Here is a 54,740-nt window from a genome sequence, read left to right as displayed (position 1 = left end):
CGCCTTGTCGTCTTCGCCAATGCCGTAATCAGGTCCGGACAGCCTTGGAAAGGCGCTAACGCCTCTTGACAGCTAACACGGTAGATCCCGGCTCAAGGCCGGGACGACGGGTTGAGAGAGCCGGGACGACGGGTTGAGAGAGCCGGGAAGACGCGGAGTTATGAACCTACTTCCCCCACACCTCGTTGGCGACATCGACCGCGAGCTTCAGCTTGGCCCACTGCTCTTCCTCGGACAGGATGTTGCCTTCCTCGGTCGAGGCGAAGCCGCATTGCGGCGATACCGCGAGCTGCTCAAGCGGCGCGAATTTTGCGGCCTCCAACAGCCGGCGCTTGATTTCTTCCTTGTTCTCGAGCTCGCCGAACTTCGAGGTGATGACGCCGACCACGACCACCTTGTTGCCCTTCGGCAGATAACGCAGCGGCTCGAAGCCGCCGGCGCGGTCGGAATCATATTCCAGGAAATAGCCGTCGTAATTGGTGCCGGCCAGCATGGTCTCCGCGACCGGCTCGTAGCCGCCGGAGGAAATCCAGGTCGAACGGAAATTGCCGCGGCAGACATGCGTGGTGACGATCATGTCGGCCGGCCGCTCGGCCAGCGCGTAGTTGATGACGCGGGCATAGATCTCCTGCAGGCCGTCGGGATTGTCGCCGCGTTCGCGCGCCTTCTGCAACTCGTCCGGCGAGCACAGATAGGCCCACACGGTGTCGTCGAACTGCAGATAGCGGCAGCCGGCGTCGTAGAACGCCTTCACCGCCTTGCGGTAGGTCTTGCCGAGATCCTCGAAGAAGGTTTCCAGATCGGGATAGACGTCCTTGGAGATCGCCTTGCGGCCGCCGCGGAAATGCAACACCGCGGGCGACGGGATCGTCATCTTCGCGGTGACATGCGCGGTGTCGCAATGCTTCTTCAGGAACTTGAAGTGATCGAGCATCGGATGGTTGTCGGGGAAGTCGAGCTTGCCGATGACGCGGATGGCGTCATGCCGGGTCTGGACGCCGGCGAACTGGATGCCCTGATCAGGGTGGTACAATTCGCAGCCGGTCAAATGGCTCAGAAAATCGAAATGCCACCAGGAGCGGCGGAACTCGCCGTCGGTCGCGAGCTTGAGGCCGAGCGAGGCCTGCTTGTGCACGACCTTTTCGATTTCCATGTCCTCGGCCTTGCGCAGGTCCTCGGCCGTGATCTCACCCTTCTCCAGTTTTGCGCGCGCCTCCTTGATGCGCTGCGGCCGCAACAGGCTGCCGACCTCGTCGGCACGGAACGGGGCTTTGGTTCGCTGCATGGTCTTACTCCCAAAGAAAGAAATCTAATGTGCGGCGCCGGCGACGCCGAGATAGCGTTCGAGCACCGCGGGATCGGCCTTCAACGCGCTGGAAGCCGCATCATGCACGATCGCGCCGCGTTCCAATATCACAACCCGATCGGCCAACCCCAGAATCTTTTGGGCATTCTGCTCGACAATAATCGAGCAGATGCCCCCGGCGCGGGTAATGGTGCCGAGCGCCCGCAGCAGCTCCTCGACGATGATGGGCGCCAGCCCCTCGGTCGGCTCGTCCAGCAGCAGCACCTTCGGATTGAGCGTCAGCGCCCGGCCGATCGCCAGCATCTGCTGCTCGCCGCCGGAGAGCTGGTTGCCGAAATTACTGCGGCGTTCCTTCAGCCGCGGAAACATTTCGTAAACCCTGTCGACGGTCCATGGGCCGGGCTGGGCCACGGCGGTCATGTTCTCTTCCACCGTCAGCGAGCGGAAGATGTTGCGCTCCTGCGGCACCCAGCCGATCCCGGCCCGCGCCCGCTGGTCCGGCCGCATCGGCGTGATATCCACCCCGCCAAGCGCGACGGTGCCGCCGAAACGGCGCGTGATCCCGACGATCGAGTTGATCAGCGTCGTCTTGCCGGTGCCGTTGCGGCCGAGCAGCGCCAGCACCTGGCCTTCGCCCAGTGTCAGCGACATGCCGGGCAACACCACCGCCTCACCGTAGCCGGCGCGCAGGCCGTTGATGGCTAGAAGATCAGACATCGGCAGCCTCGCCGAGATAGACCGCCTTGACCTGGGGATCGCGTGCCACCTCGTCCGGCGGACCCTCGACCAGCATGGCGCCGTTGACCAGCACCGAAATCCGGTCGGCGAACGAAAACACCAGATCCATGTCGTGCTCGATCAGAAGGACCGTAACGTCGCGCGGCAGGGCTGCGACCGCCGCCAGAATATCGTGGCGCTCGCTCTCGGGCACGCCGGCGGCGGGCTCGTCGAGCAACAGCACCCGCGGCTTGGTCGCGATCGCGACCGCGATCTCGAGCAGACGCTGCTTGCCGTAGGGCAGCGTCGCGGTGAGCTCGTTCATGACGTCGAGCAGGTGAAAGCGCGACAGCGTCTCGGCGACCTCCTGGTTGACGTCGTCGCGCGTCCCCATCCGCCGCCACCAGTCGCCGCCGCGGCCGAGCCGTTCGGACACCGCAAGCCCGATGGTCTCCAGCGGCGTCAGATCGGCATAGAGCTGGTTGATCTGGAAGGTGCGCGACAGGCCGCGCAGCACCCGCTTGTGCACAGGCAGATCGGTGATGTCGCTGCCTTCGAGCAGGATGCGCCCGGCATTTGGCTGCAGCACGCCGGTGAGCAGGTTGATGACCGTGGTCTTGCCGGCGCCGTTCGGCCCGATCAGGGCATGACGGGCGCCCTGCTCGACCCGCAGCGACAGATCGCGCGTGACCCGCAGGCCGCCGAATGATTTTTCCAGTCCTTTGGTTTCCAGCGCGATCGTCATGGCGCGTCACTTTCGGGAACGGCCACGACGGCTTTGCGTCCGGCGATTTTCCGGATCACGAGATTGGGCAGCCACAGCGCCCAGCGATGCATGCGGTCACGGCCGACCAGCACGATCACGACCAGCACGAGGCCGATCCAGAACAGCCAGTATTGCGGCGTGATGGTGGAGAAGAATTCCTGCAGCATCTTGAACACGACCGCGCCGATCAGGCCGCCATAAAGATAGCCGGTGCCGCCGAGCACGAGCACCAGCATCAGATCGGCCGATTTCTCGAACGCGAACACGTCGAGCGAGGCCAGCGCCGTGGTCTGGGTGAACAGCGCGCCGGCAATGCCGGCGTAGAACGCGGCCAGCGTATAGATCGCGATCAGGCGGCGGTTGACCGGCACGCCGATGGCGGACGCCCGCAGCGGATTGTTCTTGATCGCGCGCAGCGACAGGCCGAATGGCGAGTTCACCACCCGGCGCGCGAGCAGGAACAGCAGGAACAGCACGATCAGCGAATAGAAGAAGCCGGTCTTGCCGAACATGTCGAAGGCGAACAGGCCAAGGATCGGCGCCATCTCGATGCCCTGCAGGCCGTCGGTGCCGCCAGTGATGTTGGAGAAACGCTCACCCAGCGCCTCCAGCAGCAACGCGATCCCGAGCGTCACCATCAACCGCGTCAGGTCGACGCCGCGGATCACCAGGAAACTGGTGAGAAAGCCGAGCACCATGGCGACGAGGCCGGCCGCGACCAATGCAATCACCGGTTCGGTGATGATGCCATGGAGCGCCAGCAGCCCGGCGCAATAGGCGCCGACGCCGAAGAAAGCGGCATGGCCGAGCGACACGATACCGGCATAGCCAAGGATCAGATCGAGCGACAGCGCGAACAGTGCCAGCCGCAGGATGTCCGTCATGATCAGATAGCGCGACGGAAACAGGAATGCGCAGGCCAGCACCAGAACCCAGAACGCGATTTCGCCTCCGCGCCAGCGGGAGCGAGCCATGGCATGAGACGAGACTTCGGGAAGCGCGTTCATATCGGCTCACCGCGCCGCGGTGCGGCCGAACAGACCGTTCGGGCGCCAGATCAGGATCACGATCATGATGGTGTAGATGACGAATGGACCCATCTTGGGCACGTAATATTTGCCGGCGACGTCGCCGATGCCGAGCAGCAGCGAAGCCAGAAACGGCCCGGTGATGCTGGAGGAGCCACCGACGGTGACCACGATCAAAAAGTAGATCATGAACTTGAGCGGAAAATACGGATCGAGGCCGAGAATTTCGGCGCTGAGCGCGCCGCCCAGACCGGCAAGCCCGCAACCGAAGGCGAAGGTAAAGGCAAACACCTGCGGCACGTTGATGCCGAGGCCGCTGGCGGCACGGGGATCATCGACCGCCGCGCGCAAACGGCTGCCAAACCGGGTTTTCGCCAGGATCAATTGCAGCCCAACCGTGAGCAGGCCGCAGATCACGATGATCATCAGCCGGTAGCGGCCGATGCCGACGCCGAAGAAATCGAACTGGCCCTCGAGCGCCGCCGGCAGCTTGATGAAGATGCGCGACGATCCCATGATGTAATCGACCGCCGCCACCGACATGAAGGTGAGGCCGATCGTGAACAGCACCTGGTCGAGATGGCTTCGTGTGTAGAGATGGCGGTAGAGCGTGCGCTCCAGCGCCACGCCGATCACGGCGCTGACGACGAAGGCGAGCGGCAGCGCCGCAAAGAACGGCCAGCCGGAATTGTTGACCAGAACGGCGCAAACGTAGCCGCCGGTCATCGCGAACGCGCCATGGGCGAGATTGACGAAGTTCATCAGCCCCAGCGTCACGGCCAGCCCGCAGGCCAGCACGAACAGCAGCATGCCGTAGGCGACGCCGTCGAACAGGATGGTGAAGAGCGTGGTCATGAGATGGGCTTAGCCGAGATTAGCGACACGAAAGTAATTACACCGTCATGGCCGGGCTTGTCCCGGCCATCCACGTCTTCCTTTCGCTCGCCGAAGAAAGACGTGGATGCCCGGCACAAGGCCGGGCATGACGCAGAGCGAGAGCGGACGCGCGCCCCACGATGCGCAATTGCGCATCGGAGGATGACGCCGAAGCCGGCGTCACTTCTTCGTCTTGCCGGAATCCTTGACCGCCTCGAAGGTCGCGAATTCGACGTTGTAGAGTTCACCGTCGACCTTCTCTACCTTGCGGATGTAGATGTTCTGCACGATGTCGCGGGTTTCCGGATCGATCGAGATCGGGCCGCGTGGGCTCTCCCACTTCATGCCCTTCATCGCCTCGATCAGCCCATCGCCGTCGGTCTTGCCGCCGGTCTTCTTCAGCGCCTCATAGATAAGATGGATGCCGTCATAGCCGCCCACCGCCATGAAGCCCGGGCGCTGGTTATAGGCCTTCTTGTAGGCTGCGACGAAATCCTTGTTCATCGCCGACGGATGCGCGGCGGAATACAGATGCGCGGTGACGGTGCCGAGCGCCGCATCGCCCATGCCGTTGAGCAGATCGTCATCCATCACGTCGCCGGGGCCGATCACCTTGATGCCCGCCTTGTCGAGGCCGCGCTCGGCATATTGCTTCATGAAGTTGCCGCCCTGCCCTGCCGGCACGAACACGAACACGGCATCCGGCTTGGCATCCTTCATGCGCTGCAGGAACGGCGCGAAGTCCGGATTTTGCAGGGGCACCTTGACCTCTTCGACGATCTCGCCGCCGCCGGCGGTGAAGTTCTGCTTGAAGAAGTTCAGCGCATCGTTGCCGGGCGCGTAGTCGGAGGTCAGCGTCGCGACCTTCTTGATGCCGTTCTTGGCGGCCCAATCACCGATGATCGTCGACGATTGCGCCAGCGTAAAGCTGGTGCGCACGATATAGGGCGAACGCTCGGTGATGATCGAGGTGCCCGCCGCCATCACGATTTCCGGGACCTTGGCCTGGGTCGCCAGCGGCGCCGCGGCAAGGGCTGCCGGCGTCACGCCGAAGCCGGCGATGAAACTGACCTTGTCGTTGACGATCAACTCCTGGGCGAGGCGCTTGGTGTTGTCGGGGACCGCGCCGTCATCCTTCAGAATGACCTCAATCTTCCTGCCGGCGACGGTGTCGCCCTTCTGCTGCATGTAGAGTTTGACGGCGTTGTCGATCTGCTTGCCGGTCGAGGCCTGCCCGCCGGTCATCGGCAGGATCAGGCCGATCTTGACGGCGTCCTGCGCCTTGGCGGGTATAACAGCCAGCACACCGGCGACGGCGCCTGCAGCCAGCAGCAATTGACGACGAATAGACATGAATTTTCTCCCCCTGATCGGTCTTGTGCCTTGAGCCGAGTCCCCGGCCCTTGCCTCACCATAACCCAAATTTTCGGCCGGGTAGCGCCACGACATGGCGTCTCACCGCGGCTTGTTGTCAATCGGACGAAGGGCGCGTTTCCTTGGACGGGCACGTTCCCCGGCGGCGTCCCTGCGTCAGGTCGCTGGCAGTATTATAACACCGTCCCCGCTTCGAGACCCACCGGCCGGCCCGACCGTCTTCGACCTTCGTTCCATTTGTACATTTGTACAAATAAAATGTTGGTGTCAACAAATAAGGGCAAGTCCTGCCCTGCCGTAAGGCGGCCTCAAATCCATCATCCTTAAAGGTCTAAGTTGTAACCTGCCGCCCATGTCGATCCCAGCCCGCCATATCCTTGTCCTCGTTGCCGTCGCGTTCGCGGCCTGCTCCCTGAGCGGCTGCGGGACCATCAACGAAAAAATTTCGGCCGGGGTCAGCGACGCCATTCCGGCCTGGGCCGGAGGCGTGCCGGCGGACGCGCCACCGCGGCCGGGCACCGCGAAGTACGACGAGTTCATGAGGGAACGCGAACGGAAACGCCTGCAGCCCGCCGCAGAACGCGGCGAGGAAGCAAAGCCTGCTTCATCCTCGCAGGACACAATTCGCTAACGAGACGATAAATACCATCTGCGAACCTTGGCAACAATGATGGCGTGATCCCTTCAGTTCGAAGCCCGAACGGCGTAGGGTGGCACGGCATTTCGACGCCCACGGCATCGATGTCCATTTCAATGTGGTATCAGCCCGAATGGGTGCGGGACCGCTCTAACAGCAGATCAAACGATGTGAGTTGCATGGCTTTCGCAACGACTACCGCGCGCCCGCGCTTGTTATACGTGGTAAACGAAGACTTCGCGTTTTTGCTCAACCGGCTGCCGATGGCGAGAGCTGCGCGCGCCGCAGGCTATGAAGTGCACGTGGCTACGCGCGTCGATAAAGGCGCAGCCGCCATAGAAGCAGAGGGCTTCACGCTTCATCGGATCCCATTCCGCCGAGGCGGATTATCTCCATTTGCTGCAGTACCGACCATCGCTGCGCTTCGACGGCTTGAAAGCAAGATCAGGCCGCAGATCGTTCATCACTCCGGTTTGCAATGCTGCGTGTATGGATCGATTGCAGCATTGGGAAGAAGAATCCCGCTTGTTAACGCAATCACCGGCCTAGGCTACATCTTTACCTCGGTGACTTGGCGAACACGGCTTCTGAAACGAAGCATGGCTACTCTCCTTCCATGGCTCTTCAACAGGGAGCAAAGCGTTGTTCTCGTCCAGAATCCCGACGATCTGTCCGCTCTCGAAAGCCTTGGAATAGAGCACGGTCGAACTGTCCTGATCCCCGGATCCGGCGTCGACACTGATGTGTTGCAGCCACTGCCGGAGCCGAGTGGCCCAATTACGATGGGGTTCGCCGGGCGCTTGTTAACCGACAAAGGAATTCGGGCGCTGGTAGCCGCCCACGGCATCTTGCGAGAACAAGGTCACGATATAAACCTGATCATTGCCGGTAATCCCGATCCAGCCAACCCCGCCTCGGTCCAGGTTGAAGAAGCGCAGGAATGGAGCCAGCGGCCGGGAATCACCTGGCTTGGGCACATCGACGATATCGTCTCGCTTTGGCAGCGTTGCCATTTTGCCGTCTTGCCGTCGCATCGAGAAGGCCTGCCGATGAGCCTGCTGGAAGCGGCAGCCTGCGGCAGAGCGATGATTGCTACCGACGCTCCCGGCTGCCGCGAAGTTGTCATCCATGATCAGACCGGCGTCCTGGTGCCTATCGAGGATCCGTTGGCACTTGCTGCGGCGATCCTTGGCCTGGCGAACTCGTCCCAGCTTCGCGACCGTTACGGACAAGCTGCGAGAAAGCTCGTCGTCGAAAAGCTGTCAGCCAAAATCATCGGGGCCTCAGTCGTCGAACTCTACGACGGGCTCACGCGAAATCGGCACCAGCATCGGGCGCCAGACGGATCGATACTGCCGATTCCCCAGGTGCAGAGCGCTGGGAAAATCCTGCTCGTTTCCCAGCATTATGCCCCGTTTCCGAGTACGACCTCGGCCTACATGACTGAGATCGCCGAGGAGTTGGCTCGCGACTGCGACGTCACCGTTCTGTCGGGCTCGCCCGGCTCCAACTCGAAGGCGCCCCCGAAGTCATCCTTCCCCACAATTATTGAGATAAAGAGCTGGTGGCCAGGAAAATCAGCGCTGGTTTCGAGATCGCTTGCCGCAGTCCTGTTCGCATTACAGGTGTTCTTTGCCATCCTGAAGCACGCCCGCCGCGAGGACGCCATCCTTTGCGTTACGACGCCTTTCACAGTTCCGTACGCCGTAACTGTAGCAGCGAGGCTCCGCAAAATCCCCGCGGCACTTATTATTCATGACTTCTATCCGGACACGCTTGTCATGGCCGGTATTCTGCATCCCCGCTCCATAGTAACAAAAATCATGCGTTGGGCGAACTCTGTCTTGTTCAAATGGCTCGACGCTGTCGTCACCATCGGGCGCGATATGAATGTGCTGTTGATGGCCTATCCACGCATGCAGCCAAGCAAGATCGTCTTTATCCCGAATTGGCCAACGCTTCCTATTCAACATCGAGTTGTCACCGAAAATTCCTTTCGTATCCGCTGCGGAAGCAAATTTCTGGTGGCCATGTCTGGAAACGCGGGATTCACTCACGACCCCAACTCCGTGTTCGAAGCTGCTCGAATACTGGAACACAATACGGACATTCACTTCCTGTTTTCGGGCGAGGGCGTCGGCTGGACCACATTGAAGAAAAGGCAGGCGGCGACCCCCCTGCGTAACGTCACTTTGATTGAGCGCGTACCCGAAGCGGAGCTGGAAGAATTCTTGTCGGCTGCCGACATTTGGATAATCCCGTATCGTAAAAACAATACCGGCGTGTCTGTACCAAGCCGGATCTACAATCTGCTCGCTGTGGGACGACCAGTTATAATCTGCTCCGAGCCAGATGCGGAGGCTGCTCTTCTCGTGCAGGAACATGACTTGGGCTGGGTGGTACAACCCGAAGATCCTGCCGCAATTGCTCGTACCGTCGAGTTTGCAGCTTCGGCCGCCGGCAATACCCAAGAGAAGGGTCGGCGGGCGACCGAGATTGCCCGTAGCTATGCACGACCAACCGCGTTGAACTCATACCGGCAACTGATGCATCGGCTTCTGAACAAAGACGCTGCTGTGTCCGATGACAGATGAGATCGCTCGCAGCTCGGGACAAATCAGGGAACGCTAACGCCCCCGAAGGCATGACTTTTAGCTGTTGACTCTCGTAGAGGTTTATTCCTTATCCAGAGAGTGCGCTCCAATCAGCCATTCGAAACTTTTCACTCCAAGGCACGCTTGTTATGACTAAAGGTCTGGTTTTGGTAACGGGCGGGAACGGATACGTGGGCCGGGAGTTGGTGCGCCAGCTGATCGCCCAGCGAGATTGCGAAGTTCACGTATTGGACAATATGGCCAGCGGTGAACATCGTCTGGCGCAAATGGACGAGCAAGCTTTCGTACTGCACCGGCAGGATATCCGGGATGCGGATGCGGTTTCGGAATTGCTCAAGAAGATACAGCCGTCGATAATCTATCATTTGGCTGCAGTTCATTTCATTCCAGCATGCGAAGCCGAACCCGGGAATGCGGTCGCAATCAACGTGGCGGGAACCGTCAATCTGCTGAACGCAACCCCGGCCGGGACCAAGTTCGTCTTCGCTTCATCGGCCGCCGTCTACCGACCATTGCCCGACGCGCATCTGGAACGCGACGAAGACCTCGGCCCGGTCGATGTCTACGGCTACACAAAATTGCACGGCGAGCATTTTGTCAGGCATTACCACAACCAAAACAAGGTCCGCGGCATCATCGTCAGACTTTTCAACGTCGTCGGGCCCGGTGAGACCAACCCGCATCTGGTGCCCGCGATCATCAGCCAGCTAGCTTCCGGTAATCGCCAACTCGCGCTGGGAAACCTGTTTCCGCACCGGGACTATATCGACGTCAGCGACGTTGCTTATGGATTCCGCGCGCTCGCCAGGCACGATGCTTTCGAGGACGGCCCGCTGATTTCGAATCTTGGCACTGGCAACACACACTCCGTGGGTGACGTCGTCGCGACGATCGGAACAGCGGCCGGAGTGACGCTCGACATTCAACAGGACCCGCTTCGTATGCGCGCTGTCGATCGTCCGATGCTGAAGGCGTCAACCCAGAAACTGAAACAAATTACCGGCTGGACACCGTCTATTTCACTTGCCGAAAGCATGCATCGCGCATGGACAAATCGGATGGAGGATGGACTAACGTGACGGCCACCAAGCTGCGCGTTGGCGCGGTCGTCATCACACCACCGACATTCAAGGCAAGCGGAGGGGTATCGGCGGCGATCCAATTGACCGAGAGAATCGCAAAGCAGATCGACAGCACGCTGTTGCTGATGGCCGAGGAAAACGGCGAAACCGTCGAGAACGGTCTGCGCATCGTTCGTCAAAAGGCGGCAAATCACCTTCTGCCCCTGCGGCGCGTCCTGCCGCGGCAAGCCGTCACTCTCGCATGGCGTGCGAATCTCAAGCCATGGCTTCGCGAGGGAAAGTTCGATGTGGTTCATTTTCACAATCCGCATCCACCGGGTGCGCTCAAGGCCGCGGCGCGGGCCTGCGACGAGCTAAAAATCCCCTACGTTATTTCAACGCACGGGTTCATCGAATTCAATGAATTCTCACAAGGCTTTGGTGCCCCTGCCTGGCAAAAGCCCTTGCTGGAATTGCTGGTGCGTCGGCCGGTGGTACACGTGGCGCAGAACGCAGCGAGAGTCCTGATGCTCTCGCCCCAGGAGGAACCCATTCTATCCGGCATGGGGGTCCATCCTCGCAATCTTCGCGTCGTATCCAATGGCGTGGACCCCTACTTCACGATTCCTGTTTCAGAGGCCGAGCGGCAACGACTGGTCGCACGCTTCGCTCTTCCGACGGACCGTCCACTCATGCTGTATGTGGGTAACCACACGGCAAACAAGGGCCTGGACGTACTGCTGAGGGCCCTGCCCCTGATGCGCGAAAAGGCTCTGGCTGTTGTCGCCGGTGCTATCCGCTCGCAGAAGGAGCATGCGCAGCTGCTTGCTGACAACGGCATGCCTGCCGGCAGTGAAAAGATTCTATTCACCGATTTCATCACCCGCGAAGAATTGCGCGCCCTCTATCAGAGCGTCGACTTGTTCGTCTTTCCCTCGCGCGCCGATACGTTGCCACTTGTCATTCTGGAAGCCATGGCCAGCGGCCTGCCGGTCGTTTCGACCTTGATTGGCGGAATTCCATTCGAAGTTTCCGCCGACACAGGGATCTTGATGAAGCCCGGCGATCCCGCGGCACTCGCTTCGGCGCTGGACCGGCTGTGTGCCGACCAACCGCTCCGCAAGGCGATGGGCGATGCCGGACGCGCACGTGTCACTCAGCTCTTCAACTGGGAGAGATCGGCAGAACAGGCCGTGGCCATCTACGACGATGTCGTTTCCAACAAGACGTCGCAATAGTTCTTAATGAGAGATGGCCGACATTGGCTTCATTGCCCCGGCTTGTATCCCACAAACGAATAGAGTCGACCGGGCCGGTTGTCGAATTGTTCGGCGATCAACAGCATGAACCTGAATATGCGGTCATGACTCAGGAGCGCCCGGCAGCCCGGGAGGGGAAGCTTGGCCGAAAGCCGTGAGACTACAGCCGATCGCAAGCTGTCAATGGTGTAAGGAAACAAGTTGATCGGGCTTGTAAGGGGCGGAAGTATCTCGAGCGGCTCAAAGCCGGCAGCGCGCAACGCGCCAACGTACCGATCAAGACGAAAGGCGTTCTCACCGCCATAGAGCCGATGCAGCGGATGCTGGTCCAGGAACTTCTGAAGGTCGGAATCACGGCTAATGACGTGTTCGCGGGCGGCAACCGCAATGCCACCCGGTTTCAGCACGCGATAGATTTCACGGCATGCAGCTTCCAGATTGGTCGTGTGATGAAGCACCGCTCGCGCAAACACCACATCGAAGCTCGCATCAGCAAACGGCAGCCGCTCGGAAACTTCCTCGACGATGTCAATGGCAATTCCGGCATCGCGTGCGAGCATGCGTATCGCCGCGGCGCCAACAATCTTGCTCGGGTCGGGCTCAAGCGCCGTGACTGCGAAACCATCACGGGCCAGTGCGTAGCTGGCGATACCACGGCCAGCTCCGATATCGAGCGCTCGGCCACGACGACCATGCAAAATTTTGGAGACGGCGCGCCACTCTTCCGATGCATGGTAACGCGCCGCGGCATCCACCAATGGGTCATCGTAGTATGCGTCGCGCGCAACTTGCTGCTGCTCGGGTTGATTTCGAAACCAGACGACCGCCTCTTCCCAGGACGACAGCTTGGGATCAGCGTTCATCGGGCGATAGCTCCCTGACAACGACCGCGGGGTTTCCCGCTGCGATCGAGAACGCCGGCACATCCCTGGTGACGACCGCTCCGGCCGCGACGATCGCACCTTGCCCGACGGTGACGCCGCGCAGCACAAAGGCCCCCGCGCCTATCCACGCGTCGTCGTGAATCGTGACAGGCTGCTCGCCCAACTCCAGCTTACGCGGATGGCCACGCTCGAATATTTCCCTGGCCTGCTGGTGTCGTTGCGAGGCTTGCAGCGGATGCGTGAGGTTATCGAATATGTTGACGGAATGGGAAATCAAGACGCGATGTCCGATTTCGATCGATGCCGCGGACCAAATGCGGGTTCCGTCTCCCACATAGCACCAATCGCCCAGCACAATTCTTCCCCCGTGCCCGAACGTCATCAGCTCGCCGCGCACAAACGTATCGCTGCCGATCAGAATACGATCGGAGTCGCCGGCGGCATTTTTGATCCGTGCCGCTTGACTGAGGCGCGACCTGGCACCGACCCTGCAGGTTGCACGCCCCAGGATCTGCTGGGCTAGACGATGAAGGTTCATGTAGTTCAACTGCGCTATTGGCCGGGAGTAATTAGCACGATCATAACCGCCCGACGAGATCAACAAAGCTCTTCCATTGCAACGGCTTACTGTAGGCGGCGGTGACCCTTTCGCGACCGAGCGAGGCGATCCTCGACGATCCATCCCAGTCCGCCAGACGCTCCTCGATGACGGTAAACGCTTCCTCGGGCGAGCCATAGGTCGCGATTGTGACGCCAGGTTCCATCGACGCGGGGTACCGGCCGTCATCCGACACCAGCAAGGCACCGCACCCCATGGCCTCGAAGCATCTCATATTGCCGCGATCCGCTCCCGCCATATCGATCGCCCCGTTGAGCACGATCTTGGACCGCCCGATGAGATCGTAGAGCTGCCGTCCGAAGACCGGTGGTCTGGCAATTTTCGATACGGCGCGAGGTCGACGATGCTTCTTCAGGGGCGGCAAAAACCCGAGAGCGGTTTCGGCGAGCTGCGTCAGACGCGATGCGTCAAGACAGAACACCACGTTCCGTCTCTCGGCAAGTGCAGCGACCCGCTCCAGAATGCCCGCACGACGCGAATGGTGTCGGGAGTAACCGCCGACGAACAACACGTCGATAGGTCGATCGCCGCGACCATATTGATCCATCAGCGGATCAATCGCCGGAAAAAACGGCGCAACATTGCAGCCTTTCCGTCGCCAGTCATCAAGAATAGAGGGGAAATTACTGACAACAGCATCATAGGCCGACAGATCGACGCCACCCGACGGCGCAGCGCGCCAGCATACGGCTTTCCTTACACATCCGGGCAGCTTGCGAACAAAGCTGCTGCTGTAGCGGATCGGATCCAGATTGTAGAACACGTCAGCGCGGTGATGTTCGATCTGCGCCAGAAGAATGTCCTCCGGCGCGCTCGCCGATGCCATTCCGTGCTCGCGCGCCCAGTACGTCTGCAGCGTCTTGTCATTGGCATTGGTAAAAAATGCATCGGGCGACCGATCGATGACCGGCTGGAGGAAATGCAATACACCGAACCTGTCGTCCAGGAATACGCGCAGCCGATCGTCGAAGCTAACAGCCCCGGCCGCAAGACCATCAAAATGCTGCAGGTAAGATGGGTAAAGAGCGCTATTCTGAAATAACCGCATTCAAGGGGGTCCACGAAAGGATGCCCTCAGATAGCAAACTGCACACGAATAACAACACTCAACGCGCCTATAGCTCACATACAGCAACCGACCATTGGTGCGACCGCAGTTGACACCCCCATGTGCTGCTGCGAAATAGGCCAGTTTTCGCTTCAGGCGGCGGGTATACGAGACCGGAATAGCGCATGAGCAGCAAGAATACCGTGGGCCACCAGCTCGAAACAGAGTCAATCTATTCCAACGCGGAGTATCTCGCGCACAATCCCACCTGGCATGCCGAGGATTCAGCCTGGAAGGCCGGCAAGATATGCAGCACCCTGCGCAGAAACAATCTCAATCCTTCCCGGATTGCGGAAATCGGCTGCGGCGCGGGCGAGATCTTGGTGCAGCTCAAGGCGCTCCTGCCCGAAAGCACTTTCGTCGGCTATGAGATGTCCGGGCAAGCCTTCGAGCTGGCGCGAAAGCGCGAACGTCCCGGCGTACACTATGCCAACACCAACATGCTGGACGAAAACGTCCACTTCGACGCCCTGCTGTGCATTGATGTGTTCGAGCATGTCGACGACTATATCGGATTCATCAAATCGATCCGCAGCTACGCGGATTACAAGGTTTTTCACATCCCGCTCGATCTATCGGTCTTTGCGGTGGCGCGGAGCGATACGCTGCTGGACGCACGGCGACGCGTGGGACACCTGCACTATTTCACCAAGGAAACTGCGATCGAGACGATCAGGTACTGCGGCTACGAGATAATCGACACCGATTTCACCGCGCGAGCAGTTGAACTTGACAGCAGCAGGTTACGCACCAACCTGATGAAGCTACCGCGCGCGCTGTTATCAAAAGTCTCGCCGGATCTTGCCGCCCGTATTTTGGGAGGCTGGTCGCTGATGGTGTTGGCCAAGTAGACTTACGTGCCAATTCCTGCCGGTTTCGCATCCAGCCTCGAGTTCCTATTCATAATTTTTATTATTCCGACAATGCCCCCCGCGACGAGCGGCGCAAGCAACAATCCTCCCGATAGAAATGCGGTGTTGAGTGCGCTCACGAGCAGCGTGAGAACTCCACCGAAGGCCGCAGCCATCATCGCAATGCCGACCGCGGTTTTACCCTTTACCAGATAGATCAAGTCAATCAGCCGACAGGCAGCGCTCGCCAGCGCACTGAATACGATCACACCGCCATACGAAAAATCGACCCAGGCGTCGGCAATGAAGAGCGCGTTGCTGGTGGCGTCTTTGGTATTGTGCCAAAGCTGCGAAATGATCGTAAACGCAGGGACGTAGTCAAGTCCCATCATCGCTGCCAGCGGCCTGATATTCGCGCCCCAGGTGTGAGGATACTTGGACGGAAAAGCGCCGAACGTCTCGAGAGCCGACTCGCTTGGCACTTCAAATATCCGGTAATACAGAAATCCCAAAGCGCCGAAATTGTCGTAGACGGATATCGTGAGCCTGACGACGACGTACAGGATCAGAATGATTGCAGAAAGGACGACAAGGGCGCTCCGCCAGGTCAGCTTGTTGCGAAACACAAGCAGGCCGGCCACGATCAACTGAACAAGGAAAAACGCAGGAGGCGCCTTGCTCAGGGTCTCGGATTTTCCGATCAAGACCGCAACAAGAAGCAAGCCCGCCACCAATAGCAGACCCCATGAGCGGTTGACCCAGCCCGACAGCAGTCCCCATACGACCAACATCGGGGCCACTGCACCTAACGCAATGCGATAAAAATAGTTTGGGCTCCCCCCGTTGTTCAGACGGAACGCAGCCCTTGCTGCCTCGTCTCCGGTAATGGACAAAAACGATCCAATGGTCCCAAGGTGGCCCTCGCTGAAAGAGATCCAAGCCAGGAACAAAGTCAAACAGACTGCGATCACCAGCAACACCGGAGTCCCGCCGACGCTGTCTCTCAGGGCTTGTGAATTCCAGTCGGCTAATGCGATTTTTAAAGACGCAGCCCGCCCTGGAATCAGGCGGTCAACAATTTCGACCCCGGCAACGACGCCGACGAACATCAAAGCAATCGAGATATTCATCGCAACGATGATTGCGCCGAAATCGGATGAGGCTGACTGAATCATGCTGTACATGACCGATTTGCCCCCCTCCGAGCCGGACAATCGAGCGATCAGCATCGCCTTTTCGCCCGATGACAGCAGGAAGCTGAGATATGCCGGTCCATAAATAAGAAGCAATGAGGCCAGCAACATCGTGGTCGCGGTCAGAAAGAGCCGCAGCCTGGCGCACAGATAGACTGCGGCGCAGCATATCGCCAAGGCTGTAAACACATAGCTTGCCACGAGCATGGTTACCTCGGCCACTGTCGGCGCTGCATCGAGCGCCGGGGAGTCGATGGAACTTCACAACCAGGAAGCAGCGAGCGGGAGTGAAGGGATTAGAAATAATCTTCTCTTTCAAGACGCCATCACGGCAGGCGATCCAGTACCCACTTCATATGGAGATAGGGCCAGATCCGTCCCGCCGACTCCCAATCCCACGACCTGTCACGATTCAGTTTCAAAACTGCTTTCTCGAACGCCGGCTCATCGACCAGTTCCGTGAAGGCCTCAACCTTCTTTGCAAGCAGGGATGCGGTCCAGGAAGAAAGCGGACCGTTCAACCATTCCGGCATCGGCGAATTGAAGCCGATTTTTCGCTTTGCGGTCCGGATTGATTCCGGCATGCAGCCGGCCATGGCTCGACGCGCAATCAACTTCGAGTATCCGTCGGCGTACTTGGCCTCTTCCGGAAGGGCAACCGCATAGGTCACCAGCCGCCAATCCAGAAAAGGCATCCGCACTTCTATCCCGTGCGCCATCGACAGGCGATCGAAGTTGCGCAGGATTGTCGGCAGAACGGTTCCATGGAGCATACGATAGAGCCTGCGATTGAAGGAACCCCACTCGGTCGGCAAACGGTCCTCATCACCAACCACCGCGAACCTCCGTGGAAGCGAGGAAAGCCCGCCCCGCAGAAAAAAATGGCCTCGTCGCTTGAGCAGCGCCGCGCGCGCAAAATCCACCGCGTTTGCCAAAAACGGCCAGCGCTCCATGATTCCAGAAAGAACGTTACGCATCCAAAACGCCGCTGTACCACCCGCCTGCAGATAGCCCCCCATCAATTCATCAGCACCATGGCCATCGAGCGAAACAAGCACTTTTTGGCGACGCAGTTCCCGATAGATCAACCAGACGGCCGTTGGCAGGCCAATGTAGACCTCGTCCATGTCTTCGAGCACGCGATCGAAATCCCGCAAGGCGTCGTCATCACCGATTTGCAGTATCATGGGCTCAACACCGGCCCAGGCCGCGGCTTCCTCGGCCTGTGGCCGTTCGTCGTTGGGAGATCCCGGAAACGACGCGACAAAGGCGTGCCGCCACGCATGATTGCCGCGCGACCCCATCCCCTTCTTCTCGGCTTCGGACATCGTACAAATGATGGCAGAGGAATCGAATCCACCGGACAGGCAAGTGCCAATCGGCACGTCACTGCGCATGCGCAAAGCCACGGCATCTCGAAAAATCTGGCCGAAACGTTCGACCCGCTCAGCCTCGGTGGAAGGTAACTGGGGCAGATGATCCAGCGTACGCCACCAACGCGTAACGCTGGTACGGCCGCCCCTTATCCAAAGATGGTGCCCTCCCTGCAACCGCTTGATTTCCCGGTGCAGGGTCCGCTCGCTTCCTTCAATGCCAAAGGCATCGACCATGATCCGGCGCGCAGCATCTGCATCAATGTCGGTAGGCACCAGTCCGGATCGAACAATGGCGCGCATTTCCGACGCAAACACCAGGCGGCCGTCCGAAATCGAGTAAAGCAATGGTTTGATGCCGAACCGGTCGCGGGCGAGAAAAACGTCGCCGGATACCTTGTCCGCGATCGCCAGGGCCCACATTCCGTTGAAGCGCAGGAGCATGTCCGGTCCCCACGCCTGCCAGGCAGCGAGGATAACTTCCGTATCGGACTCGGTGCGGAACGGGACGCCCGCGGCTTGCAACTCTGCCCGCAATTCTAGGAAATTGTAGACCTCGCCATTGTAGACGATGACAAAACGGCCATCTCCCGAATGCATCGGCTGATCGCCACGGGCGCCGGGGTCAATAATCGCTAAACGCCGATGTCCGAGCGCGATCCGCTTGTCATCGCTGAACCAAAATCCAGCACCGTCGGGACCGCGGTGAGCGATCAGGCCGGTAATTTTCTCGATGGCAGATGGAGCGACAGCTTCGCCGCGCAGATCGACGATACCAGCAATACCGCACATGAATCAGAAGCTCCGGGCGGGAAGAAACCGTGTTACGATGCGATACAGATCCCGCCGGCAAATTGCTCCATAGGGCCCGATGCTGGAAACGGCAATGACCGCCATCAGGATCGCCGCGGCCGAAAGAACGTAATAGCCGGCAACCTCCCACAAAGCGGCACCTTGATCTATCCCATAGTTCGTAATCCAGACTCGCAACAGGATTGCACCGACGACCCCGACTCCAATCGGCATCAGGACAAAATGCAAAACCCGCGACCCGATGTCCGGCAAGGCGAAACTTCGCCGCAGCAGCAGCGTCATGAAAACCATCTGGGCCAGTGCGCCGGCACATGCACTCCAACCCGCCGCCGGCCATCCAAAATAGGGAAGCGCCATCGCACTGGTTCCGAGGGTGAATAGCGCGGTGACCAGCGATATCGCGGCGTTCGCGCGTGTCCTGCCCTTCGCCAGGAGATAGAACGTGAAAACGTTGGTACCGCTGCCAAGGATGCCTGCCAAGGCCAGCACGATCAGCACGCGCTGGCCTTCGGCCGCAACTTCCGGGCCGGTCCATAGGTACAGCACATTACCCGCCACAGGAATAAGAGCTCCGAGCGCGGTTACGGCCAGCACGTTCAGTATCCATGATGCACGAAAAAACAGGTCGCCGACGCGCTCGTCGCTCTCGCCCTGCAATGCACTGAAAAATGGAAACAGAATCTCGCCGATCTTGAGAACACCAATGTAAATCGCTTCCTCCGCACGCAGCGCGATCGAATAGTATCCGACGTTTTGCGGCTGAAGAAACATGCCGAGCAAATAGCGTTCCGCCTGTCCGGCGACCAATCCACCGCCCTGCGCCAGCGCCTGCCATTTGCCGATGTGCAGGAGAGTTAGCAGTGATCTGGAATGCAGCGCTGGAAACGCCACCACATCTGGACATAGCAGCCGCGCCAGCAGCATCGACAGCAGGAGATTGACTGCAAAACCGATCATTTGACAGGCCACGAAAGTCGACGCCTGCGGCCAGTGCGGGATCAATAGAAGCATTGAAAGTGTCGACGCCACGCTGCCTGCGACGCTCACCAGAGCCAGCCGCGCGTAATCTTGATGGGCCGTGAACAGCGCCAGGCACACGCCGGCGATGCACTGGAAAAGCCACCCCACGGCACCGAAAGCGAACGCAGCGAAAAGATCGCCCGCCAGGTCACCGCCCAGATGAAAAACGCGCTGCGCAAAGGCCGGGCCGACGAGCCAAAAAAGGCCCACAAGTGGAATTCCTACCGCCAGGCTGAGAAACAGAGCCGTTGCAAAAAACTGTCGGGTCTCATGGCGCGCTGCCATGGCGAGCGTTCGGGCAAATTCGCGCGTCGACATCATGGCGAGAGAGCCACTGAAAATGAGCGCAGGCGCAATGGTGGCGACGACAAGCCCCGCCATCCCGAAGGATGCAACGCCCAATTTACCGACGACAAACGGCAAGATCAGCAAGTTCAGCCCGATGCTGACGAGGAATGCCATGGCATTCCAGGTCGAATTTGCCAGCAGTCGGGAGCCGCTTTTCATGAGAATTGCGCAGCCATTTCATAATCGATATCGCCTGCACTGCGCAGCACGACTAACCGAAGGCGCGAATGAGATCGACCACGGTCTTCTGTTGCGGCGCCGTGATTTCCGCAAACATCGGCAATGACAAAATCCGGCTTTGAGCCCGATGCGCATTCGGAAACTGCTCTGGACGATGCTCCAATCGTCCATAGGCCTCCAGAAACGGAAGAGCCACCGGGTAGTTGACGGCGGTTTGCACGTTGTTTGCGCTCAGGTGGGCGGCGAGCTTGTCGCGTTCCGGATGCTGGATGGTATAAAGATGATACACATGGGTGCGGTCCGGAGCCACCTGAGGAACAACAACGTCCTCGATCTGATTGAGGCCGGCATCATAAACCGTTGCCGCCGCCTGCCGAGCCTGCGTCCACCGAGTGAGATGTGGCAACTTTGCCGAAAGGATAGCGGCCTGCATGCCGTCGAGACGACTGTTGATGCCCTCGATACGATGCTGATGTTTGACAAGGCCACCGTGTCGCGCCAACATTGCCATTCGTTCGGCAAGATCCGCGCGACCGGTAACAATTGCGCCGGCGTCTCCCATCGCTCCGAGATTTTTCCCGGGATAGAACGAATAGGTCGCAGCGTCCCCAAACGTGCCGACTTGCTGGTCTCGGTATTCGGCCAGATGAGCCTGAGCGCAGTCTTCGATCACCCACAGTTTGTGTCGACGCGCGATCTGCATGATCGCGTCCATGTCGGCCGGCTGACCGTAAAGATGGACCGGAATGATTCCCACCGTCCGCGGCGTAATGGCATTTTCGATCGCGGCCGGATCGATCGTGTAGCTGCCGGCGTCAGTGTCACAAAAGACGACGTTCGCGCCGGCATGCGTAATCATGGCCGATGTGCTGATCCAGGACCACGCGGTCGTAATCACCTCATCGCCGGGCGAAACTCCCAAAGCCCGCATCGCGACGTAAAGAGCGTCCGTTCCGTTCGCGCAAGACACGCAATGGGGGGCGCCGACGGCGGCCGCAAACGCAGTTTCGAAATTGTCGACGTATGGACCACGTATGAAGGAGCTGTCACGAATGACGGCGGCGATCGCGGCATCGATTTCCGACTTGATGCTCTCATATTGCAGATGGAGGTCGGCGTAGGGCACGGCCATGGGATGGAGCCTCATTTCGAACCAGTAGCTGTCAATGGCGCCGAATTAGACGCGCCGGATTTCCGGCGTAGCTTCCGGGCAACGTAATGTCCTTGGTAACGACCGCGCCGGCCCCGATCACAACATTGTCGCAGATTTCAACCGGAAGAATTGACGCCCCCGACCCGATCGAGACGTGATTTCCGATTTTCGTGTGGCGCCACAACTCTTTGCGGCCTCGCGCCGGGCCACCCGTCGAAAACGTGTCGTTGATGAACATCACCCCATGACCAATGAAGCAATCGTCGCCGATCGTGACAAGCTCGCAAACAAACGCATGGGACTGAACGCGCGTTCGCGATCCAATCCGTACCGATTTCTGGATTTCGGTGAACGGGCCGATAAAGCAATCGTCGCCAATTTCGCAACCGTAAAGATTGCACGGCTCGACGATGATGACACGAGCACCGAATACCACGTCACGCATGCCCACCTGTCGGATTTCGGGCTCGTTCATGGCAGTTCGCCGAGACGGCATAATTGCGGGGCAAACTTTAAAGAGACTTCCTTGCCGGTCTCGATGGATTCATACAACGCAGATATCAATTCAAGGCTCTTTCGACCCTGAAGGCCATCGACAAGCGCGGGACCCTGATCGTTGAGGCATTTGACGACATGTTCGTAATAGGCCTGGTGGCCGAAACCATAGACGTTTGGCGGATTAACCGAGAACCTTTCGACAACCTCTCTGTCTGAATCAAGCTCCTTTGAGAACTGCCAGTGCCGGATCTTGTTGACGGCAAACCCGGCAATCTCAACTGCTCCCCCTTCACCGAGTATTGACAACGAGCCTTCGAGATCCGTTGGCCTGACTGCCGTTGTCGCCTCGATGATTCCGAGCGCACCGTTCTTGAACTTGAGCGTCGCCACTGCAGTGTCTTCGGCTTCGATGTTCACCAGCGCGGTTGCTGCCCGGGCGTGTACGCTGACCACGTCGCCGAAGAACCACTCGAGCATATCAACATGGTGACTTGCCTGGTTGGCCAGAACGCCTCCATCATAGGCCCAGGTTCCACGCCATTTATCCTGATCATAATAGGCCTGATCACGACACCAGCGCACCCTTACGGTTCCCAGGATCAACCGTCCGAAGCGACCGGCCTCGAGCGCTTCGCGCGCCTTGATCACGGGGACATTGAACCGGTTCTGCTTCACGACGAAAAGCTTGACGGCAGCAGCATCGCAGGCGTTCATCATGACATCGGCGTCTTCGAGCCGGAGCGCCATCGGCTTTTCGACGATGACATGCTTGCCGGCCTTGGCCGCGGCAATGGCGTGAGCCGGATGCATCCCGCTGGGCGTCAACACCGAAACCGCCTGCATGTCCTTGTGGTTCAGAAATTCATCAATGCTGTAGAACGCCGGCACGCCAAACCGCGAGGCGATCGTGTCGGCCCGCTCGCGCACGACGTCGCAGACTGCAACCAATTTGGCCCCAGCGATATGGCCGCCGCCAAGAAGATCAGCGTGACGCTTTGCGATACGTCCGCACCCCAGCAAGCCAAATTTGATCACTGATCACCCAATTTGCGGTTCGCCACGAAGAGCTTTCGAAGTCAATTCGGGACTACTCGATCCCGTGCGACACGGGTATCGCAAAATCAACTTGCCCACCCCGCCGAACCATTTTCATCGGATAGCCGAAGCAGCTATGTTTTTCAACAGCTTGCATCGCTTTGAGGCTCCTGGTTACCAGTATTGCGGGTCAGGCCAAGCGCGACCGCACTGACGTCAATGGTGAAGCACCTGCGACGCAGGGCGCCCTTGGACACCTACCGACGCGCAATGGGGCAACGGTCTCATTATACCACATCGCACCGCTGTACGAAGCGCTCCTTTCAACACCCTTAAGTTGCATTGTCGATAACACTCCTATCGCGCACGTGATTTCAAGCCTGGATCGCTCCTTCCGCCCTATGCCGCGAAATGTGACCGGTCTATACCGGCTGAAGAGCGGAACAACGGAGATAACTCTCGACCATCGACCGGTCGCGGGTGCTTGAATTCTGGGAGCGGTATGATTTGCTAGGATTGGATGAACCAGCTGAACACAACAAAACTGAGACGAAGAGTCTGGTTATAGGAGCTACCGGCCTTGTCGGCGGCTACATCGTTGAACGCCTGGTCCGCAGCGGTCAACGACCCCTTGCCTTGTCAAGGGCACCGCAAGATGGGACGGGGATCGATTGGTTTTTGGGTGACCTTGAAAAACCTGAAGCTTTCAAATTTCCACCATTTACGACCCTGTTTTGCACGGCGAGTGCTGCGCTGTTGTCCAGCGCTCTGCCATATCTATTGAATCCTTCCCTGAAGCGAATTGTTGTCTTCACCTCGACAAGCGTCCTTACAAAAATTGATAGCGAGATTGCTTCCGAACGAGCAACCTTGACCAGGCTAGCCGAAGCGGAGCGAAACATCGAAAGTATCTGCTCACAGGCCGGCATTGAATGGACCATATTGCGGCCGACACTCATCTATGCCGAAGGACGGGATCGCAATATTACGCCACTATCGCGGCTTATTCGGAAATTTGGCTTTATGCCTCTCGTCGGGGGAGCGCAGGGTTTGCGGCAGCCTGTGCATGCGGAGGACTTGGCCATCGGAGCGGTCTCCGCAGCATTCAGTCAAGCCGCTGCAAACAAGATATACTCGTTGCCCGGCGGCGAAACCCTCACCTACCGCGAGATGATCGGTCGAATTTTTGACGGGATGAAGTTGCCGCGACGGACACTCTCAATACCACCAGTCTTGTGGCGAGCAGGATTTGTCGTCGCCAAGCCATTGTTCCCAAGCGCTAACGCCGCAATGGGCATCCGGATGATGAAGGATATGGCCTTCGATTCAACGCCTGCGGTACGCGACTTCGGATGGAAGCCAAGAAATTTCTTTCCGACCTTCGACTAGGGTCGACTAGAGCCTTTTCCGTTCCGATGGAATCGGAACGGGGCTCTAGATTCTTGATTTGACGCATTTTCTTGACGCGAACCGGTGTCCACTTCGCTGGAAAACGCTCTAGCCGGATAGCTCGCTCATCAGTCGCCAAATACCACTGTCTTCCGGCCGTTGAGGATCACACGATCTTCGAGGTGATGGCGTATCGCGCGGGCCAGCACGCGGCGCTCGATATCGCGGCCCTTGCGCGAGAGATCTTCCGGAGTATCGCGGTGGCTGATGCGCTCGACGTCCTGGTCGATGATCGGGCCTTCATCGAGGTCGCGCGTCACATAGTGTGCGGTCGCGCCGATCAGTTTGACGCCGCGCTCATGCGCCTGGTGATAGGGCCGAGCGCCTTTGAAGCCCGGCAGGAACGAGTGGTGGATATTGATGCAGCGGCCCGAAAGCGCTTCTGACATCTCGTCCGAGAGAATCTGCATATAGCGCGCCAGCACCACGAGGTCGGTGCCGCTGTCCTGCACCAGTTTCAGGACCGCCTGTTCCTGCTCGCGCTTGGTCTCCTTGGTGACCGGCAGATAGTGGAACGGGATCTTGCCGAAATCGAGATTGTCATAGGTCTCACGCGGATGATTGGAGACGATCGCGGTCGGGATCATCTCAAGTTCGCCGGTGCGCCACCGATAGAGGATATCGACCAGGCAATGATCCGATTTGGAAGCCAGCAACATCACCCGGCGGCGGCTGGCGCGATCGCGCATCTGCCAGTCCATGCCAAAGCGGTCGGCGATCGCGGTAAAGCCGGTCTGCAACGCCGCCAGTTCGACCGCGAGGTCCGCGGCGGTGAACACCACCCGCATGAAGAATTTTTTGGTTTCGATATCGTCGAACTGCTGGGCGTCCAGAATGTTCTGTCCGTTATGGGCGAGAAAGGTCGACACCGCGGAGACGATGCCGGGGCGGTCGGGGCAGGACAGGGTCAGGACGAACTGATGGTCGGGCATGGCGCGGGCTTGATTACAATTCTGGCAGAGACGTGGAACGCTCGTTTGGCGCCCTGCTCTATCACCACCAACCGGCTTGCGCCAATCCGGAAACCGGGGTCATGATGAACAAAGCACGACGATTGGCGTTGGAGCGAGGCCATGGCTGACAGACTGAACGGCTACCGTATCCTGATCCTGGAAACGCGCGAGGAAGCGCAGTTTTCCCGCCTGCTCACCGAGCAAGGCGCGGACGTCTTGCAATGTCCGATGTTCACCATTCACGACGCGCCCGATCCGGCGCCGATCGAAGCCTGGATCAGGCGGTTCGTTGCCGCGCCTTGCGACGATCTGGTGCTGATGACCGGCGAAGGTCTCCGCCGCCTGATGAAGGTCGTGCGCCGCATCGGCCTCGAACCGGAATTCGTGGCCGCACTTGGCAAGACCCGCAAATTCGCGCGCGGCCCCAAACCGGGCCGTGCGCTGCGCGAAGTCGGGCTGGAGCCGCAGGTGACGACGGAAAAGCCGACCTCCGAAGGCATCGCCGAGATGCTGTCGCGCATCGACCTGCGTGGCCACCGCCTTGGGCTGCAGCTCTACCCGGACAAGGATCACAGCGTACTGGTCGACGCGATCAAGGCGCAGGGCGCCGAGGTCGATATCGTACTGCCCTATGTCTATGACGCGCAGGCCGCCGACGCCAACATCGTCACCGCCATCGACGAGATGGCACAGGGTCGCATCGATGCGATCGCGCTGACCAATCTGGGCCAGGTTCGCCGCCTCGTCGAAGTCGCGCGAGCACGAGGATGCGAGGCACGGTTGCGAGAAGGGTTGGCGCAGACGCCGATTGCTTCGGTGGGCCCCGTGGTTTCCGACGAACTGAAATCCCACGGGCTGCGCGCCGACATATCGCCGGCCGAAGACGCCTACTTCATGAGGCCACTGATATCGGCGATGGCGGCGGCGCTGGGAAAAAACCCGCCGCGTGCGAGGGCTGCGAAGGCGTCCTAAGCAACCACTCGGCAGCGATCACTCGGCCGCTTGCTTCGATTCGCTCAGATAGGCCTGATAGGCCAGCTTGAGGCCGTCCTCGAGCGTGGTGCTGGCGCGCCAGCCGAGCTTGGCGAGCCGGCTGACGTCGAGCAATTTGCGCGGCGTCCCGTCCGGCCGCGAAGTATCGTAGCTGATCTCGCCGATATAGCCGACGGTCGCGGCAACGAGCCGGGCGAATTCGGCGATGGTGATGTCGTCGCCGAGGCCGATGTTGACGAGCTCGCCGCTGGAATAGGTTTTCATCAAATGGACGCAGGCGTCGGCAAGATCATCGACATAGAGGAATTCCCGCCGCGGCGTGCCGGTGCCCCAGACCACGATGTTCCTGGCACCCGAAACCTTCGCCTCGTGGAAGCGCCGGATCAAGGCAGCGACGACGTGGCTGTATTCGGGATGATAATTGTCGCCGCGGCCGTACAAATTGGTCGGCATCACGTTGATGAAGTCGGAGCCGTACTGGCTGCGATAGGCTTCGACCATCTTGATCCCCGCGATCTTGGCAATCGCGTAGGGTTCGTTGGTCGGCTCCAGCAGTCCCGTCAGCATGGAATCTTCGTGCAACGGCTGCGGGGCCAGCTTGGGATAGATGCAGGAGGAGCCGAGGAACATCAGTTTTTCGGTGGCGTTGACATGGGCCGCGTGAATGACGTTGGTCGCGATCACCAGATTGTCGTAGAGGAATTCAGCCCGCAGCGTGTTGTTGGCGACGATGCCGCCAACCTTTGCCGCCGCCAGAAACACTGCTTGCGGGCGCTTGGCGGCGAACCATTTGTTGACCGCGGCCTGGTCGCGCAGATCGACTTCGGCGCGTGCGATCGTCAGCAGTTCGACGTCTTCCTGTGCGAGCCGGCGCACCAGCGCCGCACCGACCATTCCGCGATGCCCGGCGACGAAAACCGTCTTGCCCTTCAGCTCAAACGGAACTCTTGCCATTGGCAACCTCTCGTCTTGCGGTCGCAAGATCGCCTGCGACCATTTCCTTGACCAACTGGGCGAACGGCGTCTTCGGCTTCCAGCCGAGTTTCTCCCGCGCCTTACTGGCATCGCCGATCAGAAGATCGACTTCGGTCGGCCGGAAATACATGGGATCGATGCGCACGACGATCTTGCCGGACTTCTTGTCGATGCCTTGCTCATCGACCCCCGCGCCGCGCCATTCGATGGTGCGGCCCACTTCCGCGAACGCCAGTTCGACGAATTCGCGCACCGAGCGGGTCTCTCCGGTCGCAAGCACGAAATCGTCGGGTTCATCGATCTGCAATATCCGGTGCATGCCTTCGACGTAGTCGCGTGCATGACCCCAGTCACGCTTGGCCTCGAGATTTCCGAGATGCACCACTTCCTCGAGGCCGGCCTCGATCCGGGCCACGCTGCGCGTGATCTTGCGCGTTACGAACGTTTCGCCACGGATTGGGCTTTCATGATTGAACAGGATGCCGTTGCAAGCGAACATGCCATAGGCCTCGCGGTAGTTCACCGTGATCCAGTAGCCATAGAGCTTGGCAACGGCGTAGGGCGAGCGCGGATAGAACGGCGTAGTTTCCTTCTGCGGCACTTGCTGAACCAGGCCGTAGAGTTCCGAAGTCGACGCCTGGTAGAACCGCGTTTCCTTTTCCATGCCGAGGATCCGGATCGCCTCAAGCAGGCGCAGAACGCCAATGCCGTCGGCATTGGCGGTATATTCCGGGCTCTCGAAGCTGACGGCGACATGGCTTTGCGCGGCGAGGTTATAGATCTCCGTTGGCCTGATCTGCTGCATCAGCCGGATCAGGTTGGTGGAGTCGGTCATATCGCCGTAATGCATCAGGAACGGCACGTTGCCGGCGTGCGGATCCTGATAGAGATGGTCGACCCGCGCCGTATTGAACGAGGACGAGCGGCGCTTGATGCCGTGCACGGTGTAACCGAGACCGAGTAGATACTCGGCCAGATAGGCACCGTCCTGGCCGGTGACACCCGTAATCAGCGCGACGCGCGGCTTCGAATCTTGATCCGCCATTTTCTCTCCAACACCCCGGCGCCGCCTCAAGGCAGCGCGAACGCCAGTAAGTTCCCCGGCCGCCGGACACCCCAACCCTTCCGGGTACGTCCGCAGGCCGGCAAAGCCCCTCGCAGCCCCATTCGCCCAGCCGAACCGGACGCGCAAGGGGCTTCAACCACGCGGCGCAGGCCATAGCATCCGGCCCCGGCGGAGTCTAATCCTAAAACCGTTTGGAATCAGACCTTTAGGCGCCCAGTGCGGGCCAGCCCGCCGGTAAACCTATTCCAGTTAGAAACACGACCCGCGGTGCGCGGATTTCCGGCGTCACTCGCCATAGCGGCGTAACCGATCGAGATCGATGATGGTCACCCCACCATATTCGAGCCGGAGCAGGCCTTCCTTCTCCAGCCGCTTCAGGCACTGGTTGGCATTTTGCCGGGAGATGCCCGACAGCGCCCCGATTTCCTCCTGCGTGATCTCCAGATGCGGCGTGAGGTCGGGATACAGAATGGGATTGAACAAGGAAGCGATCGACCGCGCCAGGCGCGCGGTCGCGTCCAGCGTGCGGCCGTATTCGAGCAGCCCGATGAACTGCCCCAGACGCTCGTTGAGTTGCCGGACCAGGAAGCGATTGAATCCGACACTGTTCTCGAACAGCCAGATGAAGGTCGTGCGGTTCATCATCGCCAGACGCGTGTCGCGCAACGCCACCACGTCGTAGCGCCGGGGCTCGTTCTTGAGCACGGAGCCTTCTCCGAACCAGGCGCCCGCCGTCAGGCCGGCAAAGCTGGCGGCCTTGCCGCCGCGGGATACGATCCCCATCCGGGCCAGACCCGTGACAACGCCGGTCCAGTATTCGAAGGGGTCGCCGCGCATGAAGATGAATTCATTGGCGCGGTAGGATTTTTCGACGATGCCGGCGCGCGCGAGCTCGATCTCGCGATCGTTCAATTCGCGTGACCAGGATGCGATGCGTTTCAGGGAATCCGGAGCAATCATGATCTCATCAACTATCGCCTGCGACCTCTGCCTTCGTCATATTGCACTGCAACAGCAGCCGCGGGTACCCGTTCCGCGCGATCGGTGGAGGACCGCAAGCACGTTACGCCGTCGAAATTTGCTGGCCAATTGTCAGGCACATGACATTTCAACGTAACGCTTTCCATTATTGAGAGCCACCTCGCGCCCAGCCGGCTTACGGCCCAACCGGACAAGCTGGTGGCGCACGGGAAACGACGGAGATTGCGGGTGCGGCGTTACCGCGCATGTGATCCCGGCGAGCAGGACGACGAAGGCATCGCGCGGCGCGCGGCATCATTAGTCGGATGGCTTGGCGGTACCCGTCGATGTAGGATCGCGAGAGCGATTGACGAAGAGATAAAGAGCGCTGCCTAAGCGCCGTATCTGGAGGGAATGAGTGGCTTACACGTTGGAAGTGCGCGGGGTATCACTGCGCTTTGGTGGCGTCCGCGCGCTGACCGAAGTCAGTTTCGGCGTGAACGATGGCGAGTTGTTTTCGATCATCGGCCCGAACGGCGCCGGGAAAACCTCGATCGTCAATTGCATTTCGGGCCGCTACAAGCCGACCGAGGGTCAGTTGTTCTATCGCGGCAAGGACATCACCGGCCTCAATCCCAATGCGCGACCCTCGCTCGGCATCGGCCGCACCTTCCAGAATCTGGCGCTGTTCCACCATATGAGCGTGCTCGACAACATCATGGTCGGGCGGCACCATTTGCTGAAGAACAACTTCATCACGGGATCGCTGTACTGGCTGACCGGCGCGCGGCGCGAGGAACTCGAGCACCGCCGCAAGGTCGAAGAGATCATCGACTTCCTCGACCTTCAGTCGGTGCGCAAGGCGACCGCCGGCACCCTGCCCTACGGCTTGCGCAAGCGCGTCGAACTGGCGCGCGCCATGGCGCTGGAGCCGCAACTGATCCTGCTCGATGAACCCATGGCCGGCATGAACTTCGAGGAGAAGGAAGACATGGCGCGCTACATCGTCGATCTCAACGAAGAGTTCGGCATGACCGTGATGATGATCGAACATGACATGGGCGTAGTGATGGATATCTCCCATCGCGTCATGGTGCTGGATTTCGGCCGCAAGATCGCCGAGGGCGACCCGGCCGCGGTGCTGGCCGATCCCCACGTCAAACGCGCTTATCTCGGTGAAGAGGACGAAGCCCTGGTCGATCCGGACGACACGCCGGCGGAGAGCGCGGCATGATGGATTACGCCGGACGCGCCGCAAAGGCCGACACCTATCCGAAGCTACTCCGCCTCAACGCGAAGGAGCACGGGGGCGAGATCGCGCTACGCGAAAAAGATCACGGGCTGTGGCGCGTCTTCACCTGGAACGACTACCAGACCCGGGTGCATGATTTCGCGCTGGGCATGGTCGAACTCGGGCTCGGCCGCGGCGACGTCATCGGCATCATCGGCGACAACCGGCCGGACTGGATGGCGGCCGAGATCGCCACGCACGCCATCGGCGGCATGAGCCTTGGCCTCTATCGCGACGTGCTCGATGAGGAAGCCGCCTATTTGTTGAGCTATGGCGAAGCCAAACTGGTGTTCGCCGAGGACGAAGAACAGGTCGACAAGCTGCTGGCGCTTGCCGAGCGCGTGCCCAACCTCAAGCACATCGTTTATTCCGATCCGCGCGGCATGCGGAAATACGACGACCCGCGCCTGATGGAAGCGGACAAGTTAGTGGCGATGGGGCGCGACCGCGCCGCGCGCGAGGCCGGCCTCTATGACCGCCTGGTGGACGCCACAAAAGGCGAGGATGTCGCGATCCTCTGCACCACGTCAGGCACCACGGCCAATCCCAAGCTTGCCATGTTGGCCGCCGGGCGCGTGCTCCGCCATTGCGCGACGTATCTCAGCTTCGATCCGAAGGGGCCGGATGACGAATACGTCTCGGTGCTGCCGCTGCCCTGGATCATGGAGCAGGTCTACGCCCTCGGCAAAGGGCTGCTCTGCCGGATGAAGGTCAACTTCGTCGAAGAGCCTGAGACCATGATGCACGATTTCCGCGAGATCGCACCGACCTTCGTGCTGTTCGCGCCGCGGGTCTGGGAATCGATCGCCGCCGATGTCCGCGCCGGCGTGATGGACTCCTCGCCGCTCAAGCAAAAGCTCTATGACCTCGGCATGAAGGCGGGCCTGGCGGCGCTGGCCGAGGGCAAGCAGTCCCTGCTCGCCGACCAACTGCTGTTCCGCGCCTTGCGCGACCGCCTCGGTTTCACGCGGCTGCGCTCGGCCGCCACCGGCGGCGCGGCGCTCGGGCCAGATACGTTCAAATTCTTCCAGGCCATGGGCGTGCCGCTGCGCACGCTCTACGGCCAGACCGAATTACTCGGGGCCTACACGCTGCATCCGGCCGGCAAGGTCGATCCGGATACGACGGGCGTGCCGATGGCATCCGACATCGAAATCCGCGTCGACAACCCCGACATCAACGGCGTCGGCGAAATCGTGGTGCGTCACCCCAACATGTATCTCGGCTATTACAAGAATCCGGAAGCCTCCGCCGCCGACATGAAGGACGGCTGGATGCATTCCGGCGACGCCGGCTATTTCAACGACAACCAGCAGCTCGTGGTCATCGACCGCATCAAGGATCTCGCCGAGACTTCGCGCGGCGAACGCTTCTCGCCGCAATATCTGGAGAACAAGCTGAAGTTCTCGCCCTACATCGCCGAGACCGTCGTGCTCGGCGCCGGCCGCGACGCGCTGGCCGCGATGATCTGCATCCGCTACTCGATCATCTCGAAATGGGCGGAGAAGAACCGCATCTCGTTCACGACCTACACCGACCTCTCCTCGCGCCCCGAAGTGTATGAACTGGTGCGCAAGGAGGTCGAATCCGTCAACGCCACGCTGCCGCCGGCGCAGCGCATCTCGCGCTTCCTGCTGCTCTACAAGGAACTGGACGCCGACGACGGCGAGCTCACCCGCACCCGAAAAGTTCGCCGCAGCGTCATCAACGAGAAATATGCCGGGATCATCGACGCGATCTATGGCGGCAAACGCGACATTCCCGTCGATACCGTGATCCGCTTCCAGGACGGCACCACCCAGCGCATCCGCACCACGTTGCGGGTGGTCGATCTCGGCACCAACGCGCCACTCGCGGAGGCCGCGGAATGAACACCCAGCTCAAATACATCGCGGTGCCAGTTGGTGCGCTCTCTCCCCTTGTGGGAGAAGGCTACACCGCCGCTCAAAACCCACTCATTAGGGTGAGGGGTCTCTCTCCACACATGCGTATGCGGAGACAACCCCTCACCCGTCTTCGCTTCGCCGTAGCCGATGCAAAGCATCGGCGTCCTCTTTTAGAACGGCGGCCCGTGGCCGCCTTTGCCTCTCCCACAAGGGGAGAGGGGAAGCCCGCGCCTCTCACGAGTCAATTCGCATGAACACCCAGCTTCTGATCCAGCTCCTGGTCAACGGCCTCGTGGTCGGCACGCTCTATGGCGTGGTCGCGATGTCGTTCGTGCTGATCTACAAGGCCACTCAGGTGGTGAATTTCGCGCAAGGCGAATTGCTGCTGATCGGCGCCTGGGTGTGCTGGTGGCTGCTGACGAAATACCAGGTGCCGTTCTATCTGGGCATGCCGATCACGCTGGTGTTCATGTTCCTGTTCGGCATCGCCATCCAGGTGGTGATCCTGCGCCCGATGGTCGGTGAACCCATCATCTCGGTGATCATGGTGACAATTGCGCTGTCCACCGTGTTCTCCGCGCTGATGAAATGGATATTCGGCGTCAATCTGCAGCCGTTTCCGCGCGTCTTCACCACCCAGAACGTCAACATCCTCGGACTGCAGGTGCAGACCGTCTATTTGATGAGCCTTGCGGTTTCGCTGGCGATGATGGTGGGCATGGCATGGTTCTTCCGCCTGTCCAAATACGGCCTCGCGATGCGCGCCACCGCGTTCAACCAGCAGGTGGCGCAGTCGCTCGGCATCTCGGTCAAGAGCGTGTTCGCAATGGCCTGGGCGATCTCGGCGACGGTTTCAGCGGTGGCCGGCGTCGTGGTGGCGGTCGTCAACGGCGTCTCGGCAGGCCTTTCAGCCTATGGCGTCAAGGTGTTTCCGGCGGCAATCCTCGGTGGCCTCGACAGCGTCGGCGGCGCCGTGCTCGGCGGCATCATCATCGGCCTCTTGGAGAACTTCGCGCACTTCCTCGACAGCGAGTACCTGCACTGGGGCAATCTGTACGAAATCGCGCCGTTCTATGCGCTGATCATCATCCTGATGATCAAGCCCTATGGCCTGTTCGGCACCAAAGACATCGAGCGGGTGTAATCCATCATGGCAACCCAGACCCTGATCCCCGCCGGCGACTTCCGCACCACCTATGCGGCGGACACCACCGTGTTTCCAACCAGGACCAGCCGCAACGCGATGATCGTCGGCATCATCCTGATCTGCTTTGCGCCGCATGTTCTCAATGAATACACCCTCAGCCTGCTGATCCAGATCGGCATCTTCGGCATCGCAGCCCTCGGCCTCAACATCGTGGTCGGGTTCACCGGCCAGATCTCGATCGGCCACGCCGCCTTCTTCGGGTTCGGCGCTTTCACTTCCGCCTATCTGTCGAATCGGTTCGGCATCCCGGTGTTCTTCTGCATTCCGCTCGCAGGCGTGGTCACGGCAGCGGTCGGCCTGATCTTCGGGCTGCCCGCGGCGCGCCTGAAGGGACTCTATCTCGCGATCGCAACGCTGGCCGCACAATACATCCTGCTGGATTTCTTTGCGCGCGCCGAATGGTTCACCGGCGGCAGCGTGCCTGCGAGCGCGGAGCCGTTCTCGATCTTCGGCTACTCGCTGCGCGGCGATAAGAAATATTTCTACGTCGTGCTGGCTTACGTCATCGTCTGCTATCTACTGGTGACCAATTTGATCCGTTCGCGAGACGGCCGCGCGCTGGTTGCGGTGCGTGACCACTATCTGTCCGCCGAGATCATGGGTATCAACCTCACCAAATACCGCACGCTGTCGTTCGGCCTCGCCGCCTTCTTTGCCGGCGTCGGCGGCGCGCTCTATGCGCATTACAACCAGGTGGTCTCCAACGAAGGTTTTGGCATCGACCGCTCGATCATTTTTCTCGCGATGATCATCATCGGGGGCATCGGTTCTGTGATGGGCACGCTGATGGGCACGGCCTTCATGGTGCTGCTGCCGGAATCGATGGAATGGCTCAGCGTCGCGCTGCGCGACAGCCCGATCGACCAATTCCTGGGATTGAAAAACAACATCGCTTTCCTGCGCGAGATGGCCATCGGCATCATCATCATCATCTTTCTGGTCTTTGAACCGGACGGGCTCGCGCACCGCTGGCGGCGCATCAAGGCTTACTGGAAACTCTACCCGTTCTCGCATTGAGGAAGGAACGGGACCGACGACAAAAGACCTCAACAAAAGACCCGGAGGAAATATAATGACGATGAAGATTTTATTGAGCACCGCTTCGCTTGCGCTCCTGCTCGGCGTTACTTCAGCCAGCGCGCAAGCCCCGATCTCGCTGGGCCATCTTGCCGATTACTCGGGCGCCACGTCCGACGTCGGAACGCCGTTCGGACAGGGCGTCGCCGACACCTATGCCTGGATCAACAAGAACGGCGGCATCAACGGCACCCAGGTCAAGGTCGATACCGTCGACTACGGCTATCAGGTGCCACGCGCGATCGCGCAGTACAAGAAATGGTCGGGCGCCGACAAGGTTGCAGCCATCCTCGGATGGGGCACCGCCGACACCGAAGCGCTCACCGGCTTCCTCGCCGAGGACAAGATCCCCGACATCTCGGCATCCTACGCCGCAGCGCTTTCGGACCCGACCGGTGCCGGCGGCAAGGCCAAGCCCGCACCCTATAATTTCTTCTATGGCCCAAGCTATTCGGACGCCGTTCGCGGCATGCTGACCTGGGCTGCCGAAGACTGGAAGGCCAAGGGCAAGCCGGGCAAACCGAAATTCGTCCATATGGGCGCCAACCATCCCTATCCGAACGCGCCCAAGGCCGCGGGTGAAGCCATCGCGGCTGAACTCGGCTTCGAGCTGCTGCCGCCGATCGTGTTCGCGCTGACGCCAGGTGACTACAGCGCACAGTGCCTGACACTGAAGAGCTCCGGCGCCAACTACGCTTATCTCGGTAACACCGCAGGCTCGAACATCTCGGTCCTGAACGCCTGCAAGGCTGCCGGCGTCGACGTCCAGTTCCTCGGCAACGTCTGGGGCATGGACGAGAATGCCGCCAAGGCCGCCGGCGCCGCCGCCGACGGCGTGGTGTTTCCGCTGCGTACCGCCGTGGCATGGGGTGGCAACGCCCCCGGCATGAAGACCGTGACGGACATCTCCAAGATGTCCGACGCGGGCGGGACCGCCTACCGTCCGGTCCACTACATCGCCGGTGTCTGCACCGCGCTCTACATGAAGGAAGCCGTCGAATGGGCTGCCAAGAACGGCGGCGCCACCGGCGAGAACGTCAAGAAGGGCTTCTACCAGAAGAAGGATTGGGTGCCGGCCGGCATGGACGGCGTCTGCAATCCGTCAACCTGGACCGACAAGGACCACCGCGGCACGCTCAAGGTCGATCTCTACCGGATGAAGGTCACCGGTGCGACCGACGCGCCGCTCAACGATCTCGTCAAGAACGGCGCGATCAAGCTCGACAAGGTGAAGGTCATCGACTTGCCGCGCAAGGCCGAATGGCTGGGCTGGTAATCTAGCGGGTTGCCTCCGGGCAACCTTAACACTCCGCCGTCATCCCCGCGAAAGCGGGGATCCAGTACGCCGCAGCCCATCCGCAAGATCGCAGGCGGCTCTGGAATACTGGATCACCCGCCCCAGTGCGCAATTGCGCATAAGGCGGGTGATGACGGCAGCAGGTGATCAGACATGACAGAAGCAACTCAAATTGATCGCGCACCGGCGGCGGCGCCAACCACCGCGCCGCTGCTCGATGTGCGCAACATCGAGGTGGTGTACGACAACGTCATCCTGGTGCTGCGCGGCTTGAGCCTCGAAGTGCCGAAAGGCGCGATCGTGGCACTGCTCGGCGCCAATGGCGCCGGCAAGTCGACGACGCTGAAGGCGATCTCCGGCCTGCTCAAGACCGAGGACGGCGAGGTCACCCGCGGCGAGATCGTGTTCGACGGCGAGCGCATCAACGGCATCGATCCCGACAAGATCGTCCGCCGCGGCATCTTCCAGGTGATGGAGGGCCGCCGCATCATTTCAGACATGACGTCGGTGGAGAACCTCAAGCTCGGCGCCTTTACCCGCACCGACAACGAGGTCGGCGCCGACATCGACATGGTCTTTCGTTATTTCCCGCGCCTCAAGGAGCGCACGGGGCTCGCCGGATACCTCTCCGGCGGCGAACAGCAGATGCTGGCGATCGGCCGCGCGCTGATGGCGCGCCCGAAGATGATCCTGATGGACGAGCCGTCGATGGGGCTGTCACCGCTGCTGGTCAAGGAAGTGTTCGGGATCATCAAGGAGATCAACCGCGACCTCGGCGTCACCATCCTGCTGGTGGAGCAGAACGCGCGGGCGGCGCTCTCGGTCGCGAGCCACGGCTACATCATGGAACAGGGCAAGGTAGTGCTCGACGGCTCGGCCGACGAATTGCGCGACAATGAGGATGTGAAGGAGTTTTACCTCGGCGGCGCCGGCGACCAGCGCAAGAGCTTCAAGAACCTGAAGAGTTTCAAGAGACGGAAGCGGTGGCTGTAACAGCCGTCATTTCGGGATGCGCCTCTTGGCGCAGGCCTCAGATGCGCAATGCACATCATAGCCCGCGCTTCGCGCGCCCCGGGATGACGAAAGAAAGACTGACTCATGACCGACCATTACGACGCCCTTGAAACGCGTGAGCCGATCCAGCGCGAGGCGGAGTTGTTCTCGCGGCTGCCGGACGTGCTGCGCCGGGCGATGGCAGCGCCTGCCTATGCCGAGCGCCTGAAGGGCACCGATCCGGCTTCCGTGACCGACCGGGCCGCACTGGCGCGCCTGCCGGTGCTGCGCAAGTCCGAACTCCCTGCCCTGCACAAGGCCGCACCACCCTTTGGCGGGCTCGTGGCGGGCCTCCCGGGGTCGTTCGGACGGTTGTTCACCTCCCCGGGGCCGATCTTCGAGCCTGAGGCTGTTCATGCCGACCCCTGGCGCGGCGCGCGGGCGCTGTTTGCAGCCGGCTTCCGGCCCGGCGACGTCGTGCTCAACACCTTCAGCTACCATCTGACGCCCGGCGGCTTCATTTTTGACGCCTCGGCGCGGGCGCTGGGCTGTGCCGTCATCCCGGCAGGCCCCGGCAACACCGAAGCGCAGTTCGAGCTGATCGAGGCCTATCGGCCGGTCGGCTACAGCGGCACGCCGGACTTCCTCAAAATCCTGCTCGATGCCGCCGCAAGCGCCGGGCGCGACGTCTCTTCGATCAAGCGCGCGCTGGTGTCCGGCGCGGCCTTTCCGAAATCGCTGCAGGACGAGGTCAAGGCGCGCGGCGTCGATGCCTACCAGGCGTTCGGCACCGCCGACCTTGGCTTGATCGCCTTCGAGACCGCGGCCCATGACGGCATGGTCGTGAACGAGGACCTGATCTTCGAAATCGTGCGGCCCGGCACCGGCGATCCCGTCACCCCCGGTGACGTCGGCGAGATCGTCGTCACCTCGCTCGATCCGCACCACCCCTGGATCCGGCTCGCGCTTGGCGATCTCACAGCAGCGCTGCCGGGGACAAGCGCCTGCGGGCGCACCAACATGCGCATCAAGGGCTGGATGGGGCGGGCCGATCAGACCACCAAGGTCAAGGGCATGTTCGTGCGGCCGGAGCAGATCGCCGAGATCGGCAAGCGTCACCCCGAACTAGGACGGTTGCGCCTCGTCGTGACGCGATCGGGCGAAAGCGACCTAATGACCCTCAAGGCAGAAACAGCCAGTCCGAATGCCAGCCTCATGGAAGCGGTTGTCACAACACTCCGAAACATAACAAAACTCGGAGGTATCGTGGATTGGGTCGAGCCTAAGTCATTGCCAAATGATGGAAAGGTGATTGTCGACGAACGCAGCTAACGCGAAGTCCGTCAACCGACAAGCACAATTTCGACGAGCACTTACAAGCAAAGAGGCGGCTCTGGGAACCAGCCATGGAGCCAGTATAAAAACTTGAGAAATACCAACACGCCTATGAAATGCATCTTCCTCGTCAACTCAATTGCCGCGCGAATTATTGCGGCGTTCTTCTTGACGAAGCGGCCAGCGAGAGGAAGGCGTTCCACGCGCAACGTGACGGATGCGTCATAATTCAGCCACCGCTCCGGCGCCCTACGCCACAGCCATACCGCACATGGACCGTTTTAATCGTCCGCCGCTCTCACATTGACGTTCATTCTCATCGCTTCTGCTCATGGCTCCTGGAACGTTTGCGCCTGCTCCGGATTGGCGCTGGACGGTGCAAGCTGAATCGGAAAAATGCAAAAAGTGCTGCGCAAGAAGGCCGTGCAAAGGGCGTTTACGATCTCTCTACTGGCTGCAACAATCTTGCTGTCGGATTCGGATCGTATGCTTCAGAAAGGTCATTTCTCCATGGCCAAAGCTGTCGCTTCGGATGAAAAGCCTGGCACTGCCACCAAAAGTACCACGCCCCCTGCACGCGATCCCAAGCTGGCAGTGGAGGAGGAATATCAACTGGCGCGACGACTGAACACGGTTCAGTCACTGGAGCTCTTCATCGCAAGGCATCCGGACGATCCTCTGGCAGCGAAAGCGCGAGCCGATTTGCGACGACTATCGCGCTAGAGAGGGATGATTGGGTTGGGCCGTGACGGCGGTCATTCTGTTATCGTGCCCCGGACGCAACGCAGCACGAGAGCGGCGAGCCGGGGCCCATGCTACTTCGGGGTTGTTTTCGCGATTTTGTGTCCGGGCCTTGCGGTGCACCGCCCGTAGCGCGCCGAAGACGCGCGTGAACGCGCTGCGTCCGGGCTCGAGGTCGCGTGTGCTGGCAGCGACATGCTATGCATCCCGGCGCGGACACCATCTGCGATGATGGCATGACAAGCCCATGCATTTCGCCGATAATTTGACCTCGACCAATTGTTGGCTGGAGACTCCTTGATGCCCTCCCCGCGCGCCTCGCAGGCCCTTTCCCGTTTCACCGTCCTCGACCTGACCCGCGTCCGTTCGGGGCCGACCTGCGTGCGGCAGCTCGCCGACTGGGGCGCCAATGTCATCAAGATCGACGCGCTGCTGGAGGACTCGGCCGGCGAACAGCCGGGCGGCCCGCGCCAGGGCTCGGACTTCCAGAATTTGCACCGCAACAAGCGGGCGATGACGCTCAACCTGAAGGACCCGAAGGGCCTCGAGGTGTTCAAGCGCCTTGCCGAGAAGGCGGACGTCGTGGTCGAGAACTTCCGGCCCGACGTCAAGGCCAAGCTCGGCATCGATTACGAGAGCCTGCGCAAGATCAACCCCCGCATCGTCTATGGCAGCATTTCCGGGTTCGGGCAGGACGGCCCCTATCACAAGCGGCCGGGCTTCGATCAGATCGCCCAAGGCATGGGCGGGCTGATGTCGGTCACCGGCGCCCCCGGCGAGGGCCCGATGCGGGTCGGTATTCCCGTGGCCGACCTCACGGCCGGGCTGTTCTGCGCCCTTGGCATCCTTACGGCGCTGCTCGAACGCGACGTCTCCGGCGAAGGCCAGTGGGTGCAGACATCGCTCCTGCAGGCCCAGATCTTCATGCTGGATTTCCAGGCCGCGCGCTGGCTGATGGAAAAGGACGTGGCCAAGCAGGCCGGCAACAACCACCCGACCAGCATTCCAACCGGCGTCTTCAAGACGTCCGACGGCTATATCAATATTGCCACCACCGGCGGGCGGATCTGGGAGCGCTGCGCGCAGGCGATCGGCGCGCCTGAACTCCTCACCAATCCCGACTACGCCACCTCTCCCGCCCGCTCGAAGAACCGCGACGCGCTCAATGCTGCCATTGGGAAGCTCACCGAGAAGAAATCCACCGAGACCTGGGTCTGCGAGCTCAACGCCGCCGGCGTGCCCTGTGGCCCAATCTACTCGATCGACCAGATGTTCGACGACGACCAGGTCAAGCATCTCGGCATCGCGCAGCACGTGCCTAACGACGAAAACAGGCACATCCAACTGGTCGGCCAGCCGATAACTTTGTCGCGGACGCCAAGCAGCATGGCGGCACGTCCGCCGGAGTTCGGTGAACAGACCGAAGAAGTGCTTGCTGAATTCGGTTTCGGCAAGGAAGAGATCGCCGATCTCAGGCAACGCAAGGTGGTCTGAGCGGCATCAGCACGGCTGGAACTCACCACACGAAAAAGCCCCGGAAAACCGGGGCTTTTTTTATTCCTATCGTTCTGTCGCTCAGTACTTGGCGACGACCGGACCCGCGGTGAACTGGTAGTTGATGCCGGCGCGGGCAACATGGTCATGGAACCTGACGGTGGTCTGATTGGCCGTTCCGCCGAAGTAGGTCTTCGAGCCGAAGTCCATATAGAGATATTCGAGCTTCGCCGACCAGTTCCTGGCGAATTTCTTCTCAAGGCCGGCTCCAACTGTCCAACCCACACGCGTCTCACTTCCGGACACCGTGGTCCCAATGACCGTGAACGGTGCGCCGATGGTCACGTTGCTGTTGCCGTCGAACAGCTGGAAGATCCCGGTCGGCGTCGTCGCCACCTTGACCTCACCAACCGCCAGACCGCCTGTCGCGTACAGCAACAAACTCGGGTCAACGAGGACGCCGCCACGGGCCCTGAAGGTTGCAAACCAGGGCAAGCTCGTGGTGGTGTCGGCGAACAAGGTTGCACCTATGTTGCCGACTCTGATCGCTCCGAGTTGATCACGCGATCCTCCGCGTTCCCCCGTACCCTGGATGTCAGCTTCAAGTCCGACCACCCAGGTGCGATCCAGCTGCCAATTATAACCGATCTGCGCGCCGCCGAGACCGCCATCGACATTCTGCCCAAACGTGGTGATCCCAAGCGGTGCACCCGGTTCGAACGTGTTACGCGCCCTGCCCCAGCTATAGCCGCCGTTGAGACCGACATAGAACCCGGTCCAGTTGTAGCCGGGATCGACGATCACGGGAGCCTTGGTATACGGCCGCGGGGCCAGGTCGGCAGCGAAAGCGCTTGTCGTGAGCAGCGAAACAATCGCGGCGCCTGCAATCAGAATGCGATTCATGGGGGGTTCCCTAAAACGTGAAATTGAACTGGAACCAGTATACAGAAACGGATGCCGTATCCTGTTACCCGGGAGCAACAAGTGGACACAATTGAGTTCCATCGGCGGATTAGCCGGCGTCAGGGTGAAAAAACACCAAATCCGCCCTAAATATCTGGCTAGGCGTTACTTTTTGACGTCCGCATCAGCCGGGCGAAACTGCCAAATAGCTTGTCGATCACGGGCCAGAACAGGAGAACGATCGCCAGTGTTGTAATCGAGCCAACAAGGCCGTTGGACCAGAACACCTTCATGTCTCCGCCGGATCCGATCATCGACAGGCGGAACGCATCCTCGGCCCGGTTGCCGAGTACCAGCGCCAACGTGAACGGCGCGAGCGGTATTCCGATCTTCTTGAAGACGTAGCCGACGACGCCGAAGCCAAGCATCAGCCAGATGTCGAACATCGCATTCTGGATGGCATAGGCACCGATCGCGCAGGACACCACGATCATCGGCGCGACCGCTGCGAACGGCACCCGCAGGATCGAGGCAAAGATCGGCACCGTCGTCAGCACCAGCACAAGACCGACCACGTTGCCGAGATACATCGAGGCAATCAGGCCCCAGACGAAGTCCTTGTGTTCGACGAACAACAATGGCCCGGGGTTGAGGCCCCACACCATCAAGCCGCCGAGCAGGATTGCCGCAGTGCCGGAGCCCGGAATACCGAGCGCCAGCATCGGCAGCAGTGCTGCCGTACCCGAGGCATGCGCCGCCGTTTCCGGCGCAAACACACCTTCGATGCGGCCCTTGCCGAAACCGTCCGGGTCCTTGGAAAAACGCTTGGCGAGATTGTAGCCCATGAACGAGGCCGCAATCGCGCCACCCGGCGTAATGCCGAGCCAGCAGCCGATGAACGACGAACGAAGCAGCGTCACCCAATATTTCGGCAGGTCTCTCCAGACCGACAACACGACGCGCAGACTGATCCCGGCGGCGTGTCCGCGCAACGCGAGGCGCTCTTCCATCGTCAGCAGTATCTCGCTGATGCCGAACAGGCCGATGACCGCGACCAGAAAATTAATGCCGCGCAAGAGGTCAGTCGAACCAAAGGTCATGCGCAACTGGCCGGACACCGTGTCCATTCCAACGCCGGCGAGCAGCAGACCGAGCGACATCGAAATGACAGTCTTGTGCTTGGCCTCGCGGCCAAGCCCCACAAAGGAGCAGAAGGTGAGCAGATAGACCGCAAAGAATTCAGGCGGGCCGAACTTCAGCGCAAAGGACGAGATCATCGGCGCCAGAAACGTGATCAACAGCACCGCCACCAGCGAACCGATGAACGAGGAAGTAAACGCCGCAGTCAGCGCTTCCGCAGCCCTGCCCTGCTGCGCCATCGGATAACCATCGAAGGTGGTCGCGACCGACCAGGCCTCGCCGGGAATGTTGAACAGGATGGACGTGATGGCGCCGCCGAACAGCGCGCCCCAATAAATGCAGGACAGCATCACGATGGCCGAGGTCGGATCCATCGTGAAGGTCAACGGCAGCAGGATCGCCACACCGTTCGGCCCGCCAAGTCCCGGCAGCACGCCGACGAAAATGCCGAGCACCAGCCCGACCATCATCAGGACGAGCGTCTTCCATGTCAGCAGGACGGCAAAGCCGTGCATGAGTAGACCGAAGGCTTCCATCAGACTACCTGCGATCTACTAACGGCCGAGGGCCGCTTCGAGCGGGCCCTTCGGCATGATGACGTCAAACGCGATGTCGAAAGTCACGAACATCACAGCGGTGAACACAAAGGCCGTCAGCAGCGACTTCCACAACGCGATCTTGCCCACCACGCGCATGAAGGTCGAAACCAGGAGGAAGCTCGCGACATAGAGTCCGAGAAATTGCATGGCCAGACAGAACAGCAGCGTCGGCACGAACACGGCCATGACGCGGCGAAGCTGGGCCTGCGTGACGAAAGTCTCGGCGGCTTCCTTGCGCGACAGGAAAGCGGTGACGAGACCATAGAGGCTGGCACCACCGAGGATGACCGACAGATAGAACGGAAAATAACCGGCCTGCGGGCCGGTGGAGTCCCAGGCGGCGCCGGTGCGCCAATTGTCCCATCCGAGCGTCAGCGCGAGCGCCAGAAGGAGCAATGACACCACGACGTCGACGATGCGGACGCTCGTCACGACAGGTGAATTGACCTCAGGCGCGGTTGGATCGTCGACGACGATTTCGATGTCGGTATTGGACATTGGGTGAGATCTATCCCGGCTGACTGACGTGGCATACGGGATACAGTGCTGGTGTTGGCCGCGTCAATGTAACTTCAGCGAATGCTTTGGTTTGACGCGTGTTCTCAACGCGAACCGGCTTCCACCCTCGGATCAAGTCCGAGGGCATGCTTCGCGCGAAAACGCTACCGGACCCGATCGGGAAACGTGCTCGCAAGTGCAGCACGTTCAGGCCTCAGCACACCACGCTCGGTGATCAATCCGGTTACCAGCCGCGCCGGCGTGACATCGAACGCATAATTGGCGACCGGCGATCCCGCAGGCACCACCCGCACCGTTTCGATACGCCCATCGGTGGTGCGGCCGGTCATGGTCGCGACTTCATCGGAAGCGCGCTGTTCGATCGGAATCTGCTTTATTCCGTCGTCGATACTAAAGTCGATGGTCGGCGACGGCAGCGCAACATAGAACGGCACGCCGTTGTCGTGCGCGGCGAGCGCCTTCAAGTAGGTTCCGATCTTGTTGCAGACGTCGCCATTGGCAGCCACCCGGTCGGTTCCGACGATGGCCAGATCGACCATCCGGTGCTGCATCAGGTGGCCACCGGTGTTGTCGGCGATCACCGTATGCGGGACACCATGGTGGCCAAGTTCCCACGCCGTGAGGGAGGCGCCTTGATTGCGGGGCCGGGTTTCGTCGACCCAAACATGGAGCTTCAGGCCACGATCATGCGCGAGGTAGACCGGAGCCGTCGCGGTACCGAAATCGACCGTCGCCAGCCATCCAGCGTTGCAGTGCGTCAGGATGTTGACCGTCTCTCCCGGCTTGGTCGCGGCAATCGCTTCGATCAGCGCCAAACCGTGCTGTCCTATGGCCTGATTGATCGCGACGTCCTCCTCCGCGATTTCAGTGGCGCGCTTGTAGGCCGCCGCGACACGTCCTGACGGCGGCAAGGGCCGCAGCATCCCGTGCATTTCATCGAGCGCCCATTTCAGGTTGATGGCCGTCGGCCGGGTCGCAATCAGCATCTTGTAGGCAAGGTCAAGCGCGGCATCGGAGGCATCGGCGCGCATAGCCAGCGCCATGCCATAAGCGGCGGTTGCGCCGATCAGCGGCGCGCCGCGCACCAGCATGGAACGGATGGCTTCGCCGGCGTCCGCCGCACTCGTCATCCGCGCGATGACGAAATCATGCGGCAGCCGTCGCTGGTCGATCGCCCCGACCGACCATCCATCGGGCTCGAGCCAGATGCTGCGAAAATGCCTGCCATCGACCTTCATGAACGCAACACCCTGCCGGCCACCGCGTCGAGCTTGCTGAGCAATGCGGGATCTCGCGCCTCCGGCGCCGTGATCAGCGCGGTATCAAGGGCCCGATCCGAGCCGATCGGACACGGTTCGTGCTCGCGCGGGAAATCCCTGGCAAGGCGCGCAACCAGGCCCTTGGCCTTTTCGGCATTCGAGTTCAGCACGCGAATGATGTCCTGAACCGTCACGGCGTCGTGCTGGGGATGCCAGCAATCGAAATCGGTAACCATCGCCACGCTGGCGTAACAGATCTCGGCCTCACGGGCGAGCTTGGCTTCCGGCATGTTGGTCATCCCGATCACCGAATAGCCCTGCGTCTTGTAGGTCAGGCTCTCGGCAAGGCTGGAGAACTGAGGACCCTCCATACAGACATAGGTGCCGCCTTGCACAGCTGCGATGTCCTCGGCCTTGGCGGCCTCCGCCAAATGCACCAATAGGCGCGGTGACACCGGATGAGCCATCGAGACATGGGCAACGCAGCCTTTGCCGAAGAATGAACTTTCGCGCTTGTGGGTGCGGTCCACGAACTGATCGACGAGCACGAATGTGCCGGGTGGCAGATCCTCCCGAAACGAACCGCAGGCCGAGAGCGAAATCAGGTCGGTAACCCCTGCCCGTTTCAGGACGTCGATATTGGCGCGGTAGTTGATGTCCGAAGGCGACAGAACGTGCCCTTTGCCATGCCGGGGCAGAAATACGATCGGCAGCCCGGCGATGACACCATGCCTGACGGGCGCAGAAGCCTCGCCCCAGGGGCTTTCGATTGCCTCGTCGCGGACATTTTCCAACCCCGGCAGATCGTAAATGCCGGATCCGCCGATAATGCCAAGCACGGCATTCGTCATGATTGCTCCCAGAATGTTTCCCGGAGCGACCGCTCCGGCTTGTTCCCAGCACACTTGGATGTTCGACTATACTGCGACGCAATAATCAACCATTGTTCGCCTACTGCAAAGGCCCTCTGGCAGGGCTGGTGATTTGACGCTGCAGCTATCAGGAGAAAGTGGATGTCGGCCACCAGCGAGCGGAAAAAGCGCCAGTCCATCATCGACGCCTGCCGCAGCATGAATGCGCTTGGCATTAATCAAGGCACGTCCGGGAATATCAGCCTGCGGCATGACACCGGCCTGCTGATCACGCCGACCAGCGTGCCCTATGAAACGATGCAGCCGGAGCAGATCGTGTTCATGGGTCTGGACGGTTCGTTCGACGCGGCGCAGCGACCGTCGAGCGAGTGGCGGTTTCACCTCGACATTCTGAAGGCACGGCCCGAGGTCAACGCGGTGGTGCACGCGCATCCACCCTATTCGACGATCCTCGCGATCATGGGTCTGGAAATCCCGCCGATCCATTACATGATCGCGGTCGCCGGCGGCGACACCATCCGCTGCGCGCCCTATGCGACGTTCGGCACGCAGGAACTGTCGGAACACGCCGTTCGGGCGCTCGAGGACCGCCTGGCCTGCCTGCTGGAGCATCACGGCATGATCGCCGTCGGACCTTCGCTGTCGAAGGCAATGTGGCTTGCGGTGGAGGTCGAAGCGCTGGCGCGGCAATACCACGGCTGCCTTCAGATCGGCACGCCGCGCTTGCTGCCGAAAGCAGAGATCAAGAACGTTCTCGGCAGGATCGCTGGATACGGTCCTGCCGGGAAATAACGCGCTACGGCGGGCTTACTTCGCCACGAAACCGGCTTCGTTCATCAGCGAGGTGTTGAGCTTGTCATCCTCCTCGAGGAACTTCACCATGTCCTTGCCGGTTAGGAAGATCGGCTTCAGCGCCTGCTTTTCCATGTATTCCTTGTACTCTGCGGTCTGCGTCACCTTCTGGAACAGATCGACATAGAACGCCTGTTGGTCCGGCGTGACCTTGCCCGGCAGGAACATCGCGCGCAGCATCAGATACTGCACGTCGAGCCCTTCTTCCTTGCAGGTCGGGATATCGTTCCAGGATTGCGTCTCGGTGACCTTGGTCTTGTAGGCGATACGCTCCTTGTCGAACACGCACAGCGCGCGGACCTGGCCGGCGCGCCAGACCTCGAGATTTTCGGACGGATTGTTGACGTTGGATTCGGTGTGGTTGCCAACCAGTTGCGTCGCGGCTTCGCCGCCGGATTTGTACGGCAGATAGGAGAACTTCGCGCCTGTCCTCTGCTCCATGAACACGGTGAGCACGTGATCCTCGCGCTTGGAGCCGGTGCCGCCCATCTTGAACGGCGAACTCGCAGCCTTGGCGGCCGCAACGAATTCCTTGACGGTTTTCGGTCCGGCGGCATTGTCCCACAGCACGAACTGATCGAGCGCAACCACCGACACCGGCGTGAGATCGCGCCAATTGAAGGGAATCTTCGCCGACAACGGCAGCATGTAGATCAGCGAATAGGCGATCAGCACCTTGTTGGGGTCGCCGTCGCTGGATTTCATATACATCAACGCCTCGGCGCCGGAGGCTCCGCCCTTGAGCGAGACCACGATCGGCTGCTTCATCAAATTATTCTTCTGGATTGCCGCCTGCATCATCCGAGCCATCTGGTCGGAGGCGCCGCCGGCACCTGCTGCGACCACGATTTCAACCGGTTTGGTCGGCTCCCAGGCAGCGAACGCCGGTACGCTGACGATCATGGCCGCCAAGGCGGCCGTGGCTTTCAGAATCTGTCCCACGTGTTTCTTCCCTATGTCTTTGTTTTAATTATAGAAACGCAAACACACACGGTACCATTGTGCGGATTTAACAACGCCAGTTCAAGTCGAACCGGCCCACGCTGCCTATGACTTTCGCATGAGCCGAGCAAACCAGGTTCGCGACGATACGGAAACCCAATCGTGATTGAAGCTAGGCCCGAACCCTATTTGCCCTTCCAGTTCGGCGTACGCTTGTTGAGGAAGGCATCCATTCCCTCGCGAAAATCCTCGCTCATGTAGGCGCGCAGGATCAGATCTCGGCCTTCCTCGCGCGACAAAGTGCGGCGGATACGAAGCACCGCTTCCTTGGCGGTTTCCATCGTGATCGGCGCATGACCAGCAACGAGCTTGGCGGTTTCATCGGCGCGGCGCTGCAGCGTCGGAACGTCAGGCACCACCTCGTTGAGCAGGCCGAGCGACAGCGCCTCCGGGGCCTCGATCAGCCGCGCCGTAAAAATCAGGTCCTTGGTCCGCGCCGGCCCGACCAACGCAACAACCCGGCTGATGTTGGACATCGACAGGCAGTTGCCCAGCGTGCGCGCGATGGGAAAGCCGATGCGCGTCGTTGCGGTGCCGATCCGGATATCGCAGCAGGCGGCAATCCCGGCGCCGCCACCAGTGCAGGCACCAGCAATGGCCGCAATCGTCGGCACCCGGACCTTCTCCAATGTGCCCAGCACGCGATCGATCCGCTCCTCATATTCGAGTGCGTCCTCCGCGGTCTTGAAGGCACGGAACTGCGAAATGTCGGTACCCGATGCGAACGCCTTGTCCCCCGTGCCGGTCAGGATCATCGCCTTGATCGAGCGGTCCTGGTTGACGCTCTCGCAGATCGCCGCCATCTGCTCATACATCGCAAAGGTCAGCGCGTTGCGCGCCTGCGGCCGGTTGAACGTCAGCCGGGCGATACCGTCCTCGACGGAATAGAGCAGGTCTTCAGTTGCAGCTACCGGTGCGTTCATCGCAGTTCTTTCCGTTCTTTTCGTTGTTGGGACCGGTTCAGGCGACGGCGACCTTTGGAATGGAAACCACATCGCGTCCCTTGAGCACTTCCATCGCCGCCAGCACTCCCCCGCCTCGATGCGGCACCTTCGCGAGATCGAGACCCATTTCGACGCCCGACAGCGTGCCCATCAGCATCAGATCGTTGAAATGGCCGATATGGCCGATCCGGAACACCTTGCCCTTGATCTTGTTGAGGCCGGTGCCGAGCGACATGTCGAAGTTTTCCAGCACCACTTTGCGGAAATTGTCGGCGTCATGGCCATCCGGCATCACCACGCCAGTCAGCGCCGGCGAATGTGCGCCCTGTTCCTGGCACTGCGTTTCCAGGCCCCACGCCTTGATGGCCGCACGCGTCGCAGCGCTGTGGCGCTTGTGGCGCGCGAAGACGTTTTCCAGTCCCTCTTCTTCGAGCATCTTGACCGCTTCGCGAAGCCCGAACAGCAGATTGGTTGCCGGCGTATAGGGCCAGGTGCCCGCCTTGTTGATCGCGATGACTTCCTGCCAGTCCCAATAGGAACGCATCGCCGGATTGGCCTTTGCGGCCGCGAGCGCCTTTTCCGATATGGCGTTGAAGCCGAGACCCGGCGGCAGCATCAGTCCCTTCTGTGACCCCGCGACCGACACGTCGATGCCCCAGGCGTCGTGCTCATATTCCAGTGAGCCGAGACCGGAAATGGTGTCGACCATCAGCAGCGCTGGATGCTTGACGCGGTCGAGAACCTTGCGGACTTCGAGTGGATAGGTGACGCAGGCCGTCGAGGTCTCGTTGTGCACGACCATGACCGCCTTGATCTTGTGCTGGCGGTCGGCCGTCAGCCGGGCCTCGATCTGCTCCAGATCAGCGCCGTGGCGCCAGTCGCCGGGCAGAAAATCAACATCGAGCTTGAATTTGTCGGCGATGCCGCGCCACAGCACGGCGAACTGGCCGGTCTCGGCCATCAGGACCTTGTCGCCGGGTTGAAGCGTGTTGACGATCGCCGCTTCCCAGGCGCCGGTGCCCGACGACGGGTAGATGATCACCGGCTGCTTGGTGCGGAACACCCGCTGCATGGCCGCCAGCACCGCGTGGCCGATCTCGGCGAATTCGGGACCCCGATGATCCATGGTTGGCATGTCCATGGCGCGCAGCACCCGGTCCGGCACGTTGGTCGGTCCCGGAATCTGCAGAAAATGCCGTCCAGAGTGCACAGTCATGGGGCGTCCTTCCCGGTCTTGTCTTTGGCTTCACAAGTCTTGGCTTCACGAGCCGCTCGAATATCACTATTCGGCGAGCTTGTCCCCCGCCCGGCGGGGCCCGTCAATGCAGAAGAAGCAGGGCTTTGCCTTGCCAAGCCGGACCCCGGCAGGCAAGACACTGAGGAGCACTCACGAGACCAAGGCAATGGCGGCAACAGGGGCCGAAAAGTCACAAAACTCGGCCGAAAACAGCGCCCTCGCCGTGCGTCTTGCTCGCGAGATTACCGGTGACGTCTTCTTCGACGAATTCAACCGTGGCCGCTACGCGACTGACGCCTCGTTCTACCAGATGATGCCCCTTGGCGTCGTGGTCCCCCGGACCATGGACGAGGCGTTGCGGACGCTGGCCATCGCAGGGGACGCTGGCCGAATCGTCACCCCGCGCGGCGGCGGCACCTCGCAATGCGGCCAGACCGTCAATGAGGGGATCGTCGTCGATTTTTCCAAACATCTGAACCGCGTCCTCTCGCTCGATGTCGAAAATCGCACCTGCGTTGTCGAACCCGGCATCGTGCTCGACGACCTCAACCGCCAACTCAAGAAGCACGGACTGTGGTTTCCGGTCGACGTCTCGACGGCGTCGCGCGCCACCATCGGCGGCATGGCCGGCAATAATTCCTGCGGCGGACGCTCGCTCCGCTACGGCACCATGCGCGACAATACGCTGTCGATGGATGCGGCCCTGGCCGACGGCACGCTGCTGCATTTTGGCGAGGTGCCGCGCGATCTCGCGCGCGTGAATTCACCAGATAGCGGGCTCGCGCTGTTTCGCGACATGCTCGATCTCGGCAAGCGCGAGGCAGCCGAGATCGCCGAAAGATTTCCGCAAGTGCAGCGCCGCGTCGGCGGCTACAATCTCGATGCGCTGGTACCGCGCAACGCGGCGAACAACATGGCGCACCTGCTGGTCGGCTCCGAAGGCACGCTGGCCTTCACCACGCAGGTCGAGCTCAAGCTATGGCCGATCATCCGCAACAAGGTGCTGGGCGTCTGTCATTTCGGCAACTTCTATGAGGCGATGGACGCGGCCCAGCATCTGGTAAAACTCCGCCCGATTGCAGTCGAACTGGTCGATCGCACCATGATCGCGCTGGGCCGCGAGATCGCGATGTTCCAGCCAATCATCAGTACCGCCGTGCGCGGCAACCCCGATGCGGTGCTGATCGTGGAATTCGCCGAGGAAGATCAGGCTGAAAACCAGCGCCGCCTGAAGCAGCTCGGCGAGCTGATGGCCGATCTCGGCTTCGGTTGGGACAAGCCGCAGCGCAAATGGGGCGGCGTGGTTGAAATCACAGAACCCGCGCTGCAGACCGGCATCGCCGACTTCCGCGCCGCGGGCCTCAACGTCATGATGTCGATGAAGCAGGAGGGCAAGCCGGTCTCCTTTGTCGAGGACTGCGCGGTGCCGCTGCCGCATCTTGCCGACTATACCGAACGCCTCAACGGCATTTTTGAAAAGCACGGCACCCGCGGCACCATGTATGCGCACGCCTCCGAAGGCTGCCTTCATGTGCGTCCCGTGCTCAATCTGAAGCTGGAGAAGGATGTCAAGGCGATGCGCGCCATCGCCGAAGAGACCTTCGAGATGGTGCGCGAATACAAGGGCTCGCACTCCGGCGAGCACGGTGACGGCCTGGTCCGCTCCGAATTCCATGAAGCGATGTTCGGTTCGCGCATCGCTGCCGATTTCAGGGAGGTCAAGCATCGCTTCGACCCGGACAATGTCCTCAATCCCGGCAAGATCGTCGATCCGCCCAAAATGGACGACCGTTCGCTGTTTCGCTATCCGCCCGATTACCGCATCGGCGAGCTGAAAACAGCGCTCGATTGGTCGGCCTATCCCGGTGCCGGCGGCGGCTTCCAGGGTGCCGTCGAAATGTGCAACAACAACGGCGCCTGCCGGAAGCTCGAAGGCGGCGTGATGTGTCCGTCCTACCGTGCGACCCGCAACGAGAAGGACGTCACGCGCGGCCGCGCCAATACGCTGCGGCTGGCGATCTCCGGTCAGCTCGGGCCTAACGCGCTGGCTTCCGACGAGATGATGGACACGCTGAAACTCTGCGTCTCCTGCAAGGCTTGCCGTCACGAATGCCCGACCGGCGTGGACATGGCCAAGATGAAGATCGAGGTGCTGGCGGCACGGGCAGCAACGCATGGGCTTTCGCTGCGCGACCGGCTGGTGGGGTATCTGCCCCGCTATGCCGGCCTCGCGGCCCGCCTCGCCCCACTCGCCAACTGGCGCAACGGCAACCCGTCGTTGCGCAAGCTGTTGGAAAAATTCGCCGGCATCAGTGCGCAACGCGCCCTGCCCGCATTCCGCCGCGATGTGTTCCGAACCGATGCCGAGGCCTTCGGGCCGGAGAGTGGCCGCGAAGTCGTGCTGTTCGCCGATACGTTCAACCGTGCCTATGAGCGGGAAAATCTCGATGCCGCGCTGCGCGTGCTGGTCGAAGGCGGATACCGCGTCCACATTCCAAAACCGGCAGACCACGCGCGGCCGCTGTGCTGCGGGCGTACGTTCCTCTCTGCTGGTCTGGTTGATCAAGCGCGAGCCGAATTGGACCGGCTGGTGGCAACCTATGCGCCGTTCGCCGCGCGCGGCGTTCCAATCGTCGGACTGGAGCCGAGTTGTCTTCTGACGCTGCGCGATGAGCTGCTTTCCTTGCGCTCCGATAACGACGCCAAGAGCATTGGCATGCATGCGCTGCTGTTCGAGGAATTCCTGGTTCGCGAGGCGGAGGCCGGCCGTCTGCGGCTGCCGCTTGGTTCGATGCCTGCCAAGGCGCTGGTTCACGGCCACTGCCATCAGAAATCATTTGGTGCGTTCAAGCCGGTCGAAAAAGCGCTTCGCCTCGTGCCCGACCTGAACGTCGAGATCATCGAGTCCAGTTGCTGCGGCATGGCCGGCGCCTTCGGCTATGGTGCCGACACCTATGAGGCTTCGATGCAAATGGCCGAACTCTCACTGCTGCCGGCCGTCCGCGGCGCCGACCAAGCCACACTGATCGTTGCCGATGGCACCTCGTGCCGGCATCAGATCAAGGATGGCAGCGGGCGATCCGCCCTTCACGTCGCACGCGTTCTGGCGATGAGCCTCGACCGCGCAAAGTCCAATTCACCTCTCTCCTCACATGCAAAGGAACCGATCCATGGCTGAACTCACGCTCGACGTCGCCCGTAAAATTCTAGATGCCGCGCTTGCCAAGGGCGTCGAGAAAAAACTGAAGCCGCTGGTCATCACCATTCTCGATGCACGCGGCTGCGTCAAAGTCACCGCGGCGCAGGACGGCACCAGCCTGATGCGGGCCGAAATCGCACACGGCAAGGCCTATGGCGCGCTGGCGCTGGGCATGGGCTCACGCGCGCTGTTCCAGCGGGCGCAGGAGCAGGCCTATTTCGTCAGCGCGATAAACACGATGGCGCAAGGCCGCCTTGTTCCGGTGCCCGGCGGGGTGCTGATCCAGGACGGCGGCGTTTTGCTCGGCGCTGTCGGTGTCAGCGGCGACACCTCGGACAATGATGAAGTCTGCGCCGTCGCGGGCATCGAGGCCGCTGGGCTTAAGGCCAACGCCGGATAAGTGCAGGCCGTCACAGGCCGAACACCATCCGAACGAGGCGTTCAGGAAGCGGCTTCTCAAAGCGCGCTCGATATTTGTTGCCGAAGCGCAACATGCCTGAAGCGATTGTCAAAACCCGCCCTGGCCGCATTGATCGGAGTTCCGACTCCGATACCATCGACTCATAATTAAGCAATTTCCTACGATGGGTTTGGGGGCTGACGTGCTGGGAATGGGGAATGCACGCCGCTCCAAGCGGCGGCTTGGGAGTTCGAATGCCGCTTGGGCGCTGACGCTCGGGTTATGCGCGAGCCTTTTGGCGCCGGCAGCCGCGTTCGCTTCAGCTGGATGTGATGCCGTAAACGGTGGCACGCTCAATTTTACGAAAACGGTGGGCGGCACCGTCAATAGTCCACCCGTCAATGCTGCTTTTTCAGCCGGCGAAAAGTTGACATTGACCGTTACTAATCCGGGCAATGCTGCTTCTCTCAATACGCCAAATTCGCTGGTCCTGAGGCTGGGCGCCGCGGCAGTGAACGGCAATTCGATTGCCAATGGAACGACGCTGAGCCTGACCGCGAACGGCACCGAAGTATTCGCACAATCGGGGGTCGGCGAGACCGCCGCCGCCAGCATAACCATTGCCGTCGTCTGCCAGGCCGTAGCGGCTGCAACAACGATGACGGTGACCTCATCGCTCAATCCATCCGCCGTCGGCCAATCCGTCACCTTCACCGCTACCGTCAGTGGTACCGGCGGCACACCGACGGGAACGGTGAACTTTCTCGACGGCGGCGCCGTGATCGGTAACGGCGCACTCGCAAGGCGTCGCAACTTTCACGACCGCAAACCTTACGCAGGGAAACCACAGCATCACCGCCGCCTACGCTGGTGCAGGAAGCTTTACCGCGAGTACGTCGGCGGCTTTGACTCAGGCGGTCGGCGGCACGGCTGACAGCGCCAAGTTACAGGCGCTGCAAGCGATGGCCACCAAGGTTGTCGCGCAGAATTCCGGTTCGGCGATATCGGGCGCGGTCGACAGCGCCATATCAGAGGGCTTTGGCGGCGGCGGTCCGCCCGCCACTGTCAGTGGCGGAGGCGTTCGCTTCAATTTCGCGGCTGACCCGGACGGAAAGCCGGATACCATCGCGCATGCCGCGGATCCATTCAGCAGCGCCGGCGGCTCGTTCGGAACGGCGCGCAGCTTTGCACCGGAACAACGGGATCGCGTGAACGATGCCTTCGGCGCGCTGGCCTATGCCGGCGGTTATGCCAAGGCACCACCGCGTCGGGTCGAACAGCGGGATTGGTATGGCTGGGCCGAAGTCCGTGGCGCCCACCTGGATCGCTGGGGGACCGGTGGATTGGGCGTGGTGACCGGTGCCTCGTTGCTCTCAGGCGATC

48 protein-coding genes and 1 pseudogene (1 of these 49 only partly in view) are annotated in these 54,740 nt (G+C 60.8%); 22 read left to right on the top strand and 27 right to left on the bottom strand.

Features of this window, described 5'->3' with window-relative positions:
• Positions 1–166: 166 nt before the first annotated feature.
• The 6 genes from JQ597_RS09895 to JQ597_RS09870 form a co-directional block, all read right to left on the bottom strand.
• Positions 167–1,285, bottom strand: coding sequence for a cobalamin-independent methionine synthase II family protein (locus JQ597_RS09895; protein WP_212263992.1), 1,119 nt, complete (start codon positions 1,283–1,285; stop codon positions 167–169).
• A gap of 24 nt (positions 1,286–1,309) precedes the next feature.
• Positions 1,310–2,023 (bottom strand): ABC transporter ATP-binding protein, encoded by a 714-nt coding sequence (locus JQ597_RS09890; RefSeq protein ID WP_212263991.1) that lies wholly within the window; start codon positions 2,021–2,023, stop codon positions 1,310–1,312.
• The gene (locus tag JQ597_RS09885) at positions 2,016–2,768 is read right to left on the bottom strand and encodes an ABC transporter ATP-binding protein (protein ID WP_212263990.1); all 753 of its coding nucleotides are present in this window, start codon (positions 2,766–2,768) and stop codon (positions 2,016–2,018) included. The genes JQ597_RS09890 and JQ597_RS09885 overlap by 8 nt, the downstream gene beginning before the upstream one ends.
• The gene (locus JQ597_RS09880; RefSeq protein ID WP_212263989.1) at positions 2,765–3,796 is read right to left on the bottom strand and encodes a branched-chain amino acid ABC transporter permease; all 1,032 of its coding nucleotides are present in this window, start codon (positions 3,794–3,796) and stop codon (positions 2,765–2,767) included. Before JQ597_RS09880 ends, JQ597_RS09885 begins: the two co-directional genes overlap by 4 nt.
• Positions 3,797–3,802: 6 nt before the next feature.
• Positions 3,803–4,672, bottom strand: coding sequence for a branched-chain amino acid ABC transporter permease (locus tag JQ597_RS09875; RefSeq protein ID WP_212263988.1), 870 nt, complete (start codon positions 4,670–4,672; stop codon positions 3,803–3,805).
• Positions 4,673–4,873: 201 nt separating this feature from the next.
• Complete coding sequence (locus tag JQ597_RS09870) at positions 4,874–6,046, bottom strand: ABC transporter substrate-binding protein (RefSeq protein ID WP_212263987.1); 1,173 nt, start codon at positions 6,044–6,046, stop codon at positions 4,874–4,876.
• 373 nt (positions 6,047–6,419) lie between these two features.
• On the opposite strand from JQ597_RS09870, the gene JQ597_RS09865 reads away from it, so the two are divergent.
• The 5 genes and pseudogenes from JQ597_RS09865 to JQ597_RS09845 all read left to right on the top strand — a co-directional run bounded on the left by JQ597_RS09865 (position 6,420) and on the right by JQ597_RS09845 (position 11,618).
• A complete protein-coding gene (locus tag JQ597_RS09865; RefSeq protein ID WP_212263986.1) occupies positions 6,420–6,698 on the top strand; it encodes a hypothetical protein in 279 nt (92 codons plus the stop codon).
• A gap of 185 nt (positions 6,699–6,883) precedes the next feature.
• Positions 6,884–8,017: pseudogene (locus JQ597_RS09860) on the top strand (glycosyltransferase family 4 protein); the annotation flags it as partial.
• A 126-nt stretch (positions 8,018–8,143) separates the two neighbouring features.
• A complete protein-coding gene (locus JQ597_RS09855) occupies positions 8,144–9,298 on the top strand; it encodes a glycosyltransferase family 4 protein (protein ID WP_212264013.1) in 1,155 nt (384 codons plus the stop codon).
• A gap of 149 nt (positions 9,299–9,447) precedes the next feature.
• Entirely contained in the window at positions 9,448–10,398 is a 951-nt protein-coding gene (locus JQ597_RS09850; RefSeq protein ID WP_212263985.1) for an NAD-dependent epimerase/dehydratase family protein, read from the top strand.
• Positions 10,395–11,618 carry a glycosyltransferase family 4 protein gene (locus JQ597_RS09845; RefSeq protein ID WP_212263984.1) on the top strand — a complete coding sequence of 408 codons (1,224 nt, stop codon included), beginning with the start codon at positions 10,395–10,397 and terminating at the stop codon, positions 11,616–11,618. The genes JQ597_RS09850 and JQ597_RS09845 overlap by 4 nt, the downstream gene beginning before the upstream one ends.
• Positions 11,619–11,647: 29 nt before the next feature.
• Here the strand turns inward: JQ597_RS09845 and JQ597_RS09840 are convergent, their stop codons facing one another.
• From JQ597_RS09840 to JQ597_RS09830, 3 genes are read right to left on the bottom strand one after another with little or no spacing between them, the layout of a single operon-like run.
• On the bottom strand, positions 11,648–12,502 hold the full coding sequence (locus JQ597_RS09840) for a class I SAM-dependent methyltransferase (RefSeq protein WP_212263983.1): 855 nt from the start codon (positions 12,500–12,502) through the stop codon (positions 11,648–11,650).
• The gene (locus tag JQ597_RS09835; RefSeq protein WP_212264012.1) at positions 12,492–13,061 is read right to left on the bottom strand and encodes an acyltransferase; all 570 of its coding nucleotides are present in this window, start codon (positions 13,059–13,061) and stop codon (positions 12,492–12,494) included. The genes JQ597_RS09840 and JQ597_RS09835 overlap by 11 nt, the downstream gene beginning before the upstream one ends.
• A 40-nt stretch (positions 13,062–13,101) precedes the next feature.
• On the bottom strand, positions 13,102–14,190 hold the full coding sequence (locus JQ597_RS09830) for a glycosyltransferase family protein (RefSeq protein ID WP_212263982.1): 1,089 nt from the start codon (positions 14,188–14,190) through the stop codon (positions 13,102–13,104).
• A 185-nt stretch (positions 14,191–14,375) separates the two neighbouring features.
• Here JQ597_RS09830 and JQ597_RS09825 point away from each other — a divergent pair, with 185 nt between their 5' ends.
• Complete coding sequence (locus JQ597_RS09825) at positions 14,376–15,101, top strand: class I SAM-dependent methyltransferase (RefSeq protein WP_212263981.1); 726 nt, start codon at positions 14,376–14,378, stop codon at positions 15,099–15,101.
• Between the two features lie 2 nt (positions 15,102–15,103).
• On the opposite strand, the gene JQ597_RS09820 is transcribed toward JQ597_RS09825, so the two are convergent.
• The 6 genes from JQ597_RS09820 to JQ597_RS09795 all read right to left on the bottom strand — a co-directional run bounded on the left by JQ597_RS09820 (position 15,104) and on the right by JQ597_RS09795 (position 22,714).
• Positions 15,104–16,516 (bottom strand): hypothetical protein, encoded by a 1,413-nt coding sequence (locus tag JQ597_RS09820; RefSeq protein WP_212263980.1) that lies wholly within the window; start codon positions 16,514–16,516, stop codon positions 15,104–15,106.
• A 104-nt stretch (positions 16,517–16,620) separates the two neighbouring features.
• Positions 16,621–18,459, bottom strand: coding sequence for an asparagine synthase (glutamine-hydrolyzing) (asnB, locus tag JQ597_RS09815; RefSeq protein WP_212263979.1), 1,839 nt, complete (start codon positions 18,457–18,459; stop codon positions 16,621–16,623).
• Between the two features lie 3 nt (positions 18,460–18,462).
• Positions 18,463–20,007, bottom strand: coding sequence for a lipopolysaccharide biosynthesis protein (locus JQ597_RS09810; RefSeq protein ID WP_212263978.1), 1,545 nt, complete (start codon positions 20,005–20,007; stop codon positions 18,463–18,465).
• Positions 20,008–20,059: 52 nt separating this feature from the next.
• Positions 20,060–21,160 (bottom strand): DegT/DnrJ/EryC1/StrS family aminotransferase, encoded by a 1,101-nt coding sequence (locus JQ597_RS09805; RefSeq protein ID WP_212263977.1) that lies wholly within the window; start codon positions 21,158–21,160, stop codon positions 20,060–20,062.
• A gap of 31 nt (positions 21,161–21,191) precedes the next feature.
• The gene (locus JQ597_RS09800; RefSeq protein ID WP_212263976.1) at positions 21,192–21,656 is read right to left on the bottom strand and encodes an acyltransferase; all 465 of its coding nucleotides are present in this window, start codon (positions 21,654–21,656) and stop codon (positions 21,192–21,194) included.
• A complete protein-coding gene (locus tag JQ597_RS09795) occupies positions 21,653–22,714 on the bottom strand; it encodes a Gfo/Idh/MocA family protein (RefSeq protein WP_212263975.1) in 1,062 nt (353 codons plus the stop codon). Before JQ597_RS09795 ends, JQ597_RS09800 begins: the two co-directional genes overlap by 4 nt.
• A gap of 480 nt (positions 22,715–23,194) precedes the next feature.
• On the opposite strand from JQ597_RS09795, the gene JQ597_RS09790 reads away from it, so the two are divergent.
• On the top strand, positions 23,195–24,103 hold the full coding sequence (locus JQ597_RS09790; protein ID WP_312011086.1) for an SDR family oxidoreductase: 909 nt from the start codon (positions 23,195–23,197) through the stop codon (positions 24,101–24,103).
• Positions 24,104–24,231: 128 nt separating this feature from the next.
• On the opposite strand, the gene purU is transcribed toward JQ597_RS09790, so the two are convergent.
• Positions 24,232–25,095, bottom strand: coding sequence for a formyltetrahydrofolate deformylase (purU, locus tag JQ597_RS09785; protein ID WP_212263974.1), 864 nt, complete (start codon positions 25,093–25,095; stop codon positions 24,232–24,234).
• Positions 25,096–25,236: 141 nt separating this feature from the next.
• Between purU and JQ597_RS09780 the strand changes: the two genes are divergently transcribed.
• Positions 25,237–26,088: a uroporphyrinogen-III synthase gene (locus JQ597_RS09780; RefSeq protein ID WP_212263973.1), complete on the top strand. Its 852-nt coding sequence runs from the start codon at positions 25,237–25,239 to the stop codon at positions 26,086–26,088.
• Positions 26,089–26,106: 18 nt separating this feature from the next.
• Here JQ597_RS09780 and fcl read toward each other — a convergent pair whose 3' ends face one another.
• From fcl to JQ597_RS09765, 3 genes are all read right to left on the bottom strand, one after another.
• Positions 26,107–27,063, bottom strand: coding sequence for a GDP-L-fucose synthase (fcl, locus tag JQ597_RS09775; RefSeq protein ID WP_283813407.1), 957 nt, complete (start codon positions 27,061–27,063; stop codon positions 26,107–26,109).
• Positions 27,044–28,129, bottom strand: coding sequence for a GDP-mannose 4,6-dehydratase (gene gmd, locus JQ597_RS09770; protein WP_212263972.1), 1,086 nt, complete (start codon positions 28,127–28,129; stop codon positions 27,044–27,046). The genes fcl and gmd overlap by 20 nt, the downstream gene beginning before the upstream one ends.
• 306 nt (positions 28,130–28,435) lie before the next feature.
• The gene (locus tag JQ597_RS09765) at positions 28,436–29,110 is read right to left on the bottom strand and encodes a Crp/Fnr family transcriptional regulator (RefSeq protein WP_212263971.1); all 675 of its coding nucleotides are present in this window, start codon (positions 29,108–29,110) and stop codon (positions 28,436–28,438) included.
• 418 nt (positions 29,111–29,528) lie between these two features.
• Here JQ597_RS09765 and JQ597_RS09760 point away from each other — a divergent pair, with 418 nt between their 5' ends.
• From JQ597_RS09760 to JQ597_RS09720, 9 genes are all read left to right on the top strand, one after another.
• Positions 29,529–30,344, top strand: coding sequence for an ABC transporter ATP-binding protein (locus JQ597_RS09760; protein WP_212263970.1), 816 nt, complete (start codon positions 29,529–29,531; stop codon positions 30,342–30,344).
• Entirely contained in the window at positions 30,341–32,272 is a 1,932-nt protein-coding gene (locus JQ597_RS09755) for a long-chain fatty acid--CoA ligase (protein WP_212263969.1), read from the top strand. The genes JQ597_RS09760 and JQ597_RS09755 overlap by 4 nt, the downstream gene beginning before the upstream one ends.
• 265 nt (positions 32,273–32,537) lie before the next feature.
• Entirely contained in the window at positions 32,538–33,431 is an 894-nt protein-coding gene (locus JQ597_RS09750; protein WP_212263968.1) for a branched-chain amino acid ABC transporter permease, read from the top strand.
• Between the two features lie 6 nt (positions 33,432–33,437).
• Complete coding sequence (locus tag JQ597_RS09745) at positions 33,438–34,511, top strand: branched-chain amino acid ABC transporter permease (protein WP_212210107.1); 1,074 nt, start codon at positions 33,438–33,440, stop codon at positions 34,509–34,511.
• A gap of 55 nt (positions 34,512–34,566) precedes the next feature.
• Positions 34,567–35,847 carry an ABC transporter substrate-binding protein gene (locus JQ597_RS09740; protein ID WP_212263967.1) on the top strand — a complete coding sequence of 427 codons (1,281 nt, stop codon included), beginning with the start codon at positions 34,567–34,569 and terminating at the stop codon, positions 35,845–35,847.
• A 174-nt stretch (positions 35,848–36,021) separates the two neighbouring features.
• The gene (locus JQ597_RS09735) at positions 36,022–36,861 is read left to right on the top strand and encodes an ABC transporter ATP-binding protein (protein ID WP_212263966.1); all 840 of its coding nucleotides are present in this window, start codon (positions 36,022–36,024) and stop codon (positions 36,859–36,861) included.
• A gap of 105 nt (positions 36,862–36,966) precedes the next feature.
• Positions 36,967–38,193 (top strand): phenylacetate--CoA ligase family protein, encoded by a 1,227-nt coding sequence (locus JQ597_RS09730; RefSeq protein ID WP_212263965.1) that lies wholly within the window; start codon positions 36,967–36,969, stop codon positions 38,191–38,193.
• Between the two features lie 399 nt (positions 38,194–38,592).
• Positions 38,593–38,919, top strand: a complete 327-nt coding sequence (locus tag JQ597_RS09725) for a hypothetical protein (RefSeq protein ID WP_212263964.1) — start codon at positions 38,593–38,595, stop codon at positions 38,917–38,919.
• A gap of 318 nt (positions 38,920–39,237) precedes the next feature.
• On the top strand, positions 39,238–40,431 hold the full coding sequence (locus JQ597_RS09720; protein ID WP_212263963.1) for a CaiB/BaiF CoA transferase family protein: 1,194 nt from the start codon (positions 39,238–39,240) through the stop codon (positions 40,429–40,431).
• Between the two features lie 81 nt (positions 40,432–40,512).
• Here the strand turns inward: JQ597_RS09720 and JQ597_RS09715 are convergent, their stop codons facing one another.
• From JQ597_RS09715 to JQ597_RS09695, 5 genes are all read right to left on the bottom strand, one after another.
• The gene (locus tag JQ597_RS09715; RefSeq protein WP_211997455.1) at positions 40,513–41,334 is read right to left on the bottom strand and encodes an outer membrane protein; all 822 of its coding nucleotides are present in this window, start codon (positions 41,332–41,334) and stop codon (positions 40,513–40,515) included.
• 158 nt (positions 41,335–41,492) lie between these two features.
• A complete protein-coding gene (locus JQ597_RS09710) occupies positions 41,493–43,010 on the bottom strand; it encodes a tripartite tricarboxylate transporter permease (protein WP_212263962.1) in 1,518 nt (505 codons plus the stop codon).
• A gap of 18 nt (positions 43,011–43,028) precedes the next feature.
• The gene (locus JQ597_RS09705; protein WP_212263961.1) at positions 43,029–43,571 is read right to left on the bottom strand and encodes a tripartite tricarboxylate transporter TctB family protein; all 543 of its coding nucleotides are present in this window, start codon (positions 43,569–43,571) and stop codon (positions 43,029–43,031) included.
• A 164-nt stretch (positions 43,572–43,735) separates the two neighbouring features.
• Positions 43,736–44,830: an S-methyl-5-thioribose-1-phosphate isomerase gene (mtnA, locus tag JQ597_RS09700; RefSeq protein WP_212263960.1), complete on the bottom strand. Its 1,095-nt coding sequence runs from the start codon at positions 44,828–44,830 to the stop codon at positions 43,736–43,738.
• Positions 44,827–45,702, bottom strand: a complete 876-nt coding sequence (locus JQ597_RS09695) for an S-methyl-5'-thioadenosine phosphorylase (protein ID WP_212263959.1) — start codon at positions 45,700–45,702, stop codon at positions 44,827–44,829. The genes mtnA and JQ597_RS09695 overlap by 4 nt, the downstream gene beginning before the upstream one ends.
• A gap of 162 nt (positions 45,703–45,864) precedes the next feature.
• Between JQ597_RS09695 and JQ597_RS09690 the strand changes: the two genes are divergently transcribed.
• Positions 45,865–46,515, top strand: a complete 651-nt coding sequence (locus JQ597_RS09690) for a class II aldolase/adducin family protein (RefSeq protein WP_212263958.1) — start codon at positions 45,865–45,867, stop codon at positions 46,513–46,515.
• Positions 46,516–46,530: 15 nt separating this feature from the next.
• On the opposite strand, the gene JQ597_RS09685 is transcribed toward JQ597_RS09690, so the two are convergent.
• The 3 genes from JQ597_RS09685 to JQ597_RS09675 all read right to left on the bottom strand — a co-directional run bounded on the left by JQ597_RS09685 (position 46,531) and on the right by JQ597_RS09675 (position 49,737).
• Positions 46,531–47,478: a Bug family tripartite tricarboxylate transporter substrate binding protein gene (locus JQ597_RS09685; protein ID WP_212264009.1), complete on the bottom strand. Its 948-nt coding sequence runs from the start codon at positions 47,476–47,478 to the stop codon at positions 46,531–46,533.
• 224 nt (positions 47,479–47,702) lie between these two features.
• Positions 47,703–48,500 carry an enoyl-CoA hydratase/isomerase family protein gene (locus tag JQ597_RS09680; protein ID WP_212263957.1) on the bottom strand — a complete coding sequence of 266 codons (798 nt, stop codon included), beginning with the start codon at positions 48,498–48,500 and terminating at the stop codon, positions 47,703–47,705.
• A 37-nt stretch (positions 48,501–48,537) separates the two neighbouring features.
• Entirely contained in the window at positions 48,538–49,737 is a 1,200-nt protein-coding gene (locus JQ597_RS09675; protein WP_212263956.1) for a pyridoxal-phosphate-dependent aminotransferase family protein, read from the bottom strand.
• A 187-nt stretch (positions 49,738–49,924) separates the two neighbouring features.
• Here JQ597_RS09675 and JQ597_RS09670 point away from each other — a divergent pair, with 187 nt between their 5' ends.
• The 4 genes from JQ597_RS09670 to JQ597_RS09655 all read left to right on the top strand — a co-directional run.
• Entirely contained in the window at positions 49,925–52,936 is a 3,012-nt protein-coding gene (locus JQ597_RS09670) for an FAD-binding and (Fe-S)-binding domain-containing protein (protein ID WP_212264008.1), read from the top strand.
• A complete protein-coding gene (locus JQ597_RS09665) occupies positions 52,929–53,357 on the top strand; it encodes a GlcG/HbpS family heme-binding protein (protein ID WP_212263955.1) in 429 nt (142 codons plus the stop codon). Before JQ597_RS09670 ends, JQ597_RS09665 begins: the two co-directional genes overlap by 8 nt.
• Before the next feature lie 211 nt (positions 53,358–53,568).
• Positions 53,569–54,291 (top strand): Ig-like domain repeat protein, encoded by a 723-nt coding sequence (locus tag JQ597_RS09660; protein WP_212263954.1) that lies wholly within the window; start codon positions 53,569–53,571, stop codon positions 54,289–54,291.
• Between the two features lie 28 nt (positions 54,292–54,319).
• A protein-coding gene (locus JQ597_RS09655) for an autotransporter outer membrane beta-barrel domain-containing protein (RefSeq protein WP_212263953.1) crosses the window boundary here: on the top strand, positions 54,320–54,740 show its start. The gene runs 713 nt beyond the window's last position; the window shows 421 of its 1,134 coding nt (coding positions 1–421); the start codon lies at positions 54,320–54,322; the stop codon falls past the right edge of the window.

Source organism: Bradyrhizobium sp. AUGA SZCCT0177 (assembly GCF_018130125.1).
In the GTDB taxonomy this organism is placed as follows: Bacteria; Pseudomonadota; Alphaproteobacteria; order Rhizobiales; family Xanthobacteraceae; genus Bradyrhizobium.
The sequence above is the reverse complement of the archived record's forward strand: the minus strand, read 5'-3'. Positions and strand labels throughout refer to the sequence as shown.

Excerpts from the sequence above, each read along its gene's own strand:
- JQ597_RS09665 (WP_212263955.1), top strand. The coding sequence starts at position 52,929 with ATGGCTGAACTCACGCTCGACGTCGCCCGTAAAATTCTAGATGCCGCG.
- JQ597_RS09660 (WP_212263954.1), top strand. The coding sequence starts at position 53,569 with ATGGGGAATGCACGCCGCTCCAAGCGGCGGCTTGGGAGTTCGAATGCC.
- JQ597_RS09765 (WP_212263971.1), bottom strand. The coding sequence starts at position 29,110 with ATGATTGCTCCGGATTCCCTGAAACGCATCGCATCCTGGTCACGCGAA.
- purU (WP_212263974.1), bottom strand. The coding sequence starts at position 25,095 with ATGCCCGACCATCAGTTCGTCCTGACCCTGTCCTGCCCCGACCGCCCC.
- gmd (WP_212263972.1), bottom strand. The coding sequence starts at position 28,129 with ATGGCGGATCAAGATTCGAAGCCGCGCGTCGCGCTGATTACGGGTGTC.
- JQ597_RS09810 (WP_212263978.1), bottom strand. The coding sequence starts at position 20,007 with ATGAAAAGCGGCTCCCGACTGCTGGCAAATTCGACCTGGAATGCCATG.
- JQ597_RS09720 (WP_212263963.1), top strand. The coding sequence starts at position 39,238 with ATGCCCTCCCCGCGCGCCTCGCAGGCCCTTTCCCGTTTCACCGTCCTC.
- JQ597_RS09710 (WP_212263962.1), bottom strand. The coding sequence starts at position 43,010 with ATGGAAGCCTTCGGTCTACTCATGCACGGCTTTGCCGTCCTGCTGACA.
- asnB (WP_212263979.1), bottom strand. The coding sequence starts at position 18,459 with ATGTGCGGTATTGCTGGTATCGTCGATCTGCGCGGCGAAGCTGTCGCT.
- fcl (WP_283813407.1), bottom strand. The coding sequence starts at position 27,063 with ATGGCAAGAGTTCCGTTTGAGCTGAAGGGCAAGACGGTTTTCGTCGCC.
- JQ597_RS09705 (WP_212263961.1), bottom strand. The coding sequence starts at position 43,571 with ATGTCCAATACCGACATCGAAATCGTCGTCGACGATCCAACCGCGCCT.
- JQ597_RS09850 (WP_212263985.1), top strand. The coding sequence starts at position 9,448 with ATGACTAAAGGTCTGGTTTTGGTAACGGGCGGGAACGGATACGTGGGC.
- JQ597_RS09880 (WP_212263989.1), bottom strand. The coding sequence starts at position 3,796 with ATGAACGCGCTTCCCGAAGTCTCGTCTCATGCCATGGCTCGCTCCCGC.
- JQ597_RS09830 (WP_212263982.1), bottom strand. The coding sequence starts at position 14,190 with ATGCGGTTATTTCAGAATAGCGCTCTTTACCCATCTTACCTGCAGCAT.
- JQ597_RS09835 (WP_212264012.1), bottom strand. The coding sequence starts at position 13,061 with ATGAACCTTCATCGTCTAGCCCAGCAGATCCTGGGGCGTGCAACCTGC.
- JQ597_RS09895 (WP_212263992.1), bottom strand. The coding sequence starts at position 1,285 with ATGCAGCGAACCAAAGCCCCGTTCCGTGCCGACGAGGTCGGCAGCCTG.
- JQ597_RS09870 (WP_212263987.1), bottom strand. The coding sequence starts at position 6,046 with ATGTCTATTCGTCGTCAATTGCTGCTGGCTGCAGGCGCCGTCGCCGGT.
- JQ597_RS09690 (WP_212263958.1), top strand. The coding sequence starts at position 45,865 with ATGTCGGCCACCAGCGAGCGGAAAAAGCGCCAGTCCATCATCGACGCC.
- JQ597_RS09780 (WP_212263973.1), top strand. The coding sequence starts at position 25,237 with ATGGCTGACAGACTGAACGGCTACCGTATCCTGATCCTGGAAACGCGC.
- JQ597_RS09730 (WP_212263965.1), top strand. The coding sequence starts at position 36,967 with ATGACCGACCATTACGACGCCCTTGAAACGCGTGAGCCGATCCAGCGC.
- JQ597_RS09675 (WP_212263956.1), bottom strand. The coding sequence starts at position 49,737 with ATGACTGTGCACTCTGGACGGCATTTTCTGCAGATTCCGGGACCGACC.
- JQ597_RS09890 (WP_212263991.1), bottom strand. The coding sequence starts at position 2,023 with ATGTCTGATCTTCTAGCCATCAACGGCCTGCGCGCCGGCTACGGTGAG.
- JQ597_RS09875 (WP_212263988.1), bottom strand. The coding sequence starts at position 4,672 with ATGACCACGCTCTTCACCATCCTGTTCGACGGCGTCGCCTACGGCATG.
- JQ597_RS09695 (WP_212263959.1), bottom strand. The coding sequence starts at position 45,702 with ATGACGAATGCCGTGCTTGGCATTATCGGCGGATCCGGCATTTACGAT.
- mtnA (WP_212263960.1), bottom strand. The coding sequence starts at position 44,830 with ATGAAGGTCGATGGCAGGCATTTTCGCAGCATCTGGCTCGAGCCCGAT.
- JQ597_RS09755 (WP_212263969.1), top strand. The coding sequence starts at position 30,341 with ATGATGGATTACGCCGGACGCGCCGCAAAGGCCGACACCTATCCGAAG.
- JQ597_RS09805 (WP_212263977.1), bottom strand. The coding sequence starts at position 21,160 with ATGGCCGTGCCCTACGCCGACCTCCATCTGCAATATGAGAGCATCAAG.
- JQ597_RS09885 (WP_212263990.1), bottom strand. The coding sequence starts at position 2,768 with ATGACGATCGCGCTGGAAACCAAAGGACTGGAAAAATCATTCGGCGGC.
- JQ597_RS09670 (WP_212264008.1), top strand. The coding sequence starts at position 49,925 with ATGGCGGCAACAGGGGCCGAAAAGTCACAAAACTCGGCCGAAAACAGC.
- JQ597_RS09865 (WP_212263986.1), top strand. The coding sequence starts at position 6,420 with ATGTCGATCCCAGCCCGCCATATCCTTGTCCTCGTTGCCGTCGCGTTC.
- JQ597_RS09840 (WP_212263983.1), bottom strand. The coding sequence starts at position 12,502 with ATGAACGCTGATCCCAAGCTGTCGTCCTGGGAAGAGGCGGTCGTCTGG.
- JQ597_RS09745 (WP_212210107.1), top strand. The coding sequence starts at position 33,438 with ATGGCAACCCAGACCCTGATCCCCGCCGGCGACTTCCGCACCACCTAT.
- JQ597_RS09740 (WP_212263967.1), top strand. The coding sequence starts at position 34,567 with ATGACGATGAAGATTTTATTGAGCACCGCTTCGCTTGCGCTCCTGCTC.
- JQ597_RS09855 (WP_212264013.1), top strand. The coding sequence starts at position 8,144 with ATGACTGAGATCGCCGAGGAGTTGGCTCGCGACTGCGACGTCACCGTT.
- JQ597_RS09715 (WP_211997455.1), bottom strand. The coding sequence starts at position 41,334 with ATGAATCGCATTCTGATTGCAGGCGCCGCGATTGTTTCGCTGCTCACG.
- JQ597_RS09680 (WP_212263957.1), bottom strand. The coding sequence starts at position 48,500 with ATGAACGCACCGGTAGCTGCAACTGAAGACCTGCTCTATTCCGTCGAG.
- JQ597_RS09725 (WP_212263964.1), top strand. The coding sequence starts at position 38,593 with ATGCAAAAAGTGCTGCGCAAGAAGGCCGTGCAAAGGGCGTTTACGATC.
- JQ597_RS09750 (WP_212263968.1), top strand. The coding sequence starts at position 32,538 with ATGAACACCCAGCTTCTGATCCAGCTCCTGGTCAACGGCCTCGTGGTC.
- JQ597_RS09825 (WP_212263981.1), top strand. The coding sequence starts at position 14,376 with ATGAGCAGCAAGAATACCGTGGGCCACCAGCTCGAAACAGAGTCAATC.
- JQ597_RS09735 (WP_212263966.1), top strand. The coding sequence starts at position 36,022 with ATGACAGAAGCAACTCAAATTGATCGCGCACCGGCGGCGGCGCCAACC.
- JQ597_RS09685 (WP_212264009.1), bottom strand. The coding sequence starts at position 47,478 with ATGATCGTCAGCGTACCGGCGTTCGCTGCCTGGGAGCCGACCAAACCG.
- JQ597_RS09800 (WP_212263976.1), bottom strand. The coding sequence starts at position 21,656 with ATGAACGAGCCCGAAATCCGACAGGTGGGCATGCGTGACGTGGTATTC.